General features: G+C 72.3%; 40 protein-coding genes and 1 pseudogene. 29 read left to right on the forward strand and 12 right to left on the reverse strand.

Features of this window, described 5'->3' with window-relative positions:
* Window positions 1-152: 152 nt before the first annotated feature.
* From nrtL to ACFYZY_RS03190, 23 genes are all read left to right on the forward strand, one after another.
* Window positions 153-1,205: an ArgS-related anticodon-binding protein NrtL gene (nrtL, locus tag ACFYZY_RS03080; protein WP_388688955.1), complete on the forward strand. Its 1,053-nt coding sequence runs from the start codon at window positions 153-155 to the stop codon at window positions 1,203-1,205.
* A gap of 16 nt (window positions 1,206-1,221) precedes the next feature.
* Window positions 1,222-2,613 carry a diaminopimelate decarboxylase gene (lysA, locus tag ACFYZY_RS03085; RefSeq protein ID WP_388688956.1) on the forward strand — a complete coding sequence of 464 codons (1,392 nt, stop codon included), beginning with the start codon at window positions 1,222-1,224 and terminating at the stop codon, window positions 2,611-2,613.
* Between the two features lie 154 nt (window positions 2,614-2,767).
* Window positions 2,768-4,069, forward strand: a complete 1,302-nt coding sequence (locus ACFYZY_RS03090) for a homoserine dehydrogenase (RefSeq protein ID WP_388688958.1) — start codon at window positions 2,768-2,770, stop codon at window positions 4,067-4,069.
* 6 nt (window positions 4,070-4,075) lie between these two features.
* On the forward strand, window positions 4,076-5,146 hold the full coding sequence (thrC, locus tag ACFYZY_RS03095; RefSeq protein WP_388688959.1) for a threonine synthase: 1,071 nt from the start codon (window positions 4,076-4,078) through the stop codon (window positions 5,144-5,146).
* Between the two features lie 329 nt (window positions 5,147-5,475).
* Complete coding sequence (thrB, locus tag ACFYZY_RS03100) at window positions 5,476-6,396, forward strand: homoserine kinase (RefSeq protein ID WP_388688961.1); 921 nt, start codon at window positions 5,476-5,478, stop codon at window positions 6,394-6,396.
* Window positions 6,397-6,866: 470 nt separating this feature from the next.
* Window positions 6,867-8,975: a transcription termination factor Rho gene (gene rho, locus ACFYZY_RS03105; RefSeq protein ID WP_388688963.1), complete on the forward strand. Its 2,109-nt coding sequence runs from the start codon at window positions 6,867-6,869 to the stop codon at window positions 8,973-8,975.
* Window positions 8,976-9,409: 434 nt separating this feature from the next.
* Window positions 9,410-9,634 (forward strand): 50S ribosomal protein L31, encoded by a 225-nt coding sequence (rpmE, locus tag ACFYZY_RS03110; protein ID WP_030218896.1) that lies wholly within the window; start codon window positions 9,410-9,412, stop codon window positions 9,632-9,634.
* A gap of 96 nt (window positions 9,635-9,730) precedes the next feature.
* Entirely contained in the window at window positions 9,731-10,807 is a 1,077-nt protein-coding gene (gene prfA, locus ACFYZY_RS03115; protein WP_388688965.1) for a peptide chain release factor 1, read from the forward strand.
* Between the two features lie 36 nt (window positions 10,808-10,843).
* Window positions 10,844-11,725 (forward strand): peptide chain release factor N(5)-glutamine methyltransferase, encoded by an 882-nt coding sequence (prmC, locus tag ACFYZY_RS03120; protein ID WP_388688967.1) that lies wholly within the window; start codon window positions 10,844-10,846, stop codon window positions 11,723-11,725.
* Between the two features lie 79 nt (window positions 11,726-11,804).
* Window positions 11,805-12,452 carry an L-threonylcarbamoyladenylate synthase gene (locus ACFYZY_RS03125; protein WP_388688968.1) on the forward strand — a complete coding sequence of 216 codons (648 nt, stop codon included), beginning with the start codon at window positions 11,805-11,807 and terminating at the stop codon, window positions 12,450-12,452.
* On the forward strand, window positions 12,449-13,096 hold the full coding sequence (locus ACFYZY_RS03130; protein WP_388688970.1) for a protein-tyrosine-phosphatase: 648 nt from the start codon (window positions 12,449-12,451) through the stop codon (window positions 13,094-13,096). The genes ACFYZY_RS03125 and ACFYZY_RS03130 overlap by 4 nt, the downstream gene beginning before the upstream one ends.
* Window positions 13,097-13,285: 189 nt before the next feature.
* Window positions 13,286-14,533: a serine hydroxymethyltransferase gene (gene glyA, locus ACFYZY_RS03135; RefSeq protein WP_388688972.1), complete on the forward strand. Its 1,248-nt coding sequence runs from the start codon at window positions 13,286-13,288 to the stop codon at window positions 14,531-14,533.
* Window positions 14,534-14,640: 107 nt separating this feature from the next.
* Window positions 14,641-15,960 (forward strand): MraY family glycosyltransferase, encoded by a 1,320-nt coding sequence (locus ACFYZY_RS03140; protein WP_388688974.1) that lies wholly within the window; start codon window positions 14,641-14,643, stop codon window positions 15,958-15,960.
* Window positions 15,961-16,222: 262 nt separating this feature from the next.
* Window positions 16,223-16,636, forward strand: coding sequence for a hypothetical protein (locus ACFYZY_RS03145; protein WP_388688976.1), 414 nt, complete (start codon window positions 16,223-16,225; stop codon window positions 16,634-16,636).
* A 222-nt stretch (window positions 16,637-16,858) separates the two neighbouring features.
* The gene (gene atpB, locus ACFYZY_RS03150; protein ID WP_388688977.1) at window positions 16,859-17,668 is read left to right on the forward strand and encodes a F0F1 ATP synthase subunit A; all 810 of its coding nucleotides are present in this window, start codon (window positions 16,859-16,861) and stop codon (window positions 17,666-17,668) included.
* A 91-nt stretch (window positions 17,669-17,759) separates the two neighbouring features.
* A complete protein-coding gene (atpE, locus tag ACFYZY_RS03155; protein WP_093874070.1) occupies window positions 17,760-18,017 on the forward strand; it encodes an ATP synthase F0 subunit C in 258 nt (85 codons plus the stop codon).
* A gap of 42 nt (window positions 18,018-18,059) precedes the next feature.
* Window positions 18,060-18,605, forward strand: coding sequence for a F0F1 ATP synthase subunit B (locus ACFYZY_RS03160; protein WP_388688979.1), 546 nt, complete (start codon window positions 18,060-18,062; stop codon window positions 18,603-18,605).
* Window positions 18,602-19,417, forward strand: a complete 816-nt coding sequence (locus ACFYZY_RS03165) for a F0F1 ATP synthase subunit delta (RefSeq protein ID WP_388688980.1) — start codon at window positions 18,602-18,604, stop codon at window positions 19,415-19,417. Before ACFYZY_RS03160 ends, ACFYZY_RS03165 begins: the two co-directional genes overlap by 4 nt.
* A gap of 138 nt (window positions 19,418-19,555) precedes the next feature.
* On the forward strand, window positions 19,556-21,154 hold the full coding sequence (atpA, locus tag ACFYZY_RS03170) for a F0F1 ATP synthase subunit alpha (protein ID WP_388688982.1): 1,599 nt from the start codon (window positions 19,556-19,558) through the stop codon (window positions 21,152-21,154).
* A gap of 20 nt (window positions 21,155-21,174) precedes the next feature.
* Window positions 21,175-22,092, forward strand: a complete 918-nt coding sequence (locus ACFYZY_RS03175; protein WP_388688984.1) for a F0F1 ATP synthase subunit gamma — start codon at window positions 21,175-21,177, stop codon at window positions 22,090-22,092.
* Complete coding sequence (atpD, locus tag ACFYZY_RS03180; RefSeq protein ID WP_388688986.1) at window positions 22,092-23,534, forward strand: F0F1 ATP synthase subunit beta; 1,443 nt, start codon at window positions 22,092-22,094, stop codon at window positions 23,532-23,534. Before ACFYZY_RS03175 ends, atpD begins: the two co-directional genes overlap by 1 nt.
* Window positions 23,535-23,646: 112 nt before the next feature.
* Entirely contained in the window at window positions 23,647-24,021 is a 375-nt protein-coding gene (locus ACFYZY_RS03185; RefSeq protein ID WP_388688987.1) for a F0F1 ATP synthase subunit epsilon, read from the forward strand.
* Between the two features lie 143 nt (window positions 24,022-24,164).
* Window positions 24,165-24,611, forward strand: a complete 447-nt coding sequence (locus ACFYZY_RS03190; protein WP_388688989.1) for a DUF2550 domain-containing protein — start codon at window positions 24,165-24,167, stop codon at window positions 24,609-24,611.
* A 72-nt stretch (window positions 24,612-24,683) separates the two neighbouring features.
* On the opposite strand, the gene ACFYZY_RS03195 is transcribed toward ACFYZY_RS03190, so the two are convergent.
* The 3 genes from ACFYZY_RS03195 to ACFYZY_RS03205 all read right to left on the reverse strand — a co-directional run bounded on the left by ACFYZY_RS03195 (window position 24,684) and on the right by ACFYZY_RS03205 (window position 28,545).
* Window positions 24,684-26,537 carry a glycosyl hydrolase family 18 protein gene (locus ACFYZY_RS03195; protein WP_388688990.1) on the reverse strand — a complete coding sequence of 618 codons (1,854 nt, stop codon included), beginning with the start codon at window positions 26,535-26,537 and terminating at the stop codon, window positions 24,684-24,686.
* Window positions 26,538-26,659: 122 nt separating this feature from the next.
* Entirely contained in the window at window positions 26,660-27,313 is a 654-nt protein-coding gene (locus tag ACFYZY_RS03200; RefSeq protein WP_388688992.1) for a response regulator, read from the reverse strand.
* Complete coding sequence (locus tag ACFYZY_RS03205) at window positions 27,310-28,545, reverse strand: sensor histidine kinase (protein WP_388688993.1); 1,236 nt, start codon at window positions 28,543-28,545, stop codon at window positions 27,310-27,312. The genes ACFYZY_RS03200 and ACFYZY_RS03205 overlap by 4 nt, the downstream gene beginning before the upstream one ends.
* A gap of 150 nt (window positions 28,546-28,695) precedes the next feature.
* Between ACFYZY_RS03205 and ACFYZY_RS03210 the strand changes: the two genes are divergently transcribed.
* Entirely contained in the window at window positions 28,696-29,316 is a 621-nt protein-coding gene (locus ACFYZY_RS03210; RefSeq protein ID WP_388688995.1) for a hypothetical protein, read from the forward strand.
* 26 nt (window positions 29,317-29,342) lie between these two features.
* Here ACFYZY_RS03210 and ACFYZY_RS03215 read toward each other — a convergent pair whose 3' ends face one another.
* Entirely contained in the window at window positions 29,343-29,915 is a 573-nt protein-coding gene (locus ACFYZY_RS03215; protein WP_388688996.1) for a cob(I)yrinic acid a,c-diamide adenosyltransferase, read from the reverse strand.
* A gap of 255 nt (window positions 29,916-30,170) precedes the next feature.
* Between ACFYZY_RS03215 and ACFYZY_RS03220 the strand changes: the two genes are divergently transcribed.
* The 3 genes from ACFYZY_RS03220 to ACFYZY_RS03230 all read left to right on the forward strand — a co-directional run bounded on the left by ACFYZY_RS03220 (window position 30,171) and on the right by ACFYZY_RS03230 (window position 34,501).
* Window positions 30,171-31,019, forward strand: a complete 849-nt coding sequence (locus ACFYZY_RS03220) for a 3-hydroxyacyl-CoA dehydrogenase family protein (RefSeq protein WP_388689361.1) — start codon at window positions 30,171-30,173, stop codon at window positions 31,017-31,019.
* Between the two features lie 127 nt (window positions 31,020-31,146).
* The gene (locus ACFYZY_RS03225) at window positions 31,147-31,470 is read left to right on the forward strand and encodes an STAS domain-containing protein (protein WP_030210572.1); all 324 of its coding nucleotides are present in this window, start codon (window positions 31,147-31,149) and stop codon (window positions 31,468-31,470) included.
* A gap of 397 nt (window positions 31,471-31,867) precedes the next feature.
* Window positions 31,868-34,501, forward strand: coding sequence for an ATP-binding protein (locus tag ACFYZY_RS03230; protein WP_388688998.1), 2,634 nt, complete (start codon window positions 31,868-31,870; stop codon window positions 34,499-34,501).
* Between the two features lie 118 nt (window positions 34,502-34,619).
* Here ACFYZY_RS03230 and nucS read toward each other — a convergent pair whose 3' ends face one another.
* Entirely contained in the window at window positions 34,620-35,291 is a 672-nt protein-coding gene (gene nucS / locus ACFYZY_RS03235; RefSeq protein ID WP_388688999.1) for an endonuclease NucS, read from the reverse strand.
* A gap of 281 nt (window positions 35,292-35,572) precedes the next feature.
* Here nucS and ACFYZY_RS03240 point away from each other — a divergent pair, with 281 nt between their 5' ends.
* Complete coding sequence (locus tag ACFYZY_RS03240) at window positions 35,573-35,965, forward strand: SCO5389 family protein (RefSeq protein WP_388689001.1); 393 nt, start codon at window positions 35,573-35,575, stop codon at window positions 35,963-35,965.
* A 165-nt stretch (window positions 35,966-36,130) separates the two neighbouring features.
* On the opposite strand, the gene ACFYZY_RS03245 is transcribed toward ACFYZY_RS03240, so the two are convergent.
* Entirely contained in the window at window positions 36,131-37,165 is a 1,035-nt protein-coding gene (locus ACFYZY_RS03245; protein WP_388689003.1) for an LLM class flavin-dependent oxidoreductase, read from the reverse strand.
* Window positions 37,166-37,364: 199 nt separating this feature from the next.
* Here ACFYZY_RS03245 and ACFYZY_RS03250 point away from each other — a divergent pair, with 199 nt between their 5' ends.
* A complete protein-coding gene (locus ACFYZY_RS03250; RefSeq protein ID WP_388689005.1) occupies window positions 37,365-37,691 on the forward strand; it encodes an ATP/GTP-binding protein in 327 nt (108 codons plus the stop codon).
* Between the two features lie 22 nt (window positions 37,692-37,713).
* On the opposite strand, the gene ACFYZY_RS03255 is transcribed toward ACFYZY_RS03250, so the two are convergent.
* From ACFYZY_RS03255 to ACFYZY_RS03280, 6 genes and pseudogenes are all read right to left on the reverse strand, one after another.
* On the reverse strand, window positions 37,714-38,547 hold the full coding sequence (locus tag ACFYZY_RS03255) for an ABC transporter permease subunit (RefSeq protein WP_388689007.1): 834 nt from the start codon (window positions 38,545-38,547) through the stop codon (window positions 37,714-37,716).
* Window positions 38,544-39,686 carry an ATP-binding cassette domain-containing protein gene (locus ACFYZY_RS03260; RefSeq protein ID WP_388689009.1) on the reverse strand — a complete coding sequence of 381 codons (1,143 nt, stop codon included), beginning with the start codon at window positions 39,684-39,686 and terminating at the stop codon, window positions 38,544-38,546. Before ACFYZY_RS03260 ends, ACFYZY_RS03255 begins: the two co-directional genes overlap by 4 nt.
* Window positions 39,687-39,912: 226 nt before the next feature.
* Window positions 39,913-40,692 carry an ABC transporter permease gene (locus tag ACFYZY_RS03265; RefSeq protein ID WP_388689011.1) on the reverse strand — a complete coding sequence of 260 codons (780 nt, stop codon included), beginning with the start codon at window positions 40,690-40,692 and terminating at the stop codon, window positions 39,913-39,915.
* A gap of 3 nt (window positions 40,693-40,695) precedes the next feature.
* Entirely contained in the window at window positions 40,696-41,664 is a 969-nt protein-coding gene (locus tag ACFYZY_RS03270) for an ABC transporter ATP-binding protein (RefSeq protein ID WP_388689013.1), read from the reverse strand.
* 88 nt (window positions 41,665-41,752) lie between these two features.
* The gene (locus ACFYZY_RS03275) at window positions 41,753-42,688 is read right to left on the reverse strand and encodes a cellulose-binding protein (protein ID WP_388689015.1); all 936 of its coding nucleotides are present in this window, start codon (window positions 42,686-42,688) and stop codon (window positions 41,753-41,755) included.
* 115 nt (window positions 42,689-42,803) lie between these two features.
* Window positions 42,804-43,848 (reverse strand): annotated as a pseudogene (locus ACFYZY_RS03280) (hypothetical protein); the annotation flags it as partial.

Consider the following 43,848-nt stretch of genomic DNA (forward strand, 5'->3'; position numbering starts at 1 on the left):
CCCTGCCGAACCGGGAACCTCCCCGGACCGAGGGCCTCCCCGACCGGGAACCTCCCGAACCGAAACCCCCAGGACCGGCAACCCCCGGCCCCCCTGCCCGCATGCCGAAACCGGTTCGCGTCGGTACCCCCCTCCTCCCCTAGGCTGGTCCCGTGACCCCCGCGGACCTCTCCCTCACCGTGCTGCGCGCCGTGCGCCGCGCGGTCGACGACGGTGCCCTGCGGGTCGACGTCCCTCCCCGGGTCAAGGTCGAGCGGGCCCGGCCCGGCGGCGCGGGGGAGTACGCCAGCAGCATCGCCCTCGCCCTCGCCCGGCCCGCCGGGCGCAGCGCCCTCGACGTCGCCGGGATCATCGAGGAACGGCTCCGGGACGTCCCGGGCCTCCGGCGCGTCGAGATCACCGGGCCCGGGTTCCTGAACTTCACCCTGCGGGGAGACGCCGACGCCGACCTCGTACGGGGGATCCGCGACGCCGGCCCCTCCTACGGGCACGGCGACGCCCTCGCCGGCACCACCGTCCGCCTCGCCCGCGCGACCGAGCCGCGCGCCGTGCTCGTGACCGGCGTCCTCGTCCGGCTGCTGCGCGCCCAGGGGGCCGACGCCGGGACCGGGGAGGGCGGCGAACGCGTCCACGTGCGCCCCGCCACCTCCCACGAAGACGCCGACGCCGACGCCCTCCGGTGGGCCTTCCTGCGCCCCGCCCCCCACGACCGGCCCCTCGACCCCGCCCCCCTCCTCGTCCAGCACGAGCGCAACCCCCTCTTCCGGGTGCGCTACGCGTACTCCCGGACCCGCAGGCTGCTCGTCAACGCACAGCAGCTCGGCTTCTCCCCCTCGTACGACGCACACGACGCACACGGCAAGCACGACGTGCACGGCACGTACGACGCACACGGCAAGCACGACGTGCACGACGTGCACGAGCCGTACGGGACCCCCGTCGGCGCGGCCGTACTCCTCGGCCTCCTCCGCGACCACCCCGCCGTCCTCCTCGCCGCCGCCCGCCACCGCGCCCCCGACCGGGTCGCCCGGCACCTGGAGGCCGTCGCCGACGCGCTGCTCGCGTTCCAGCACACCGTCCTGCCGCTCGGCGACGAGAAACCCTCGGCCGCCCATCGCTCCCGGCTCGCGCTCGCCGAAGCCGCCGGGACGGTGCTCGCCGGCGGCCTCTCCGTGCTCGGCATCAGCGCACCCGACCGGATCTGAGAGAGCAGACACAGACATGAGCCGTTCCGCCCACCCCGCAGGGCCCCGCCACGCCGACGTCCTTCCCGAGGGCCACTACTCCGCCCCGCCCGCCGACCTCAACGTCCTCGACCCGAAGGTGTGGTCCAGGACCGTCACGCGGGACGAGCGCGGGATCCTCACCGTCGGCGGGATCGGGGTCGACGCGCTCGCCGAGGAGTTCGGCACGCCCGCCTACTTCCTCGACGAGGCTGACTTCCGCGCCCGCTGCCGTGCCTGGGCCGATGCCTTCGGCCGGGACGCGGACGTGTTCTACGCCGGGAAGGCGTTCCTCTCCCGGGCCGTCGTGCGGTGGCTCGCGGAGGAGGGACTGAACCTCGACGTCTGCTCCGGCGGCGAACTCGCCACCGCGCTCTCGGCCGGCATGCCCGCCGAACGCATCGCCTTCCACGGCAACAACAAGAGCGAGCAGGAGATCGAGAAGGCGGTGAGCGCCGGCGTCGGGCGCATCGTCCTCGACTCCTTCCAGGAGATCGTCCGCGTCGCCCACGTCGCCCGGTCCCTCGGCAAGCGGCAGCGCGTGCAGATCCGGGTCACGGTCGGCGTGGAGGCCCACACGCACGAGTTCATCGCCACCGCCCACGAGGACCAGAAGTTCGGCATCGCGCTCGCCGGCGGGCAGGCCGCCGAGGCCGTGCGGCGGGCGCTGGAGCTCGACGCGCTCGAACTCGTCGGCATCCACTCGCACATCGGCTCCCAGATCTTCGACATGGCCGGTTTCGAGGTGTCCGCCCGCCGTGTCGTGGGGCTCCTCGCCGAGGTGCGCGACGAGCACGGCGTCGAACTGCCCGAGATCGACCTCGGCGGCGGCCTCGGCATCGCGTACACCTCCGAGGACGACCCGCGCGAGCCGCACGAGATCGCCAAGGCGCTGCACGAGATCGTGGGGCGGGAGTGCGAGGCCGCCGGGCTCCGCACGCCCCGGATCTCCGTCGAGCCCGGACGGGCCATCGTCGGCCCCACGGCCTTCACCCTCTACCGGGTCGGCACGATCAAGCCGCTCGAAGGGCTGCGGACGTACGTGAGCGTCGACGGCGGCATGTCGGACAACATCCGCACCGCCCTCTACGACGCCGAGTACAGCGCCAGCCTCGTCTCGCGGACCAGCGACGCCGAGCCGATGCTCTCCCGCGTCGTCGGCAAGCACTGCGAGAGCGGCGACATCGTCGTGCGGGACGCCTTCCTCCCCGCCGACCTGGCGCCCGGCGACCTCCTCGCCGTGCCGGCCACCGGCGCGTACTGCCGCTCCATGGCCAGCAACTACAACCACGCGCTCCGCCCGCCCGTCGTCGCCGTCCGCGACGGCGAGGCGCGCGTCATCGTCCGCCGCGAGACGGAGGAAGATCTCCTGCGCCTGGACGTCGGGTGATGAAATAGTCGGGTGATGGAATTCATGTCTCACGATCCGGACGAGGGGCGGAAACCCCCGTCCGGTGAGTGAGACTGGTCCTCGCCGCAGAGGCCGTAGAGACCGTAGAGATACGAACGCAGTAACTACGAAGCAGTACGAGAAACGAGGTCGGATGATGCGTACGCGTCCGCTGAAGGTGGCGCTGCTGGGCTGTGGAGTGGTCGGCTCAGAGGTGGCGCGCATCATGACGACGCACGCCGACGACCTCGCCGCGCGCATCGGCGCCCCGGTCGAGCTCGCCGGCGTGGCGGTCCGCCGTCCGGACAAGGTCCGCGAGGGCGTCGCCCCGGAGCTGGTCACCACCGACGCCACCGCCCTGGCCGCGCGCGAGGACATCGACGTCGTCGTGGAGGTCATCGGCGGGGTCGAACCGGCCCGCACCCTCATCACCACCGCCTTCGAGCACGGCGCCTCCGTCGTCTCCGCCAACAAGGCGCTGCTCGCCCAGGACGGCGCGACCCTCCACGCCACCGCCCAGAAGTACGGGCAGGACCTGTACTACGAGGCCGCCGTCGCCGGCGCCATCCCGCTGATCCGGCCGCTGCGCGAGTCCCTCGCCGGCGACAAGATCAACCGCGTGATGGGCATCGTCAACGGCACGACCAACTTCATCCTCGACAAGATGGACACCTCCGGCGCCGGCTACTCCGAGGCGCTGGACGAGGCCACCGCCCTCGGGTACGCCGAGGCCGATCCGACCGCCGACGTCGAGGGCTTCGACGCCGCCGCCAAGGCCGCCATCCTCGCCGGGATCGCCTTCCACACGCGCGTGCGCCTGGACGACGTCCACCGCGAGGGCATGACCGAGGTCACCGCCGCCGACTTCGCCTCCGCCAAACGGATGGGCTGCACCATCAAACTGCTCGCCATCTGCGAGCGGGCCGCCGACGGGGACTCCGTCACCGCGCGCGTGCACCCCGCGATGATCCCGCTCAGCCACCCGCTGGCCTCCGTCCGCGAGGCGTACAACGCCGTCTTCGTGGAGGCGGAGGCCGCCGGGCGGCTCATGTTCTACGGTCCCGGCGCCGGTGGCTCGCCCACCGCCTCGGCCGTGCTCGGCGACCTCGTCGCCGTGTGCCGCAACAAGCTCAACGGGGCCAACGGCCCCGGCGAGTCCGCGTACGCCCAGCTGCCCGTCAGCCCCATGGGCGAGGTCGTCACGCGGTACCACATCAGCCTCGACGTGGCCGACAAGCCGGGCGTCCTCGCCCAGGTCGCGACGGTCTTCGCCGAGCACGGCGTGTCCATCGACACGGTGCGCCAGCACGGCCGTCAGGACGGAGGCGGCGAGGCGTCCCTCGTCGTCGTCACCCACCGCGCGCCCGACGCCGCCCTCTCCGGGACCGTCGAGGCACTGCGCAAGCTCGACACCGTGCGCGGTGTCGCCAGCATCATGCGTGTTGAAGGGGAGTAAGGACCCATGACCAGCAAGGGCACCCACCAGTGGCGCGGCATCATCGAGGAGTACCGGGACCGCCTTCCGGTCACGGACACGACGCCGGTCGTCACGCTCCGTGAGGGCGGTACGCCGCTCGTTCCCGCTCAGGTCCTCTCCGAGCGCACGGGCTGCGAGGTGCACCTCAAGGTCGAGGGCGCCAACCCCACCGGCTCCTTCAAGGACCGGGGCATGACCATGGCCATCACGCGGGCCAAGGAGGAGGGCGCGCGGGCCGTCATCTGCGCCTCCACCGGCAACACCTCCGCCTCCGCCGCCGCCTACGCGGTGCGCGCCGGCATGGTCTGCGCCGTCCTCGTGCCCCAGGGCAAGATCGCGCTCGGCAAGATGGGCCAGGCCCTCGTGCACGGCGCGAAGATCCTCCAGGTCGACGGCAACTTCGACGACTGCCTCACCCTGGCCCGCTCCCTCTCCGACAACTACCCGGTGGCGCTGGTCAATTCGGTCAACCCGGTCCGCATCGAGGGCCAGAAGACCGCCGCGTTCGAGATCGTGGACATGCTGGGCGACGCCCCCGACATCCACGTCCTGCCGGTCGGCAACGCGGGCAACATCACCGCGTACTGGAAGGGGTACGGGGAGTACGCCGCCGACGGCGCGGCCTCCCGCCGACCGCGCATGTGGGGCTTCCAGGCATCGGGTTCCGCCCCGCTCGTGCGCGGCGAGGTCGTCAAGGACCCGTCGACGATCGCCACCGCGATCCGCATCGGCAACCCGGCCTCGTGGGAGTACGCGATCGCCGCGCGCGACGAGTCGGGCGGCTTCATCGACGAGGTGACGGATCGTGAGATCCTGCGCGCCTACCGCCTGTTGGCCGCTCAGGAGGGCGTCTTCGTCGAGCCCGCCTCGGCCGCCTCGGTCGCCGGTCTGCTGAAGGCCGCCGAGCAGGGCAAGGTCGACCCCGGCCAGCGGATCGTCTGCACCGTCACCGGCAACGGCCTCAAGGACCCCGACTGGGCCGTGGCCGGCGCGCCGCAGCCGGTCACCGTCCCGGTCGACGCCGCGGTCGCCGCCCAGCGCCTCGGCCTGGCCTGATCCCGCCCTTCGCGGGGCCCCCGCCCGGGCCCCGCGCGCGGAAGGTCCCCGCTCGCCGCGCGGGGGAGCGGCACCGCTCGAAACCCGATCAGGAACGTACATAGGCGCACAGGTTGGCGCGCGACACGCATCGTGCGCCTCCTGTGCGCCCTATGTCGCCGCGGAACCTTCCTTCGATAGGCTGTACCGACCCGCCCCGACGCATATGCGCGGTGTTGTTGCCGTTGTCGCCCCCGTGGCCGAAACGGCCCCCGGGTCCCGGTGTACTTCTCTCGAAATACCCGTTGTCCGACATACCCGTTGCCGCAATCAAGGAGAGTCAACGAGCGATGGCCGGTCCAGCGTTCCGCGCCGCCGCCGTACGGGTGCGCGTCCCCGCCACCAGTGCCAACCTCGGTCCGGGGTTCGACGCCTTCGGGCTGGCCCTCGGCCTCTACGACGACGTGGTCGTCCGGGTCGCCGACTCCGGGCTGCACGTGGACATCGCGGGCGAGGGCGCCGAGACGCTCCCGCGCGACGAGGGCCACCTGCTCGTACGCTCCCTGCGCACGGCCTTCGACCTGCTCGGCGGGCAGCCGCGCGGCCTGGAGGTCGTCTGTGCCAACCGCATTCCGCACGGCCGGGGACTCGGCTCCTCCTCCGCCGCCATCTGCGCCGGCATCGTCGCCGCCCGCGCCGTGACCATAGGCGGCGACGCCCGGCTCGACGAGGCCGCCCTCCTGGAGCTGGCCACCGAGATCGAGGGCCACCCCGACAACGTCGCGGCCTGCCTGCTGGGCGGTTTCACGCTCGCCTGGACCGAGTCCGGCGCCGCCCGCGCCATCAGGATGGACCCCTCGGACTCCATCGTTCCGGTGGTTTTCGTCCCCGGGAAGCCGGTCCTGACCGAGACCGCGCGCGGCCTCCTCCCGCGCACCGTCCCGCACGTGGACGCCGCCGCCAACGCCGGCCGCGCCGCCCTCCTCGTCGAGGCCCTGACCCGCCGTCCCGAACTCCTGCTCGCGGCCACCGAGGACCGGCTGCACCAGGAGTACCGGGCCCCCGCGATGCCCGAGAGCGTCGCCCTCGTCAACCGGCTGCGGGAGGACGGCGTTCCCGCCGTCATCTCCGGCGCGGGCCCCACGGTGATGGCCCTCGCCGAGCCCGGGACGGCCGACAAGGTCGCCCTGCTCGCGGGCGACGGCTGGGCCGCCAACCGGCTCGGCCTCGACGCGTCCGGAGCGAGCGTCCTGCCGCTGGCGTCCCCGTGAGGGGACCGGGACGCGGGGCGGCGCCCCGGACGAACGGGGGGACCGGGGCGTGGAACGGCACCCCGGCCGGGTGCGGAAAACCGCCGACGACAGGAGATTGCCGGTGAGGGAGAGGGGGAATGTTTGTTGGAGCCGGTAGTGTTAACCTCAAGTCTGCACCCGACCTCCTTGTGGAGCGGTGCGGAGTGTCCCCTCAGGGACCACCCTTTCTTCCGGGAGCCTCCCCAACTGCCTGAGCAGCCCGCCTGAGCAGTTTCGAGCACGCTCCGGAACCGGCACGACACCCCTCGCTCTTCCTCCGTGAGGGCCGAGCAGGGGGCCTCGGGCCGGACCCACAGCACGTTTCCTCTCTTCCGCCGCACCCGGCGGGACCACCGCCCCGGACTCGGTCCACACATCAGGACCCTGCCGGACAGCACAACCGGTCGCCGAGCCAGATGGCCGACGTCCGCTCCAGGGAAGGACCCTTCGTGAGCGACACCACCGATCTGATGGGCGTGACTGCCGACAGCAGTGTCGACAACGCCGCGCCCGCCGAAGGTGCTGCCACCGGCGGCACCGCACGGCGCCGCCGCTCCGGCACCGGCCTCGACGGCATGGTCCTGGCCGAGCTGCAGCAGGTCGCGTCCGGCCTCGGCATCAGGGGCACCGCGCGGATGCGCAAGAGCCAGCTGATCGAGGTCATCAAGGAGGCGCAGGCCGGAGGAGGCTCCGCCGCCCCCGCCAAGACCGCCGACGCCGCCGAGGCCAAGCCGAAGCGCCGCGCCACCTCCAAGGCCCGCACGGGCGAGACGGCCGCCGAGCCCGTCGCCGAGGCCCCCGCCGCTCCCCAGGCGGAGAAGGCCGAGAAGGCCGCCGGCCAGCAGCAGATCGAGATCCCGGGCCAGCCCTCCCCCAAGACTCCGTCGGAGCAGGGGAGCGCCGCCGACGAGCAGCCGGCCGGTGAGCGCCGCCGCCGTCGCGCCACCGCCCCCGCCGGTTCGCCGGAGGGCGGGACCGAGGCCGACCGGGCGGTCAGGACCGAGACCCGTACGGACACCCGCACCGAGCCCCGTGAGACCAGGGCCGACGCACAGACCGACACCAGGGCCGAGGCCGCCGTGGACGGCGCCGAGGGCCGTGGCCGCCGTGACCGCGGCGAGCGGGGCGACCGGGGGGAGCGCGGCGACCGCCGCGACCGCCGGGACCGCCAGCGCGACCGCAAGGGCGACGACCAGCAGCAGCAGGGCGGCGGTCAGCAGGGCGGCCAGCGCAAGGAGCGCCAGGGCCAGGGCCAGGGCGGCGGTCAGGGCCAGCAGGGCGGCCAGCAGAGCGGCCCGCAGGACGACTACGACGACGAGGCCGGCGGCCGCCGGGGCCGTCGCGGCCGCTACCGCGACCGCCGCGGGCGCCGTGGCCGCGACGACTTCCAGGCCGGCGAGCCGCAGGTCGCCGACGACGACGTCCTGATCCCCGTCGCGGGCATCCTCGACATCCTCGACAACTACGCGTTCATCCGGACCTCCGGCTACCTGCCCGGCCCGAACGACGTGTACGTCTCCCTCGCCCAGGTCCGCAAGAACGGCCTGCGCAAGGGTGACCACGTCACCGGTGCCGTGCGCCAGCCGAAGGAGGGCGAGCGCCGCGAGAAGTTCAACGCGCTGGTCCGCCTGGACTCCGCGAACGGCATGGCCGCCGACTCCGGCCGCGGCCGCCCGGAGTTCAACAAGCTGACCCCGCTCTACCCGCAGGACCGGCTCCGCCTGGAGACCGACCCGGGCGTGCTGACCACGCGGATCATCGACCTCGTGTCGCCGATCGGCAAGGGCCAGCGCGGTCTGATCGTGGCCCCGCCGAAGACCGGCAAGACCATGATCATGCAGGCGATCGCCAACGCGATCACCACCAACAACCCCGAGTGCCACCTGATGGTCGTCCTGGTCGACGAGCGTCCGGAAGAGGTCACCGACATGCAGCGGTCGGTCAAGGGCGAGGTCATCTCCTCGACCTTCGACCGCCCGGCCGAGGACCACACCACCGTCGCCGAGCTGGCCATCGAGCGCGCCAAGCGCCTCGTGGAGCTGGGTCACGACGTGGTCGTCCTGCTCGACTCGATCACCCGTCTGGGCCGCGCGTACAACCTCGCCGCCCCGGCCTCCGGCCGCATCCTGTCCGGTGGTGTCGACTCGACCGCGCTCTACCCGCCGAAGCGCTTCTTCGGTGCCGCGCGCAACATCGAGGACGGCGGCTCGCTGACCATCCTCGCCACCGCGCTCGTGGACACCGGTTCGCGCATGGACGAGGTGATCTTCGAGGAGTTCAAGGGCACCGGCAACATGGAGCTCAAGCTCGACCGGAAGCTCGCCGACAAGCGCATCTTCCCGGCCGTCGACGTCGACGCCTCGGGCACGCGCAAGGAGGAGATCCTGCTCGGCAGCGACGAGCTGGCCGTCACCTGGAAGCTGCGCCGCGTGCTGCACGCGCTCGACCAGCAGCAGGCGATCGAACTGCTCCTCGACAAGATGAAGCAGACGAAGTCGAACGGCGAGTTCCTCCTCCAGATCCAGAAGACCACCCCCGGAGCGAACAACAACGACTGACGCGGTCCACCGGACCCGCGTCGCACGGCGGAGGCCGGGCCCCGGCCCGTGACTCCGCCGTGGTCCGCGCCGCCCGCCGCGCCCACCGTGTCCGCACGGTGGGCGCGGCGTCGTCCCCGGCCGGTGCCGGGCCCGGCACGGTGTACGCCCCCGGCGGTCCCGTGGCGGACCCCGCACCCCGGACGGCCCCCGCTCGTTCCCGTACGGCCGCGGGCGCCGCTCCGGCGGGCCCGGACGGCACCGGGGGCCGGGTTCCCGCCGGGGGAGTCGTCGGGGCGGTCGCGGGAGCCGCGGGGGCGCCCGGGAATACCTCCGGACCGCCCCCGGTTTTGGGAGATGCGGCCGGTCCTGGCAGACTGGTACGTCGGCCCCGGTTCACGCATGCCGCAACCCGCGGTAGCGACCCGGTGCCCTCCCGGAACATAGGAGACACCTTGAAGCGCGAGATCCACCCCGAGTACGTCGAGACCCAGGTCAGCTGCACCTGTGGCGCGTCGTTCACCACCCGCAGCACCCTCACCGACGGCACCATCCGTGCCGAGGTCTGCTCCGAGTGCCACCCGTTCTACACGGGCAAGCAGAAGATCCTCGACACCGGCGGCCGCGTCGCCCGCTTCGAGGCCCGCTTCGGCAAGGCCGCCGGCTCCGCCAACAAGTAGCGAGCCCCTGCGCCGGTCCACGGTCGCCCCGCGCGGGTGGCCGGGACCGGCGCTTTGGCGTCCCCGTAGCAATCTGACGAAAACCAGGAGCCCCCGATGTTCGAGGCGGTCGAGGAACTGATCGGCGAGCACGCCGACCTCGAGACGAAGCTGGCGGACCCCTCGGTCCACGCGGACCAGGCGAACGCGCGCAAGCTCAACAAGCGCTACGCCGAGCTGACCCCGATCGTCGCCACCTACCGCTCCTGGAAGCAGACCGGTGACGACATCGAGACCGCCCGCGAGCTGGCGCACGACGACCCCGACTTCGCCGCCGAGGTCAAGCAGCTGGAGAAGGACCGGGAGGAGCTGACCGACAAGCTCCGCCTGCTCCTCGTCCCGCGCGACCCCAGCGACGACAAGGACGTCATCCTGGAGATCAAGGCCGGCGCCGGCGGCGACGAGTCCGCGCTCTTCGCCGGCGACCTGCTCCGCATGTACCTCCGGTACGCCGAGCGCGTCGGCTGGAAGACCGAGATCATCGACGCCACCGAGTCCGAGCTGGGCGGCTACAAGGACGTCCAGGTCGCCGTGAAGACCAAGGGCGGCAACGGTGCCACCGAGCCCGGCCAGGGCGTCTGGGCCCGGCTCAAGTACGAGGGCGGGGTGCACCGCGTCCAGCGCGTGCCCGCCACCGAGTCCCAGGGCCGCATCCACACCTCCGCCGCCGGCGTCCTCGTCACGCCCGAGGCCGAGGAGGTCGAGGTCGAGGTCCACGCCAACGACCTGCGCATCGACGTCTACCGCTCGTCCGGCCCCGGCGGCCAGTCGGTCAACACCACCGACTCCGCCGTCCGCATCACCCACCTGCCGACCGGCATCGTCGCCTCCTGCCAGAACGAGAAGAGCCAGCTCCAGAACAAGGAGCAGGCCATGCGCATCCTGCGCTCCCGGCTCCTCGCCGCCGCCCAGGAGAAGGCCGAGGCCGAGGCCGCCGACGCCCGTCGCAGCCAGGTCCGCACGGTCGACCGCTCCGAGAAGATCCGGACGTACAACTACCCGGAGAACCGCATCTCGGACCACCGCGTCGGTTTCAAGGCGTACAACCTGGACCAGGTGCTCGACGGCGAACTGGACGCGGTGATCCAGGCGTGCGTCGACGCCGACTCGGCGGCGAAGCTCGCCGCCGCGTAAGGACCCGAGCCCCACCCCGCACCACGGAGGACCAGCGTGCAGTCACTTCCTGAGGGGCGATCCCCAGGCCCCCGCAGCCTGCTGCTCGCCGAGGTGGCCCAGGCCACCCGGCGGCTGGCCGACGCCGGCGTCCCCTCCCCGCGCTTCGACGCGGAGGAACTCGCCGCGTTCGTGCACGGCGTCAAGCGGGGGGAGCTGCACCAGGTCAAGGACGCGGACTTCGACGCCCGCTACTGGGAGACGATCGCCCGCCGCGAGGCCCGCGAACCGCTCCAGCACATCACCGGACGGGCGTTCTTCCGCTACCTGGAGCTCCAGGTGGGGCCCGGCGTCTTCGTGCCGCGACCGGAGACCGAGTCGGTCGTCGGCTGGGCCATAGACGCCGTGCGCGCCATGGACGTCGTCGAGCCGCTCATCGTCGACCTGTGCACCGGCTCCGGGGCCATCGCCCTCGCCATGGCGCAGGAGGTGCCGCGCTCCCGCGTGCACGCCGTCGAGCTGTCCGAGGACGCCCTCGTCTGGACCCGGAAGAACGCCGAGGGCTCCCGCGTCACCGTCCACCGGGGCGACGCCCTGACCGCCCTGCCGGAGCTGGACGGCCAGGTCGACCTGGTCATCTCCAACCCGCCGTACATCCCGCTCACCGAGTGGGAGTACGTGGCGCCCGAGGCCCGCGACCACGACCCGGACATGGCGCTCTTCTCCGGCGAGGACGGCCTCGACACCATCCGGGGCATCGAACGCACCGCCCACCGCCTGCTCCGCCCCGGCGGCCTCGTCGTCATCGAGCACGCGGACACCCAGGGCGGCCAGGTGCCCTGGATCTTCAACGAGGAGGCCGGCTGGACCGACGCCGCCGACCACCCCGACCTGAACAACCGGCCGCGCTTCGCGACCGCCCGCAAGGCGACGCCGTGACGGCCACGACTGCCCCGACCGCGGCGTCCGCGACCGCGACGACCGCGACGAACCACGCGTACGAGGAGGCCGGGAACTGATGGCACGGCGATACGACTGCAACGAGGCGACCGACCGCGTGACCGGCCTGCGCGAGGCCGCGTCCGCCGTCCGCCGGGGCGAACTGGTCGTGCTGCCCACCGACACCGTGTACGGGATCGGGGCGGACGCCTTCAGCAGCGAGGCCGTGGCGGACCTGCTGGCGGCCAAGGGACGCGGCCGCAACATGCCCACGCCCGTGCTCATCGGCTCCCCGAACACCCTCCACGGCCTCGTCACCGACTTCTCCGAGCAGGCGTGGGAGCTGGTCGACGCCTTCTGGCCCGGCGCGCTCACCCTGGTCGCCCGGCACCAGCCGTCCCTCCAGTGGGACCTCGGCGACACCCGGGGCACCGTCGCCGTCCGGATGCCGCTGCACCCGGTCGCGATCGAGCTGCTCACCGAGGTCGGCCCGATGGCCGTCTCCTCGGCGAACCTCACCGGCCACCCCTCGCCGGAGGACTGCGACGCGGCGCAGAACATGCTCGGGGACTCCGTCTCCGTCTACCTCGACGGCGGCCCCACGCCCGGCATCGTCCCCTCGTCCATCGTCGACGTGACCGGCCCGGTGCCGGTGCTGCTGCGCCGGGGCGCGCTCTCCGCGGAGGAGCTGCGGAAGGTCGTACCCGACCTCGAGGTGGCCAGTTGACGGCCCCTGAGGGGCGTGGCATAGCGGGGTACGACGACAGCGACACCTTCCGCATCCTCCACGTCAGCACCGGCAACGTCTGCCGCTCGCCGATCACCGAGCGGCTGACCCGCCACGCCCTGAGCGACCGCCTCGGCGATCCCCTCGGCGGCGGCCTGATCGTGGAGAGCGCGGGCACCTGGGGGCACGAGGGCGCCCCGATGGAGGCCAACGCGGAGCTGGTCCTCGCCGACTTCGGCGCGGACCACAGCGGGTTCGTGGGCCGCGAGCTGCTCGACGAGCACGTCATCCGCGCGGACCTCGTCCTGACCGCGACCCGCGACCACCGGGCGCAGGTCATCTCCATGGGCCACTCGGCGGGCCTGCGCACCTTCACCCTGAAGGAGTTCACCCGCCTGGTCCGCGCCATCGACCCGGCCACGCTCCCGGACCCGCGTGGCGAGGGAATGGTCGAACGCGCCCGTGCCCTGGTCCGCGCCGCCGCCGCCCTGCGCGGGTGGCTCCTGGCCCCGTCCCCGGACGCGGACGAGGTCAACGACCCGTACGGCGCCCCGATCACGTTCTTCCGCTCGATCGGGGACGAGATCAACCAGGCGCTCGACCCGGTGGTGACGGCGCTGACGGGGGTCACGGCGCGGCGCTGAGCCGGTCGGGCCGGTCCCGGCCCCGTGTGCGGCGGGCGGAGCCCGGCGCCGGCGGGGAGGCACGGCACGGCGTCGGCGGGAGCCCGGCGCGGGGCCCCGGGAGCCCGGAGCGGGCGCCGTTCCCGGCGCGCGCGTCCGGCGGGAGGTGCCTACATTGGTGCTGACATCCCTCCACGTCCGGAGCCAGCCATGCCGGTCACCGCGCCCCCCGACGAGGCACTCGACGTCCTGCGCCGACAGGACCCGGAGGTCGCCGACGTCCTCCTCGGCGAGGAGCGCCGGCAGGCCGAGGACCTCCAGCTGACCGCGGCCGAGAACTTCGCCTCGCCCGCCGTCCTCGCCGCCCTCGGCTCGTCCCTCGCGAACAAGTACGCCGAGGGCTACCCCGGCGCCCGGTACCACGGCGGCTGCGCGTACGCCGACGCCGTCGAGCGGATCGCCGTGCGGCGGGCCACCGCGCTCTTCGGAGCCGACCACGCGAACGTCCAGGCCCACTCCGGTTCCTCGGCCGTCCTGGCGGCGTACGCGGCCCTCCTCAGGCCCGGGGACACGGTCCTGGCCATGGGCCTCGAACACGGCGGGCACCTCACCCACGGCTCGCCCGCCAACTTCTCCGGCCGCTGGTTCGACTTCGTCCCGTACGGCGTCGACGCCGAGACCGGTCTCGTCGACTACGAGCAGGTCGCCGCCCTCGCGCGCCACCACCGCCCCAAGGCGATCGTCTGCGGCTCGATCTCCTACCCCCGCCACCTCGACCACGCGATCTTCCGCGAGATCGCCGACGAGACCGGCGCCTATCTCGTCGCCGACGCCGCCCACACCATCGGCCTGGTCGCCGGGGGAGCGGCGCCCAGCCCCGTCCCGTACGCCGACGTCGTCTGCGCCACCACCCACAAGGTGCTGCGCGGTCCGCGCGGCGGGATGATCCTGTGCGGGGAGGAGCTGGCGGGCCGGATCGACCGCGCCGTGTTCCCGTTCTCGCAGGGCGGCGCCCAGATGCACACGATCGCGGCCAAGGCCGTGGCCCTGGGCGAGGCCGCCGCCCCCGCGTTCACCGCGTACGCCCACCGGGTCACGGAGAACGCCCGCGTCCTCGCCGCCGCGCTCGCCGCCGAGGGCTTCGTGATCACCACCGGCGGCACCGACACCCACCTCGTCACCGCCGACCCCGCCCCCCTCGGCGTCGACGGCCGCACCGCCCGCGCCCGGCTCGCCGCCGCCGGCGTCGTGCTCGACACCTGCGCCCTGCCCCACGGGGCGGGACGGGGCGTCCGGCTCGGCACCGCCGCCGTCACCACCCAGGGGATGGGCGCCCCCGAGATGGCGAGGATCGCGGGACTGTTCCCCGCGGCGCTCCGGGACGACCCGGCCGAAACGGCCCGGGTGCGGGCCGAGGTACGTGCGCTGACCGGCCGGTTTCCCCCGTACGGCCCTTGACCGGAGGCCGGGCGCAACCGTTCGGGCGACCCGGGTGTCTCCCAGCACATGGACGGCACGGCTAGGGTGTGGGGCTGAGATGGCCAGCGATTCCTGTGGGGCAGCCCGTGCGTGATTACCTGCTGACGCTCTGTGTCACGGCGGCGGTGACCTACCTGCTCACCGGCCCGGTGCGGAAGTTCGCCATCGCGACCGGGGCGATGCCGGAGATCCGCGCCCGCGACGTGCACCGAGAACCGACTCCGCGGCTCGGTGGCATCGCCATGTTCTTCGGGCTGTGCGCCGGACTGCTCGTCGCCGCCCACCTGCAGAACCTGAGCAGCGTCTTCGACCTGTCGAACGAGCCCCGCGCCCTGCTCTCCGGCGCCGCCCTGATCTGGCTGATCGGCGTCCTGGACGACAAGTTCGAGCTGGACGCGCTCATCAAGCTGGGCGCGCAGATGATCTCGGCCGGCGTGATGGTCGCGCAGGGCCTGACGATCCTGTGGCTGCCGATCCCCGGCGTCGGAGTCGTCTCCCTGACGCCCTGGCAGGGCACGCTCCTCACGGTCGCCCTCGTGGTCCTCACCATCAACGCCGTGAACTTCGTCGACGGCCTCGACGGCCTCGCCGCCGGCATGGTCTGCATCGCCGCCACGGCCTTCTTCCTGTACGCCTACCGCCTCTGGTACGGCTACACGATCGAGGCGGCCGCCCCCGCGACCCTCTTCACCGCCATCCTCATGGGCATGTGCCTGGGCTTCCTGCCGCACAACATGCACCCGGCGCGGATCTTCATGGGCGACTCGGGCTCGATGCTGATCGGCCTGATCCTGGCGGCCTCCGCCATCTCGATCACCGGCCAGGTCGACCCCGACGTGCTGAAGATCTTCGAGGGCTCGACCCGCGAGGCCACGCACGCCGCCCTGCCCGTCTTCATCCCGCTCCTGCTGCCGCTGACGATCATCGCGATCCCGATGGCCGACCTGTTCCTGGCGATCGTGCGCCGCACGTGGAAGGGCCAGTCGCCGTTCGCGGCCGACCGGGGGCACCTGCACCACCGGCTCCTGGAGATCGGGCACTCGCACAGCCGTGCGGTGCTGATCATGTACTTCTGGTCGGCGCTGATCGCCTTCGGGACGCTGGCGTACTCGGTCCACTCGACCTCGATGTGGATCGTCCTCGGCGTGGTCGCGCTCAGCGCGATCGGCCTGGTGCTGCTCCTGATGCCGCGGTTCACGCCGCGCGCGCCCCGCTGGGCGCAGTCCGTGGTGCCGCCCCGCTACCGGCGCCGCACGCCGGCCCCCGTCGCCGCGGAGGAGGCCGGGCCGGAGCCGGACGCGGTCGGGGAGGAGCGGGTTCCGGTGCCCGCCGGCCTCCACGGCTCCACGGCCATCGGCAACCGCGCGCGCTTCACCGACCGGCGGAAGGCCGGAACGCCGAGTTGACGAAAGCCGCGACGGCGGTCAATACCAGACAAGCCGCCGTCGTGTCGCGCACACACGCGCGGTGTAACTCTCATGTGTGACTGTTGGCACACCGTATGGGTAAAGACCTATTCAAATAGTTTGTGATACGGTTCACGAGACCCGGCGACAGTGCCGAAAGACCGTAGTGCGACGGTCCGTTGGCCCCGAGACCCACCTCGGACCGGGATTACGCTCGTCCACGACGACACCACCGCCCCCTCCAGCAAGCGGAGACACCGCCATGCCGTCCAACGACGCACGCATCCTCCTGCACACCGTTGTCCCCACCGCAGCCGTCGGCGTCGTCGCCACGGTCGTCAGCGGGGTGGTCGCCGGTGGCAAGGGCGCGCTCGGCGGAGTCGTCGGCACCCTGGTGGTCCTGCTGTTCATGGGGATCGGGCAGGTGGTCCTCCAGCGGACGGCGAAGTCGCTGCCGCACCTCTTCCAGGCCATGGGGCTGCTGCTCTACACGGCCCAGCTGCTGGTGCTCTTCGTCTTCCTCGCCCTGCTCAAGAACACGACGCTGTTCCACTTCAAGGCCTTCGCCTTCACGCTCCTCGCGACGACCGTCGTGTGGGTCGCCGCACAGGCCCGCGCCTACATGAAGGCCAAGATCGCGTACATCGACCCCGGAAACAAGGGGTCCTCGTCGTGAAGGGTAGGGCCGGGATAAAGCCGTGCCCGGCTTCCTGCTATCGTCCGGTGCCAACTGCGGCACTGCGGACGCGGGCAACCGAAACGCCTGTCCCAGCGCGAGGCTCGACGCCGAACCGCCGCCCCCTTATCCGTAAGACCAGTCCAGTGCCGACCCGCGGCTGCGTGCCGCGCCGACACAACGAGGTTGCCGTACCTATGCGCCACGCTGAAGGAGCCCGCGGTGAGTGCTGACCAAACGCTTGCCTTCGACCCGGATTGTCACATCTTCAGTGGATGTGGCTTCCCGGCGCCGGGCCTGCACACGTTCATGTACGAGCCCATCGCCACGGTGGCCGGCATCGAGATCACCAAGCCGATGCTGCTCGCCGTCCTCGGCTCCATCGTGGTCGTCGGGTTCTTCTGGGCCGCCTTCGCCAAGCCCAAGCTGATCCCCGGCAAGATGCAGATGGTCGGCGAGGCCGGTTACGACTTCGTGCGCCGCGGCATCGTCTACGAGATCATCGGCAAGAAGGACGGCGAGAAGTACGTCCCCTTCATGGTGTCGCTGTTCTTCTTCGTCTGGATCATGAACCTCTGGTCGATCATTCCGCTCGCCCAGTTCCCGGTCACCTCGCTGATCGCCTTCCCGGCCGGTCTCGCGCTGATCGTGTACTTCATGTGGATCTCGCTCACCTTCAAGAAGCACGGCTTCGTGGGCGGCTGGAAGAACATCGTCGGCTACGACAAGTCCCTCGGCGCGATCCTCCCGATGGTCGTCGTCCTCGAGTTCTTCTCGAACCTCATCATCCGGCCCTTCACGCACGCGGTCCGACTGTTCGCGAACATGTTCGCCGGTCACCTGCTCATCGTGATGTTCTCGCTGGCCACCTGGTACCTCATGAACGGCCTGGGCTTCGTCTACGCCGGCGCCTCGTTCGTGATGGTCCTCGTGATGACCGCGTTCGAGCTCTTCATCCAGGCCGTCCAGGCGTACGTCTTCGTCCTCCTGGCCTGCAGCTACGTCCAGGGCGCGCTCTCCGAGCACCACTGAGTCCGGCCCGTACCGGCTGCTCCCCACCCAAGCCAACAGTCGTCCGGTGGCCAACCCCCACCGGGTCATTGAAAGAGAAGGAAGTAACGGCATGTCCGCTGCTCTCGACATGGTCAACCTCGCCGCCGGCGCCAAGGAGAACGTCGTCGGCAACGTCGCCTCGATCGGTTACGGCCTCGCCGCGATCGGCCCCGGCGTCGGCGTCGGCATCATCTTCGGCAACGGCACGCAGGCCCTCGCCCGCCAGCCCGAGGCCGCCGGTCTGATCCGCACCAACCAGATCATGGGCTTCGCCTTCTGTGAGGCGCTCGCCCTCATCGGCATCGTCATGGGCTTCGTCTACCAGTAAGCCCGGACCGACAGCCCGATTCTTTTTACGGAAGGCACTGATGTGAACGCTCTGCTTCTTGCGGCGGCGGAGGAGCCCCAGCCTCCTCTGATCCCGCATCTTGACGAGCTCGTCATCGGCCTGATCGCCTTCGTCATCGTCTTCGGCTTCCTCGCCAAGAAGCTCATCCCGAACATCAACAAGGTTCTGGAAGAGCGCCGCGAGGCCATCGAGGGTGGCATCGAGAAGGCCGAGTCGGCCCAGATCGAGGCTCAGAGTGTGCTGGAGCAGTACAAGGCCCAGCTCGCCGAGGCCCGCCACGAGGCCGCGCGTCTTCGCCAGGAGGCGACGGAGCAGGGCGCCGCGATCATCCAGGAGATGAAGGCGGAAGGCCAGCGCCAGCGCGAGGAGATCATCGCGGCCGGCCACACGCAGATCGAGGCCGACCGCAAGGCCGCGGCCGCCTCGCTGCGTCAGGACGTGGGCAAGCTCGCCACGGACCTGGCCGGCAAGCTGGTCGGCGAGTCCCTCCGGGACAGCGCTCGCCAGAGCCGCACGATCGACCGCTTCCTCGACCAGCTCGAGGAGAAGGCCGAGGCCGTCCGATGAACGGAGCGAGCCGTGAAGCACTGGCAGCCGCCCGCGAGTCCCTCGACGCGCTGACCGACAACACGTCGGCCGACGCGACGAAGCTCGCGGACGAGCTCGCCTCCGTCACCGCGCTGTTCGACCGTGAGGTGTCGCTGCGCCGGGTCCTGACCGACCCCGCCCAGCCGGGTGAGGCCAAGGCCGAACTCGCGCAGCGACTCCTGCGCGGTCAGGTGGGCGGCGAGGCCGTCGACCTGGTTTCGGGCATGGTCCGTTCCCGCTGGTCCGGTTCGCGCGACCTGGTCGACGCGACCGAGGAGCTGGCGAACACCGCCGACCTCACCGCGGCGCAGAAGGCGGGCACGCTGGACGACGTCGAGGACGAGCTGTTCCGCTTCGGCCGGATCGTGTCCTCCAGCACCGAGCTGCGCTCGGCGCTGACGGACAAGGCCGCCACGGCCTCCGCCAAGGGCGCGCTGCTCCGCAGCCTGCTCGGCGGCAAGGCCCACGCGACCACCGAGCGCCTGGTCGTCCGTCTGGTGACCCAGCCCCGGGGACGTAGCCTGGAAGCGGGACTCGAGTCCCTGTCCAAGCTCGCCGCGGCGCGCCGGGACCGGATGGTCGCCGTCGTCACCTCGGCGGTGCCGCTGTCGGACGGGCAGAAGCAGCGTCTGGGAGCCGTACTGGCCAAGCTGTACGGCCGCGCGATGCACCTGAACCTGGACGTGGACCCCGCGGTCCTCGGCGGGATCACGGTGCGGGTCGGCGACGAGGTCATCAACGGCACCATCGCGGAGCGCCTCGACGAGGCGACCCGTCGGCTGGCCGGCTGACGGCCACCACAGCAGAAAAGCATCACAGCATCACCAGCGGCCCGGTTGGGCCGTGCAGAGATTGCAGAAGATTCCTGGGGGTCGGCCCCCAGACCCCTTAAGAAACTTCGGGCCCAACAAGGAGAGCAGGGAACCCAGATGGCGGAGCTCACGATCCGGCCGGAGGAGATCCGGGACGCACTGGAGAACTTCGTCCAGTCGTACCAGCCGGACGCGGCCTCGCGCGAGGAGGTCGGCACGGTCAGCCTGGCCGGCGACGGCATCGCGAAGGTCGAGGGTCTTCCCTCGGCCATGGCGAACGAGCTGCTGAAGTTCGAGGACGGCACCCTCGGTCTCGCGCTGAACCTCGAAGAGCGCGAGATCGGTGCGATCGTCCTCGGCGAGTTCAACGGCATCGAGGAGGGACAGTCGGTGCAGCGCACCGGCGAGGTCCTCTCGGTCGGTGTCGGTGAGGGTTACCTGGGTCGCGTCGTCGACCCGCTCGGCAACCCGATCGACGGTCTCGGCGAGATCGCGACCGAGGGCCGCCGCGCCCTCGAGCTGCAGGCCCCGGGCGTCATGGCCCGTAAGTCCGTGCACGAGCCGATGGAGACGGGCTACAAGGCCGTCGACGCCATGACGCCGGTCGGCCGTGGTCAGCGCCAGCTGATCATCGGTGACCGCCAGACCGGCAAGACCGCGCTGTGCATCGACACGATCATCAACCAGCGCGACAACTGGCGCTCGGGCGACGTGAACAAGCAGGTCCGCTGCATCTACGTCGCCGTCGGCCAGAAGGGCTCGACCATCGCGTCCGTCCGCGGCGCCCTGGAAGAGGCCGGCGCGCTCGAGTACACGACGATCGTCGCCGCCCCGGCGTCCGACCCGGCCGGCTTCAAGTACCTGGCGCCGTACACCGGCTCCGCCATCGGTCAGCACTGGATGTACCAGGGCAAGCACGTCCTGATCGTCTTCGACGACCTGTCGAAGCAGGCCGACGCCTACCGCGCCGTGTCGCTGCTGCTGCGCCGTCCGCCGGGCCGTGAGGCCTACCCGGGCGACGTCTTCTACCTGCACTCGCGTCTCCTGGAGCGCTGCGCGAAGCTCTCGGACGAGCTGGGTGCCGGTTCGATGACCGGTCTGCCGATCGTCGAGACCAAGGCGAACGACGTGTCGGCGTTCATCCCGACCAACGTCATCTCCATCACCGACGGCCAGTGCTTCCTGGAGTCCGACCTGTTCAACGCCGGCCAGCGCCCGGCCCTGAACGTCGGCATCTCGGTCTCCCGCGTCGGTGGCTCCGCCCAGCACAAGGCGATGAAGCAGATCTCCGGCCGCCTCCGCGTGGACCTCGCCCAGTTCCGTGAGCTGGAGGCGTTCGCCGCCTTCGGTTCGGACCTGGACGCGGCCTCCAAGGCGCAGCTGGAGCGTGGACAGCGGATGGTCGAGCTGCTCAAGCAGCCCCAGTACCAGCCGATGCCCACCGAGAACCAGGTCGTCTCCGTCTGGGCCGGCACCACCGGCAAGATGGACGACGTCCCGGTCGTGGACATCCGCCGCTTCGAGGCCGAGCTCCTGGCGTACCTGCGCCAGAACCACTCGGGCCTCATGACCTCCATCCGTGAGGGCGGCAAGATGTCGGACGACACCCTGCAGGCCGTGGGCGACGCCATCGCGGAGTTCAAGAAGCAGTTCGAGACCTCTGACGGCAAGCTGCTGGGCGAGGACGCTCCTGCCGCCGTCAACGTCTCGAAGTGACGACGGAAGGGACCTGACTCATGGGAGCGCAGCTCCGGGTCTACAAGCGTCGCATCAAATCCGTCACCGCGACGAAGAAGATCACCAAGGCGATGGAGATGATCGCCGCCTCGCGTGTCGTCAAGGCGCAGCGCAAGGTGCAGGCGTCGACTCCGTACGCGACCGAGCTGACGCGCGCGGTCACCGCGGTGGCCACGGGTGCCAATGACAAGCACCCGCTGACCACCGAGGCGGAGAACCCGGTCCGTGCCGCGGTCCTGCTCCTGTCGAGCGACCGCGGTCTGGCCGGTGCCTTCAACTCCAACGCCATCAAGGCGGCGGAGAAGCTGACGGCGAAGCTGGAGGGCGAGGGCCGCGAGGTCGTCGTCTACGTCGTCGGCCGTCGCGGCATCGCGCACTACAACTTCCGTGAGCGGAAGCTGGCCGGCACGTGGACCGGGTTCACGGACCAGCCGACGTACGGCGATGCCAAGACGGTCGCGGCTCCGCTGATCGAGGCGATCGAGAAGGACACGGCGGAGGGCGGCGTGGACGAACTCCACATCGTCTACACCGAGTTCGTCTCGATGATGACGCAGACGGCGGTCGAGGCCCGGCTGCTGCCCCTCAGCCTCGACGAGGTGGCGAAGGAGGCGGGCGAGCCGGACACGCTCCGCCCGCTGTACGACTTCGAGCCGTCGGCGGAGGACGTCCTCGACGCCCTGCTGCCCCGGTACGTCGAGAGCCGGATCTACAACGCGCTGCTCCAGTCGGCCGCCTCCAAGCACGCCGCCACGCGCCGCGCGATGAAGTCGGCGACCGACAACGCGGGAGACTTGATCAACAACCTCTCCCGACTTGCCAACGCGGCCCGCCAGGCCGAAATCACCCAGGAAATCAGCGAGATCGTCGGCGGCTCGGCAGCCCTGGCCGACGCGACCGCGGGGAGTGACAAGTAATGACGACCACTGTTGAGACGGCCGCCGCCACGGGCCGCGTCGCCCGGGTCATCGGCCCGGTCGTCGACGTGGAGTTCCCCGTCGACGCGATGCCGGAGATCTACAACGCGCTGCACGTCCAGGTTCCGGACCCGGCCGAGGCGGGCGCGACCAAGACGCTGACCCTCGAGGTCGCCCAGCACCTCGGCGACGGCGTCGTCCGCACCATCTCCATGCAGCCCACCGACGGCCTGGTCCGCCAGGCCCCGGTGACCGACACGGGCACGGGCATCACCGTCCCGGTCGGCGACGCCACCAAGGGCCGCGTGTTCAACACGCTCGGCCAGGTGCTGAACGCCGACGAGTCCACCGTGGCCGACGCGCCGCGCTGGACGATCCACCGCAAGGCCCCGGCCTTCGACCAGCTCGAGTCCAAGACCGAGATGTTCGAGACCGGCCTGAAGGTCGTCGACCTCCTCACCCCGTACGTCAAGGGTGGAAAGATCGGTCTGTTCGGTGGTGCCGGTGTCGGCAAGACCGTTCTGATCCAGGAGATGATCGTCCGTGTGGCCAAGCTGCACGACGGCGTGTCGGTCTTCGCGGGCGTCGGCGAGCGCACCCGTGAGGGCAACGACCTCATGGTGGAGATGGAGGAGGCCGGCGTTCTCGACAAGACCGCGCTGGTCTTCGGCCAGATGGACGAGCCCCCGGGCACCCGTCTGCGCGTGGCCCTCGCCGGTCTGACCATGGCGGAGTACTTCCGCGATGTGCAGAAGCAGGACGTGCTGTTCTTCATCGACAACATCTTCCGCTTCACCCAGGCCGGTTCCGAGGTGTCGACCCTGCTCGGCCGCATGCCCTCCGCGGTGGGCTACCAGCCGAACCTGGCCGACGAGATGGGTCTCCTCCAGGAGCGCATCACCTCGACCCGCGGTCACTCGATCACCTCGATGCAGGCGATCTACGTCCCCGCCGACGACCTCACCGACCCGGCGCCGGCGACCACCTTCGCCCACCTCGACGCGACGACGGTTCTCTCCCGTCCGATCTCCGAGAAGGGCATCTACCCGGCCGTGGACCCGCTGGACTCCACGTCCCGGATCCTGGACCCGCGCTACATCGCGCAGGACCACTACGACGCCGCCACGCGCGTCAAGGGAATCCTGCAGAAGTACAAGGACCTCCAGGACATCATCGCGATCCTCGGCATCGACGAGCTGAGCGAGGAGGACAAGCTCGTCGTCCACCGTGCCCGGCGTGTCGAGCGCTTCCTGTCCCAGAACACCCACGCGGCGAAGCAGTTCACCGGTGTGGACGGTTCGGACGTTCCGCTCGACGAGTCGATCGCCGCGTTCAACGCGATCTGCGACGGTGAGTACGACCACTTCCCGGAGCAGGCCTTCTTCATGTGTGGTGGTCTCGAGGACCTCAAGAAGAACGCCAAGGAGCTCGGCGTCTCCTGAGCCCCGTGCTCGCCTCGGAGGGGGCGGGACCCGTCCCGCCCCCTCTCCACGCCCCCTAGAATTGATCCCAACACCCGGCACGACCGCCGGGTGCTGACCCGAGGAGCCACCCTTGGCCGCTGAGCTGCACGTCGAGCTGGTCGCCGCGGACCGGAGTGTCTGGTCCGGCGAGGCCACCCTGGTCATCGCGCGTACCACCTCCGGCGACATCGGCGTCATGCCCGGCCACCAGCCGCTGCTCGGTGTGCTGGAGTCGGGCCCGGTGACCATCCGTACGAGCGAGGGCGAGACCGTCGTCGCCGCCGTCCACGGCGGATTCATCTCCTTCGCCGACGACAAGCTGTCCCTGCTCGCGGAGGTCTGCGAGCTGGCGGACGAGATCGACGCCCAGCGCGCCGAGCGCGCCCTCGAGCGTGCCAAGACGGACTCCGACGCCGCCGCCGAGCGGCGCGCCGAGGTCCGGCTGCGCGCGGTAGCGGTCCGCTGACGGTCCGCGCGGAAGTAGTGCCCTCAGCCGCGGCACGGCTGGAATTCTCCAGACCGTGCCGCGGCTGAGGCGATGCAGATGCAGGTGGTATTCGGTTCTGCCGGCCGGTCCGGCTACGGGACGCAGCGAGGAGGTCGGTGAAGATGTTCCTCGCTCTGCTCGTGTGCGGCCTGGTCGTCGCACTGGTGGTGATCGGGCTCTTCGTCTTCGGGTTGCGCCGGAGACTGATCCAGCGGGCCGGGGGCACCTTCGACTGCTCCCTGCGCTGGAACGTCCCCGACGAACCGGACCCGGCCGGCAAGGGCTGGGTGTACGGCGTCGCCCGCTACAGCGGCGACGAGATCGCCTGGTTCCGCGTCTTCTCGTACGCGCCCCGGCCGCGCCGGGTCCTGGAGCGCTCCTCCATCGTGGCCCTGGAGCGCCGGACGCCGGAGGGCGAGGAGGAGCTGGCGCTGCTCTCGGACGCGGTGATCCAGCCCTGCATGTACGAGGGCGTCCGCCTGGAGCTCGCGATGAGCGAGGACGCCCGGACGGGCTTCATGGCCTGGCTGGAGGCGGCGCCTCCCGGGCAGAGGGTCAACGTCGCGTAGGACGGTCTCCGCGCACGACGGGAGCGGGGGACGGCGTGCTGCGCCGTCCCCCGCTCCTTCGTGCCGTACGGGCTAGCTCAGGCCGCTGTTGATCGCGCCGACCAGCTCGCCGTTGGTGGTGTCACCGCTGAACTCCCAGAAGAACGCGCCGCCCAGGCCCTGGTTCTTCGCCCAGCCCATCTTGGACGTGACCGTGGCCGGGGTGTCGTAGCTCCACCAGTTGGTGCCGCAGTGGGCGTACGCCGTGCCGGCGATCGTGCCGGTGGACGGGCAGGTGTTCTTGAGGACCTTGTAGTCCTCGATGCCCGCCTCGTACGTGCCGGGCGCGGCGCCCGTCGCCGTGCCGCCGGGGGCGGCCTGGGTGACGCCGGTCCAGCCGCGTCCGTAGAAGCCGATGCCGACGAGCAGCTTGTTGGCCGGGACGCCCTTCGCCTTGAACTTGGCGATCGCGTCGGCGGTGTTGAAGCCCGCCTGCGGGATGCCGGAGTACGAGGTCAGCGGGGAGTGCGGGGCCGTCGGACCCTTCGCGTCCCAGGCGCCGAAGAAGTCGTACGTCATGACGTTGAGCCAGTCGTAGTACGGCGCGGCGCCGCCGTAGTCGGCGGCGTCGATCTTGCCGCCGCTGGAGCCGTCGGCCGTGACGGCCGCGGTGACCAGGTTGTTCGGGCCGAACTTGGCGCGCATGGCCTGCATCATGTTCTTGAAGGCGGCCGGGCCGCTGGTGTCACAGGTCAGACCGCAGGCGTTGGGGTACTCCCAGTCCAGGTCGATGCCGTCGAAGACGTCGGCCCAGCGCGGGTCCTCGACCAGGTCGTAGCAGGACTGGGCGAACGCGGCCGGGTTCTGCACGGCCTGGCCGAAGCCGCCGGACCAGGTCCAGCCGCCGAAGGACCACAGGACCTTGATGTTCGGGTACGCCTTCTTCAGCTTGCGGAGCTGGTTGAAGTTGCCGCGCAGCGGCTGGTCCCAGGTGTCGGCGACGCCGTCGACGGACTGGTCGGCGGTGTACGCCTTGTCGTAGTCGGCGTAGGCGTCGCCGATGGTGCACTTGCCGCCCTGGACGTTGCCGAAGGCGTAGTTGATGTGGGTGATCTTGGACGCGGAGCCCGAGGTCACGATGTTCTTCACGTGGTAGTTGCGCCCGTAGACGCCCCAGTTGGTGAAGTAGCCCATCTTCACGGCCTTCGCGGGCGGGTTGGGCCCGCCGCCGCCGGTGGTGCGGACGGCGACCGGGCCGGCGGCGGGGCCGGTCTGGTCGATGGTGTCGCGGGCGACGACCGTGTAGCTGTAGTCGGTGCCGGCGGTGAGGCCGGTGTCCGTGTAGGTCAGGCCCGTGGTGGTGGTGACCTTCGCGCCGTCGCGCAGCACGTCGTAGTTCTTGACGCCCTTGTCGTCGGTGGCCGCGGTCCAGGTGAGCTTCACCGAGGTGTCGGTGACGTTCGAGGCGACCGGGGTGCCGGGGGCGGAGGGCGCCTTGTCACCGGGCTCCGGCTGGGTGGAGCCGTCGCAGGCGGCCCCGTTGATCTTGCAGCCGGCGGGAGCGCCGGAGCCGGCGCCGTTGTAGCCGAAGGAGAGGGAGGCGCCGGGGGCGAGGGTGCCGTTCCAGCCGACGTTCTTGGCGGTCCAGTGGTTCCCGGAGCTGGTCACCGTGGCGTCCCACGCGGAGGTGACGGAGGTGCCGGCGGGGTAGTCCCACTCGACGGTCCAGGAGTTGATGGTGGTGGTGCCGGTGTTCTTGATGGTCCAGCTGGCTCCGAAGCCGGAGCCCCAGTCCTGGGTCTTGGTGTAGGTGGCGGTCACCGAGGTGGCCGCTTCGGCGGGGGAGGCGAGACCGACCATGGCGGCCAGCGGCAGGATCAGGGCGGTCAGGCCGGCGGCGGTCCGGTGCCTGAATCCTGATCTGCGCGACGGTGCTTGAGTGCTCAACGGTGCTCCTCAAGGTGCGGACGGGGGGGTGGGGGTGGTCCGTGGAGATGCGCGCGCCCCGCGAGCGTAGGAAGGTCTGGACCAATCGTCAAGAGGTCTGGACCAACGTCGGGGCGCTCCCGTCACACGCCCAACTCCCGCGCGAGCACCGCCGCCTGGGCCCGGCTCCGCACCCCCAGCTTTCCCAGCACCTTGCTGACGTGCGTCTTCACCGTCGCCTCCGCCATGCCGAGCCGCACCGCGACCTCCGCGTTCGACAGCCCCCGGCCGAGCGCCGAGAGCACCTCCCGCTCCCGGGGCGTCAGCGCGTCCAGGACGGCGGGGTCCGTTCCCCGCTCCGACGGGGAGGGCCGGCCGGACGCGGCGAACTCCGCGATGAGCCGCCGGGTCACCGCCGGGGCGATCAGCCCCTCGCCGCGCGCCACCGTCCGTACCGCCCCGATCAGCTCCCGGGCGTCCGCGTCCTTCAGGAGGAAACCCGCCGCGCCCGCCCGCAGCGCCCCGAAGACATGGGCGTCGAGGTCGAAGGTGGTCAGGACGAGCACGTCCGCCAGCCCCTCCGCCACCACTATCCCGGTCGCCGTCACCCCGTCCATCCGGGGCATCTGCACGTCCATCAGGACCAGGTCCGGACGCAGCTCGCGCGCCAGCTCCACCGCCCGCTCCCCGTCGGCCGCCTCCCCGACCACCTCGATGTCCGGCGCGCTGCCGAGGATCAGCACCAGACCCGCCCGCACCGCGCTCTGGTCCTCGGCGACCACCACCCGCACCGTCACGTCCGCTCCTCGTCGCTCGCGCCCACGGGCAGCTCCGCCCGCACCCGCCACAGTCTCCGTCCTCCGCCGTCCGTCACCGCGCCCGCCTCGAAGACCCCGCCGAGCAGCGCCGCCCGCTCCCGCATCCCCACCAGACCGGCGCCCGAGCCGGGCGCGGTCGGGCCGGGACGCTCCCCGTAGGGACTGGTGACGGAGACGGAGAGTACGCCCGCCGGGCTCCCGAGGACGACCCTCACCTCGCCCGGGGCGGCGTGCTTCACCGCGTTCGTCAGGGATTCCTGCACGATCCGGTACGCGGCCAGCTCCACCGGCGCCGGCAGCCCGTCCGCCGTCTCCCGGGCGTCGTCCAGGACGAAGACGAGCCCGCCCGGACCGCCGTTCGCCCGCGCCTGGGCGATCAGCGCGTCGAGCCCGGCGAGGCGGGGCACGGCGACCGGTCCCGCGTCCGCCCCGCTGTCCCGCAGGATGCCGATCAGCCGCCGCATCTCCGCCAGGCCCGCCACGCCGTTCTCCCGGATGACCGCGAGCGACCGCCGGGTCGTCCCCGGATCGTCCAGCGAGAGCGCGGCCGTCGCGTGGATCGCGATCGCCGACAGGTGGTTCGCGACCACGTCGTGCAGCTCCCGCGCCATCCGGGCCCGCTCGGCCACCACCGCCTGCGTCCGGTCCATCTCGGCGAGGAGCGCCGTCTGTTCCGCGCGCAGCCGGGCCGCCTCCGCCGCGTCCCGGTGGTTGCGCACGATCGCGCCCGTCACGGCGGGCAGGAAGGAGACCATGCCGGTGAGCACGCCCACGAGCAGCGCGACGGCGTTCTGCCACCGGACGAGGAACACCACCGTGACCGCGACGGTGAGGAGGCCGGTGGCGTACGGGACGCGCCGGGCCAGGGCGGGCGTGCCGTACACCACCGAGGCGTAGACGACGTCCGTGAACATCAGCACCGTGGCGAGGTTGCCGTTGGTGAGCTGGTCCCCGGCGATCGCCAGGGCGCCGACGAGCAGGGCGGTCGGCGGGGCGGCACGGCGCAGCGCCTCCGTCGCGGCCATCACGGTCAGCGGGATCAGCGTCGCCCAGCGCTGCCCGATGACGTGGTCCTCCGTCACGAACAGCCCGAACGACCACAGGACCAGGCCGCCGGCCAGGCCGGCGGCGGCGATCAGCAGGTCGACGCGGTGCGGGCGGGGGAGGCGGAACACCGGGCGGGAAGGCCTCACCGGGCGGGGGAGCGTCACGCGTTCATCCAACACGCCCCCGCGCTCGCCGGCCTCCTCGTCCCGGCCGATCCGTCCTCCGCCGAACGATGTAGGCGCGGTTCCTCACCGGCGACGACGTGCCGCACCGGGCCCCACGGGAGGCTGGAGGGAACGGAAAGGGGAACCCCCGTGATCGTCACGCTGGTCGTCGTCTGCGAGGTCGGCTTCTGGATCCTGCTGGCCGCCGGCCTCGCCGCCCGCTATCCGCTGAAGATGCCCAGGACGGGCTTGGCGCTGCTGCTGTGCGAACCGCTCCTGGAGGTCCTGCTCCTCGTCGTCACCGCGATCGACCTCAGGAACGGCGCCGTCCCCGACTGGACCCACGGCCTCGCCGCCCTCTACATCGGCTACACCGTCGGCCACGGCCACCGCACCGTGAAGTGGCTCGACGGCCACGCCGCCCACCGCCTCGGCGGCGCCCCGCCGCCGGTGGGGCCGCCGGGGTACGGCATGGCGCGCGCCCGCCACGAGGGGGCGGTCTGGCTCGGTTCGGTGATCGCCGCCGCCGTCGCCTCGGGCCTGCTGCTCCTGGCGGCCCTGTACGTCGGCGACCAGGGGAACACCGACAGCCTGCGCGACTGGATGTCCTTCGCCTGGCGGGCGGCCGGCGTCCACGGCCTGATCGCGCTCAGCTACGCGATCTGGCCGAAGAAGGCGCCGCCGGAGAAGACGCCGGAGGGGGGTCGCGAGGAGAGGCCGGAGGGGAGCCGGGAGGAGAGGCCCGAGAACCCCCTGCGGAAGACCCCGTAGGGCGCCCGGAGCCCCTCAGGGCGCGCTCAGCGCTCCCCTCCCGGCACCCAGAGCACGTCCCCGACCGCCTTGTTCGCGGTCCGGGCGAGGATGAAGAGCAGGTCCGACAGGCGGTTCAGGTACGTGGCGGTCAGGGCGTTCATCGTCTCGCCGTGCACCTCCAGGGCCGCCCACGTCGAACGCTCCGCCCGCCGGACCACCGTGCACGCCTGGTGCAGCAGCGCCGCCCCGGGCGTGCCGCCCGGCAGGATGAAGGAGCGCAGCTTCTCCAGCTCCTCCAGGAAGCGGTCGCAGTCCGCCTCCAGCCGGTCGACGTACGCCTGCTCCACCCGCAGCGGCGGGTACTCCGGGTCCTCCACGACCGGGGTGGAGAGGTCCGCGCCCACGTCGAAGAGGTCGTTCTGGACGCGGACGAGGACCTTCACGACCTCCTCGTCCAGCTGCCCCAGGGCGATCGCCGTGCCGATGACGGCGTTGGCCTCGTTGGCGTCGGCGTAGGCCGAGATCCGCAGATCCGTCTTGGCGGTCCGGCTCATGTCGCCCAGGGCGGTGGTGCCCTTGTCGCCGGTACGGGTGTAGATGCGCGTCAGATTGACCATGGCGCCAGCGTAGGGCCTGTCCGGCCCTCCTCCGCCGGGCGCGCCACCGCCGCCGTCCCGCGCGGGCCCCGCCCCGGGCGGGAGGACCCCGGCACGCCCCGTACGGACCCGAACGGACGCACCCGCCGCCCGTCGTGGGTGTGACGTCCGTCAAAGAGGGCGTGACGCGCGTTACTTAGCGGTCACATGGCGCTCCCCGACCGCTAATCTCCGCCGGAGAGCCAGAAGTGAACAGGCGTGGAGGGGTGGAACATCGTGGGCAGGAAGCTCGCCGTCATCGGGGCCGGACTCATGGGGTCCGGCATCGCACAGGTTTCGGCACAGGCGGGCTGGGACGTCGTCCTGCGCGACGTCACCGACGCCGCCCTGACCCGCGGCACCGACGGCATCAAGGCGTCGTACGACCGCTTCGTCGCCAAGGGCAAGCTGGACGCGGCCGACGCCGGGGCCGCGCTCGGGCGGATCACCGCCACCACCGAGCTCGACGCCGTCGCGGACGCCGACGTGATCGTGGAGGCCGTCTTCGAGAACCTCGACGTCAAGCACGAGATCTTCCGCTCGCTCGACAAGGTCGCCAAGGACGGCGCCGTCCTCGCCTCCAACACCTCCGCGATCCCGATCACCAAGATCGCCGCGGTGACGGAGCGCCCCGAGGCCGTCGTCGGCACCCACTTCTTCTCCCCGGTCCCGATGATGCAGCTCTGCGAGCTGGTGCGCGGCTACAAGACCAGCGACGCCACCCTCGCCGCCGCCCGCGCGTTCGCCGAGTCCGTCGGCAAGACCTGCATCGTCGTCAACCGCGACGTGGCCGGCTTCGTCACCACCCGGCTCATCGCCGCCCTCGTCGTCGAGGCCGCCAAGCTCCAGGAGTCGGGAGTCGCCACCGCCGAGGACATCGACATCGCCTGCAAGCTCGGCTTCGGCCACGCCATGGGCCCGCTCGCCACCGCCGACCTCACCGGCATCGACATCCTGGTGAACGCCGCCCAGAACATCTACACCGAGTCCCAGGACGAGAAGTTCGCCCCGCCGGAGCTGATGCGCCGGATGGTGGACGCGGGTGACATCGGCCGCAAGAGCGGGCAGGGCTTCTACACGTACTGAGCCCGGCCGCCCACCCCGCCCTCACTCCACGGGGTGAATTTCGACGGCTGTTCGCTGACAAGGCGCAACGCTTCTGCCGGTGCGGCAGTCAGTTGTTGCGAAGACGGAGCACTCTCGGGGAGCGCATATGCACATCAGGGGCGATCATGTCGAGCTGGTCGTCGGGGGCCGCCTCGACGTCCGCAGCGCGGCGGACGCCCGTACGGTCCTGCACTCGGCCGTCGACGACGGAGTCGGCGACCTGGTGCTCGATCTGACCGGCCTGGACTCCTGGGACGCCACCGGACTCGGCGTGATCATGGGAGCCCACCGGAGGGCCGGCCGCTGCGGCCGGCGCCTGGTCCTGCGCGGGGTGCCGCCCCAGATGCAGCGCCTCCTCGTCGCCACCAGGCTGCACCGCATCCTCGCCATCGAGGGCGGCCTCGCCCTGGAGTCCCTGCCCCGGGTCTGAGGCCCGCCCGCTCCCGGGTCCGACACCCGCCTCCGGGTCCGGCATCCGTCCCCGGGGCCGACATCCGCCCTCGGTTCCGGCACCCGCCCCCGGGACCGGCATCCGCCCCGGGTCCGAGGCCCGTCCGCCCGCGGCCCGGTCGCACCGGACGGCGGCCCGGATCCCCGCCGGGACCCGTCCCGCTCCCCGGCCCCGGGACCCGTCCCGCTCCCCGGCCCCGGGAGCGACCGCGCGTACCGGGCGTCACGCGCAATCCTCACAAGACCATGACGTCTTGGTCTCGGGAGGACCCCGCCTGTTCCCGGCCGTCCTGCCACGGTCTAGGGTTCGGTCGGCCCGCCCATCGACGGAAACCCACCCGGCGGGCCCCGCACACCGCTTCTTGGGGGCTAGGACCATGGACCCGATCAATCGTGGGTCGGAGGAGTACGGTCACGACACCGAGGGCGAGGAAGCCCGCCAGGGCCGTGGCACACCCGCTCCCGCGCCCGCGCCCGCGCGTGCCCGTGTCGTCCGGCTCGTCACCGGCGGCCTCCTCCTCACCGTCAACCCCGTCGACGGCAGCGAGATCGAAGCCTGCCCGCCCGGCCGGGAACCCGAGGCCCCCCGCCCCCGCACCCCCGAGGAGCGCGCCGAGGCCGCCCGCGCCGCCGCCCCGCCCGTCCCGCCCGGACCGGTGGCCCCCACCCTGCCGCTCCTCGAACGCGAGGAGGAGCGCGAACGGCTCGCCGCGATCCTCGGACGCGGCCGCTCCGCCCGGCTCCTCGGCGTCCCCGGGTCCGGCCGCACCACGCTCCTCGACGCGGTCGCCGCCGACTGCGCGGACCTCGCCCCCGACGGCGTCGTCCGCCTCTCCGGCCGTCACCGCGCCCCCGCCGACCTCCTCCACGAACTCTTCGCCGCCGTACGGCACGCTCCGGGCCGGCGGCCCGACCGCGCCGAACTCCTCGACGGGCTCCGCGACGTCGGCGCCGTGGTCGTCGTGGACGACCTGGAGTTCGGCGGTGCCGCCCTGGACGAGTTCCTCGCCGCCGCCCCCGAGTGCGCCTTCCTCCTCGCCGCGGAACCCGGGACGCCCACCCCCTCGCCCGGCACCCTCCTCGAAGAGGTCCTGCTCGCCGGCCTCGGCCGCGCCGCCGCCCTGAAGCTCCTGGAGAGCGCCGTCGGCCGCACCCTCACCGACGAGGAGGCCAACTGGGCCGGCGACCTCTGGTTCGAGTCCGAGGGCCTGCCGCTCCGCTTCGTCCAGGCCGGGGCCCTGCTCCGCCAGCGCGACCGGCTGCGCGTCACCCCCGCCGAGTTCGACGCCTTCGGCGCCCTGGAGGAGGCGTTCGGGCCCACCGACCCCGACGCGGCGGCGGCCGCCGCGGCCGCCGCCTTCGACGGCACCGCCGACCCCGACGTCGAACTGCGCGAGATACCCCTGCCCAGCCTCGGCGAGGGCGCCGCCCCCGCCGCCCTCCTCGCCTCCCGGCTCAGCCGCTCCGCCCAGACCGCCCTGCGCTTCGCCGTCGCCCTCGGCGGCGAGATCCCGCACCAGGCCCACCTGCCCGCCCTGACCGGCGACACCCACGCCGACACGGCCCTCGGCGAACTCCTGGCCTGCGGACTGCTCTCCCCGGCCGGCCCCCGCCACCGGCTCGCCGCCGGGGTCCTCACCCAGCTCCTCGCCCACGGGTACGCGGAGGGGGCCGCCGACCGCGCCCACACCGTCGCCCGGCACTACGCCTGGTGGACCGCCCACCCCTCCGTCACCCCCGAGCGGGCCGCCGCCGAGTCCGACGCCGTCATCGCCGCCCTGACCGCCCTCGTCTCCGGCAACGGGGACGGGGACGAGTCCGGCGCCGAGCACCGGACCACCGCCGTCCTCCTCGCCCGCGCCGCCGCCCCCGCCTTCGCCGCCGGACGCCACTGGGGCGCCTGGGAGCGGACCCTGCGCGCCGGGCAGCAGGCCGCCCGGCTCACCGGGGACGTCGCCGAGGAGGCGTACTTCCACCACGAACTCGGCGTCCTCGCGATCTGCGCGGGCCACCTGGAACGGGCCCGTGCCGAACTGGAAGCCTCCATCGGCATGCGCGGGGCGCTCGCCGACAAGCGCGGCACCGTCGCGGGCCGCCGGGCCCTCGCCCTCGTCGCCGACCTCTCCGGCGACCATCCCGCCCCGGCCGCCCTCCGCCCCGAGGAGTTCGTCTCCCCGCCGCGCGGCACCCCGGCCGCCCGCCCGGTGCCCGAGCCGGTCACGGCCCCGCTGCCCGGCGGGCCCGTACGGACGCCGGACCGACCCGTGCCCCCCGTGTTCCCCGGCTTCGCCGACACGGCTCCGGCACCCGTCAAGCCCACCGGTCCCACCGGTCCCACCGGGAGCCCCCGGCGCCCCGGTCTCGCCGCCGGCCTCCTCGACGGCGCCCGCCGCAACCTCGCGGCCGTCGGCGCGGGCGCGCTCCTCCTCGTCGTCCTCGGCACCGTCGTGACCCTCGGCGCCGCCTCCGGCGACGGCGAGAACCCGGCCCCCCAGCGCGTCACCTCCGACAGCACGGCGCCCGAGGACGGCAACGGCGACGACGGCACGGACGCCGGGGAGACGCCCGCGGACGACGGCACCGGGGAATCCGGAAGGACGAACGGTCCCACCGGCACCGGCTCCCCGGACCCCTCCGGTTCCGGGGGCCCTTCGCCGTCCTCCTCCACGAGCCCCGGCGCCACCACCGGCACGCCCTCGCCCTCGGACTCCTCGGGCGGCCCGTCACCGACCGGTTCCCCGACCGGGACGGCGCGGCCGACGACGTCCTCGTCGCCCTCCGCCACGACGGGCGGACCGAGCCGGCCGACGAGGACGCCCTCGCAGCCGTCCTCCTCGACGTCGTCGCAGCCCCCGGCGAGCCCGTCCACGACCCCGGCGACCTCCACCCCGACGACACCTCCGGAGTCGCCCGCCCCGTCCGGCACCGAAGAGGGCAGCCCCAGCAACTCCGCCTCCGCCCCCCTCGGCGACCGCCCCGGCGCCACCACCGCCCCGCAGCCGCCCGTCTGACGCCCGCCCGGCACACGGGCGAAGGGGGCGGCCCCGGACGCGTTCACCGCGTCCGGGGCCGCCCCCTTCCTCCGTACCGTGCCCGGAACGTGCCGGAGGGGCCCGTCCGGGACGCGCCTCAGAACAGGCGCAGCTTGTCGTCCTCGATGCCGCGCAGCGCGTCGTAGTCGAGGACCACGCAGCCGATGCCCCGGTCCGTCGCGAGGACCCGCGCCTGCGGCTTGATCTCCTGCGCCGCGAAGACGCCCCGCACCGGCGCCAGGTGCGGGTCGCGGTTGAGCAGTTCCAGGTAGCGGGTCAGCTGCTCGACGCCGTCGATCTCGCCCCGCCGCTTGATCTCCACCGCGACCGTCGCGCCGTCCGAGTCCCGGCACAGGATGTCCACGGGACCGATCGCGGTCGGGTACTCGCGGCGGATCAGGGTGTAACCGGGGCCCAGGGTCTCGATGCGGTCGGCGAGCAGTTCCTGGAGGTGGGCCTCCACGCCGTCCTTGATGAGCCCCGGGTCCACGCCCAGCTCGTGCGAGGAGTCGTGGAGGATCTCCTCCATCGTGATGATCAGTTTCTCGCCCGCTTTGTTGATCACGGTCCAGACGCCCGCGTCGTCGCCGGTGCCCTCCTTCAGGACGCACGGCGGGGACATCCAGTTGAGCGGTTTGTACGCCCGGTCGTCCGCGTGGATGGAGACGCTGCCGTCTGCCTTGACCAGGATCAGACGGGGTGCGGAGGGCAGGTGGGCCGTGAGCCGGCCCGCGTAGTCCACGGAGCAACGGGCGATGACGAGACGCATGGTCGGCAACGCTACAAGACGGGCGCTCCTCCGCGCGATCCGGGCACGGTACGGGCGCCGCCCGGGCACTGGCCGGGGACGCCGCGGGCACCGGGAAGCGATCTTGATGAGCCGAACACCCGTCGGTTATCAGCCGGTTGTGCCCTCCCTCTTCTGGTGCCGCCCGCACTGCGCGCTTACGGTGGAAGCTGGAGGTCGTCGTCCGTGCACCCTGCGTGGCGTGGTCCGGCCTTCGCCCCTGCCCGCAAGACCCCGTCCGCGGGGTCGCGAGAGGAGAACCCATGTCGCTCGACGTCTCACCGGCCCTGTTGGAACAGGCCGAGCGAGGCGAGGTCGACGAAGCCGACTTCGTCGACTGCGTCCGGACCTCCCTGCCCTACGCGTGGGAGATGATCAGTTCTCTGGTGGCCCAGCTGGAGGTCGACGGCGGAGAGTTCGCCGACAACCAGACGCCGCCGCCGAACGAACAGGCACGTGGTCAGCTGCTGCGAGCCCTCGCGAGCGATGCCATTCGTGGCGCCCTGCAGCGGCACTTCGGGGTGCGTCTCGCCTTCCAGAACTGCCACCGGGTGGCGGTCTTCCCGCTGGACCCGGCGGTGGACGACCGGCTCGCCCGTTTCACCTCCGTACGGGGGCAGCTCCTGAACCAGTCGCCGGAACTGCGCGACTGCTGAGACACGGTGCTGCCGCTCCCCGTCGTGGGAGAACGTGGCCGGTGCGCGTCGGCGCGCACCGGTACGGAGGAACGCCGGAGCGGCAGCACGGTCCCGGGGGAAGCAGCGGACCCCGCAGCCGCCCGACCGGGGACCTCCTCGCCGGGAGCCCCGGGCCGTGCGCCCTCAGACCAGGAGCGGCAGGACCTCCGCGCCGAGGCGCCGGACGTTCTCCTCGGTGGCCGCGAGATCGCCCGAGCCCTCCGCGAGCAGGGCGAAGCGCGTGATGCCCGTACGTTCCGCCGTCGCCGCGAGCCGGTCCGCCGCGAGCCGGGGGGTGCCCACCGGATGCAGACCGCACAGCAGCTCCGTGTACGCCACGGGGTCCCGCATGGTCCGGTGCCGGCCGTCCACCGTCACGTGCGCGTCGAGCCCCTGCCTCAGCCAGCCGGGCATCGCCTTCACCAGCGCCTCGGCCGCGTCCTCGCCCCGGTCCGCGAGCTGGGCCACCCCCGCCGACACGTGCCGGGAGCCGGTCCGCGCGATCTCGTCCGGGTCCCGCCCGGCCTCCCGGGCCCAGCGCGTCCAGGCCCCGACCGCCTCGGCCTTCTCCTCGTCGCCGCAGTGCATCCCCAGGAGCATCGGCAGCCCGCGCTCCGCCGCCAGCCGCACGCTCTTCGGCGAGGTGCACGCCACCACCACCTCCGGGCCCGCCTCCCCGCCGATCAGCTCGCCGGGCCGGGGCACCACCGGCACCTCGCGGAAGGCGAACCTCTCGCCCCCGGCGCCCACGCGCGGCTCGGTGAGCCAGCGCAGCAGCAGGTCGAGCGATTCGGGAAAGCCCTTCTCGTACGCCTCCAGGCCGGACCCGAACACCTCCAGGTCCACCCACGGGCCGCCCCGGCCCACCCCGAGGGTGAACCTGCCGCCCGAGGTGAGGTGCAGCAGCGCCGCCTGCTCGCCCAGCGCGACCGGGTGGACGGTCGGCAGCACGCTCACCGCGGTGCCCACCCGCAGCCGCCGGGTGCGGCCCAGGAGCAGGGCGGCCAGCGTCACGGCCGAGGGACAGACCCCGTACGGTACGAAGTGGTGCTCGGCCAGCCAGACCGAGTCGAGCCCCGCCTCCTCGGCGACCTCGGCGGTCCGCACCGCCCGGTGCAGCGCCTCTCCCTGCCCCTGGCCCGGGAACTGTGCGGCCAGAACGAACGTACCCACGCGCATCGCCTTCTGCCTCCTCGCGGCCGACGCGTATCTCCCCCCGCACCGGCAACAACGCCTGACACGTGCCGGAGGCAACGGCCGTTCATGAAGTTCTTGCGATTTTCGGCCGGGCTCCCGCCCACCGGGCCCGGGGCACCCCGCCGCGGCCCGTAGGCTGATGAGAGCCGTACGCGCCCCCCTAGCCCCGTGAGGTGTGCCCGTGTCCCCGCGCCACAACCGCTCCCGCGGCCGCGAGAAGTCCGCGTCCCAGGACGACCCCGGCGGCCGGTACGGCGGAGTGCAGCGCACCGAGACCTGGCAGGACGAGGAGTGGTACGTCCGGCTCGTCGCCGGTGCCGCCGCGCCCGGCAAGCGCTACCGCTGCCCCGGCTGCGACCAGGAGATCCCGTCCGGCGCCCCGCACGTGGTCGCCTGGCCGGAGTACGGGGGAGTGGACGACCGGCGCCACTGGCACAAGGCGTGCTGGAACGCGAAGGACCGCCGCACCAGCCGGGTGCAGCGGTCCCGCAACGCGCCGAGGTACTGAGGCCGGGATCGTCCGGACCGGGTCACACGTCCCGGCTGTTCAGCAGGGCGTAGGCACCGCCCAGGGCGGCGGCGGCACAGCCGGCCATGATCAGCAGCGGCTCCCAGCCCGCCGGACCGCTCGTGTCGAACGGCGGGTCCGTGCTGTACAGCGCGATCATCTGCGAGGGGATGGCGTACGTGAGCAGCCACTCCTGCGTCGACTTCAGCGTCTCGGAGAACATGAACATGGCGGCCACCAGCGGGAGGAGCAGCACCCCGATCATCACGGTGATCGCGCCCGCCGAGTGCCGGACGATCGTGCCGACCGCCAGCGACACCAGGCCGAGCAGGGCCAGGTAGGCGCTCGCCCCGACCGTCGCGCGCAGCCAGTCCCCGGCCGACGGCACCGCCGCGTCCACGATCGTGACCTGCGCCAGCGAGACCAGCGACGCGACCACCGCGGTGACCGTGAAGACCAGCAGGAAGAAGACGACCGCCTTCGCCGTCAGCACCCGCGCCCGGCTCGGACAGGCCGTCAGGGTCGTGCGGATCATGCCCGTGCCGTACTCGGAGGCGACCGTGAGCACGCCGAGCGTGATCACGCAGATCGAGGCGGGCAGCATGCCGAAGAAGCCGAAGGCGAGCGCCGTCTCCTCGCCCATCGACGCCTCGGCGGTCGAGGCGAGGGCCGCCACCCCCAGGCCGATGGCCACCATCAGCAGGATCATGACGCCGAGCGTCCACACCGTCGAACGCACCGAGCGGATCTTCGTCCACTCGGAGGCCAGGGCGTCCCCGAGGTGCGCCCGGCGGACCGGGATGGGGGAGACGTAGGAGTGCGGTGCCGGGGCGTGGTGGTGCGCGGGGGCGGTCATCGGGCGTCCTCGGTGGTGTCGCTCGGCTGGGAGGTCGGCGGGGGACCCGGCAGGGGAGGGGTGCCCGGCGCGGGGACCCCCGGCGCCGTGGCGTACGGGTTCTGCCCGGGCGGCGGCGGAGCGTACCAGCCCTGCTGCGGCACGTCCGGGACCACCGGCGGCGGCGTCCCGTACCCCGGCCGTCCGGGCTGGAGCGGCGGCTGGAGGTGGGCGAGCCGGTCGTCGGTGGAGCGGTAGTCCACGGCGCCCTGCGTCATCCGCATGTACGCCTCCTCCAGGGACGCCTGGTGCGGGGACAGCTCCCAGAGCCGTACGTCCGCGTCGTGCGCCAGGTCGCTGATCCTGGACAGGGGCAGGCCCGTGACCCGCAGCGCCCCGTCCGGCTCGGAGAGCACCTGCCCGCCGGCCTCCGTCAGGACCGCCGTCAGCTTGTCCCGGTGGGCCGGTTCGGCCGCCGGGGTCCGCACCCGGGCGAAGTCGGCGGAGTTCGCCGAGATGAAGTCCTTGACGCTCATGTCCGAGAGCAGCTGCCCCCGGCCGATCACGATCAGGTGGTCGGCCGTCAGAGCCATCTCGCTCATGAGGTGGCTGGAGACGAAGACCGTCCGGCCCTCCGAGGCCAGCTTCTTCATCAGGTTCCGCACCCAGAGGATGCCCTCGGGGTCCAGGCCGTTGACGGGCTCGTCGAAGAGCAGCACCTGCGGGTCGCCCAGGAGCGCCGCCGCGATGCCGAGCCGCTGCCCCATGCCGAGGGAGAAGCCGCTGGACCGCCGCCTGGCCACGTCCTGGAGGCCGACCACGCCGAGGACCTCGTCCACCCGCCGCGCCGGGATGCCGGCGAGCTGGGCGAGCGACAGGAGGTGGTTGCGGGCGCTCCGGCCGCCGTGCACGGCCTTGGCGTCGAGGAGCGCGCCCACCTGGCGGGGCGCGTTCGGCAACTGCCGGAAGGGGTGCCCGCCGATCGTCACGTGGCCCGCGGAGGGCCGGTCGAGCCCGAGGATCATGCGCATCGTCGTCGACTTCCCGGAGCCGTTGGGCCCCAGGAAGCCGGTGACGACGCCGGGCCTCACCCGGAAGGAAAGGTCGTACACGGCCGTTTTGGCGCCGTAGCGCTTGGTCAGGCCGACTGCCTCGATCATTCTGCAGCCCCATCGACAGGTCGGTCGCGTCCTCTTCGGGGCGTGGCGGCCGTCGGCCGGAGCCCCCCGTATGAGCTAGGAGCTTATCGAGCCGTTGACGGTTCCGGCCAAACGCGGAGGACCGGGGGCGCCTCCTCCCCGGGGGCTCGGGCGCCCCGCCTCCTTCCCGGAGGTCCGGGCGTCCCGCCTGCCTCCCGGGATCAGGCGTCCCGCCTCCCTCCCGGGATCAGGCGTCCCGCCTCCGCAGCACCAGGTAGCCGCCGGCGAGCGCCGCCACCACCCAGAGCACCATGATCCCGAGCCCGCCCCACGGGCCGTACGGAGCCTCGTCCGAGGCCATGGCGCCCGGCACGACCTGCATGATCTTCGACCCCGCCTGGTCCGGGAAGTACCGCGCCACCTCCTTGGCCTTCGGCACCTGCGCCAGGATCTGCGAGACGAGGAAGAAGAAGGGCATCAGGATGCCGAGCGAGAGCATCGAGGAGCGCAGCATCGCCGTCACCCCCATCGAGAAGACCGCGATCAGCCCCATGTAGAGCCCGCCGCCGACCACCGCCCGCAGGACGTTGTCCGCGCCGATCGTGGTCCCGTGCTCCCCGAGCAGGGCCTGTCCCAGGAAGAAGGAGAGGAAGCTCGTCGCCAGGCCCACGGCGAACGCCGGCACCGCCGCCACCGCGATCTTCGAGAAGAGGAAGACCGACCGCCGCGGCACGGCCGCCAGCGAGGTGCGGATCATGCCGGAGGAGTACTCGGTCCCCACCACCAGGACGCCGAAGACCACCATCGCCAGCTGGCCCAGGGCCGTCCCCGAGAAGCTGATCAGGGTCGGGTCGAAGGTGAGCCGCTCGGCCTCGCTCATGTCGTCGAAGGTGTGCGCCACGAGCGCGCACAGGGCCGCGCTCATCGCCACCGTGACGATCAGGGCGCTCGCCAGCGTCCAGACGGTCGACGCCACCGTCCGGATCTTGGTCCACTCGGAGCGGAGGACCGCGGATGCCGCTGTCATCGTTCAGACTCCCTCGGAGGTCGTGCCCCACCGGGGGCCGGGCGCCGCGGCGCCGCCGTGTACGTCGGTTCCGTGCGCGTGGTACTCCACCGCGCCCGCCGTCATCCGCATGAAGGCGTCCTCGAGCGAGGCGCGCTGGGAGCTCAGCTCGTGCAGCACGATCCCGTTCTCCGCCGCCAGCTCGCCCAGCCGCTCGGTCGTCGCCCCGTCCACCTCCAGGGCGCCGTCGCCGGCCTCGGCCGCGGTGAGGCCGTTCGCGTGCAGCACGTCCCGCAGCCGTTCCCGCTGCGGCGAGCGCAGCCGCGCATAACTCCGGGAATTCTGCTGGATGAAATCCGCCATCGACGTGTCGGCCAGCAGTTTTCCCTGCCCGATCACGATCAGATGATCGGCCGTCAGCGCCATTTCGCTCATCAGATGACTGGAAACGAAGATCGTCCGCCCCTCGGCGGCCAGCGCCTTCATCAGATGGCGAATCCAGTGAATTCCCTCGGGGTCCAGACCATTGACGGGTTCGTCGAACATCAGGATCTCGGGATCGCCCAGGAGCGCCGAGGCGATGCCGAGCCGCTGCCCCATGCCGAGGGAGAAACCCTTCGACTTCTTCTTCGCGACCGGGGTCAGCCCCACCAGCCCGAGCACCTCGTCCACCCGGCTCCGGGGGATGCGGTTCGACTGCGCCAGGCACAGCAGGTTGTTGTACGCCGAACGGCCGCCGTGCATCGCCTTGGCGTCGAGCAGCGCCCCGATGTGCTTCAGCGGCTCGTCCAGCTCCCGGTAGTGCCTGCCGTCGATCCGGACCGTCCCGCTCGTCGGGTTGTCCAGGTCCAGCATCATCCGCATCGTCGTCGACTTGCCCGCCCCGTTCGGTCCGAGGAAGCCGGTCACCACACCGGGCCGCACCCGGAAGGACAGATGGTCGACCGCGGTCTTCGCCCCGTAACGCTTGGTCAGGCCCTCAAGCTCGATCATGCGTCCAACCTACGGGCGCGCAAAACCCTCCGCCACCGGAATGACGGAGGGTTTCGACGGACTTCGCACCCCTGTTACCGGCGTGCGGTCACCGGGTCTGCTGGGCCGGGACGCCGCTCTGGCGCTCGTCGTCGACGGGGGAGCCGGCCGCCGCCACGGCGGCGCCGGTCAGCGTGGCCAGCATCTCGCGGACGTTGGTCAGCTGCGCGTTGATCGAGTCCCGGCGGTTCGTCAGGGCCGCCAGCTCGCGCTCCGATTCGCTGCGGATGCGGTCGGCCTTGGCGTTCGCGTCGGCCACGATGTCCTCGGCCTGGCGCTGCGCCGTCTCCACCGTCTGGCGGGCGCGGCGCTCCGCGTCGGTCCGCAGCTTCTCCGCCTCCAGGCGGAGCTGCTCGGCCCGGTGCTCGATCTCCGCCAGGCGCTTCTCGGCCTTCGCCTGACGCGAGGCCAGGTCCCGCTCCGACTGCTCGCGGCGCTTCGCCAGGTTGGTCTCGAAGTCCGCGGCGGCCTGGGCCGCCTTGGCGCGGGTCTCCTCGAAGAGGGCCTCCGCCTCCTCGCGCTTCGACTGCGCGTCCTTCTGCGCCTCGGCACGCAGCGAGTTGGCCTCCCCCTGGGCCTTCTCGACGATCCGGACACCCTCGTCCTCGGCCTTCGCCTTGCGGTCGACGGCGAACGACTCCGCGTCGTTGCGCACCTGCTGGGCGGCCGACTCGGCCAGCTCGCGGTGCTGCTCGGCGGCGCGACGGGCCTCCTCACGCAGGTCCTTGGCCTCCTCCTCGGCGAGCCGGAGGATCTTCTCGACCCGGGCGCCCAGACCCGCGTACGACGGCTCGGCGTCGGTGACCTGCGCCTGGGCGTTCTGCGTCTCGAGGTGCAGCTCCTCGATGCGCTTCTCCAGAGAGGTGATGCGGGAAAGGGCACTGTCGCGGTCGGCCACGAGCTTGGTAATGCGGTCGTCCACCTGACCGCGGTCGTAACCGCGCCGCACGAGCTCGAAGCCGAAGGGGGAGGAAGTGTCGCTCATGGGGTTCCTGTCGAATGAGACCGGTGAGGTGTTAGAGGGAATCCTAGGGGCCGAAGCGGCGTGTCATCGAGCGTATGCCGGTTTGGCCCGGAGAATGTCCAGTCTTTTGAGTGGCTTAGCCGTCCTGGGACTTGCCCCCCGTACGGGTGGAACCCGCCGGGGCCCCCGCCCTGGCGCCCGGCGCCCCCGACGGCTTCGCGCCGCCCGGGGCCTCGAAGGACTCCAGCGCCTCCAGCACGTCCTGGACGCGGGAGATCTCGGCGTTGATGTCCTTGCGCCGGCGCACCAGGACCTCCAGTTCGCGCTTGCCCTCCGCGATCGTCTCCGCCGCCTCGGCCTCCGCCTCGGCCCGCGTCCGCTCGGCCTCCGCCTTGATGCCCTCGGCCTCCGCGACGAGCGACGCCTTCTTCTGCTCGGCCTCCTTGAGGAGCGCCTCCGCCTTCCGCACGGCGGCGATCCGGACCTTGCTCGCCTCCGAACTCGCCTCGGAGAGCAGCTCCTTCGCCTTCTCCTCGGCCTCGGCGCGCTGCTCCGTCGCCGCCTTCACCAGCTTGTCGACCCGCTCGCCGGCCGTCTTCATCTGCTCGGCCGTCTCGCGCCGCGCCCGGTCGTGCAGCTCCTCGATCTCGCTCTCGATCCGGCCCCGCAGCTCCTCGGCCCGCTCCCTTATGGCGGTCGCGTCGCTGCGCGCCCCGACCAGCAGCTCGTCCGCGTCCGTACGCGCCTTCTCCACCAGCGAGTTGCCCTCGACGGTCGCCTCGGCGACGATCCGCTCGGCCTCCTTGCGGGCCGCGCCGACCATCAGGTCCGCCTGCGCCTCGGCCTCCGTGGTGGCGCGCAGCGCCTCCTCCTGGGCCTTGGCGACGAGCTGGTCCGCCTGCTCGGCCGCGTCCGAACGCTTCTTGGCCCCGGCCTCCCGCGCCTCGTCCAGGACCCGGTCGGCCTCCTCGCGGGCCTCCGCGCGCATCCGCTCGGCCGCCGCCTCGGCGTCCGCCCGCACCCGCTCCGACCCGGCGCGGATCTCCTCGGCGTCCCGCCGCGCGGACCCCACGGTCCCCTCCGCCTCGGCGCGCGCCTCCGCCACGACCGACTCGGCCAGTTCGGCCGCCTCGCGGGTGAGCCGTTCGGCCTCGTTCGTGGCCTCGGCGAGGAGGGCGTCG

This window comes from Streptomyces sp. NPDC001744 (genome assembly GCF_042892575.1).
Taxonomy (GTDB): Bacteria; Actinomycetota; Actinomycetes; order Streptomycetales; family Streptomycetaceae; genus Streptomyces.

Coding starts and splice junctions, on each gene's coding strand:
- lysA (WP_388688956.1), top strand. CDS start 1,222: ATGAGCCGTTCCGCCCACCCCGCAGGGCCCCGCCACGCCGACGTCCTT.
- ACFYZY_RS03090 (WP_388688958.1), top strand. CDS start 2,768: ATGATGCGTACGCGTCCGCTGAAGGTGGCGCTGCTGGGCTGTGGAGTG.
- thrC (WP_388688959.1), top strand. CDS start 4,076: ATGACCAGCAAGGGCACCCACCAGTGGCGCGGCATCATCGAGGAGTAC.
- thrB (WP_388688961.1), top strand. CDS start 5,476: ATGGCCGGTCCAGCGTTCCGCGCCGCCGCCGTACGGGTGCGCGTCCCC.
- prfA (WP_388688965.1), top strand. CDS start 9,731: ATGTTCGAGGCGGTCGAGGAACTGATCGGCGAGCACGCCGACCTCGAG.
- ACFYZY_RS03125 (WP_388688968.1), top strand. CDS start 11,805: ATGGCACGGCGATACGACTGCAACGAGGCGACCGACCGCGTGACCGGC.
- glyA (WP_388688972.1), top strand. CDS start 13,286: ATGCCGGTCACCGCGCCCCCCGACGAGGCACTCGACGTCCTGCGCCGA.
- ACFYZY_RS03145 (WP_388688976.1), top strand. CDS start 16,223: ATGCCGTCCAACGACGCACGCATCCTCCTGCACACCGTTGTCCCCACC.
- atpE (WP_093874070.1), top strand. CDS start 17,760: ATGTCCGCTGCTCTCGACATGGTCAACCTCGCCGCCGGCGCCAAGGAG.
- ACFYZY_RS03165 (WP_388688980.1), top strand. CDS start 18,602: ATGAACGGAGCGAGCCGTGAAGCACTGGCAGCCGCCCGCGAGTCCCTC.
- atpA (WP_388688982.1), top strand. CDS start 19,556: ATGGCGGAGCTCACGATCCGGCCGGAGGAGATCCGGGACGCACTGGAG.
- ACFYZY_RS03175 (WP_388688984.1), top strand. CDS start 21,175: ATGGGAGCGCAGCTCCGGGTCTACAAGCGTCGCATCAAATCCGTCACC.
- atpD (WP_388688986.1), top strand. CDS start 22,092: ATGACGACCACTGTTGAGACGGCCGCCGCCACGGGCCGCGTCGCCCGG.
- ACFYZY_RS03190 (WP_388688989.1), top strand. CDS start 24,165: ATGTTCCTCGCTCTGCTCGTGTGCGGCCTGGTCGTCGCACTGGTGGTG.
- ACFYZY_RS03215 (WP_388688996.1), bottom strand. CDS start 29,915: ATGGTCAATCTGACGCGCATCTACACCCGTACCGGCGACAAGGGCACC.
- ACFYZY_RS03225 (WP_030210572.1), top strand. CDS start 31,147: ATGCACATCAGGGGCGATCATGTCGAGCTGGTCGTCGGGGGCCGCCTC.
- ACFYZY_RS03230 (WP_388688998.1), top strand. CDS start 31,868: ATGGACCCGATCAATCGTGGGTCGGAGGAGTACGGTCACGACACCGAG.
- nucS (WP_388688999.1), bottom strand. CDS start 35,291: ATGCGTCTCGTCATCGCCCGTTGCTCCGTGGACTACGCGGGCCGGCTC.
- ACFYZY_RS03240 (WP_388689001.1), top strand. CDS start 35,573: ATGTCGCTCGACGTCTCACCGGCCCTGTTGGAACAGGCCGAGCGAGGC.
- ACFYZY_RS03245 (WP_388689003.1), bottom strand. CDS start 37,165: ATGCGCGTGGGTACGTTCGTTCTGGCCGCACAGTTCCCGGGCCAGGGG.
- ACFYZY_RS03255 (WP_388689007.1), bottom strand. CDS start 38,547: ATGACCGCCCCCGCGCACCACCACGCCCCGGCACCGCACTCCTACGTC.
- ACFYZY_RS03260 (WP_388689009.1), bottom strand. CDS start 39,686: ATGATCGAGGCAGTCGGCCTGACCAAGCGCTACGGCGCCAAAACGGCC.
- ACFYZY_RS03265 (WP_388689011.1), bottom strand. CDS start 40,692: ATGACAGCGGCATCCGCGGTCCTCCGCTCCGAGTGGACCAAGATCCGG.
- ACFYZY_RS03270 (WP_388689013.1), bottom strand. CDS start 41,664: ATGATCGAGCTTGAGGGCCTGACCAAGCGTTACGGGGCGAAGACCGCG.
- ACFYZY_RS03275 (WP_388689015.1), bottom strand. CDS start 42,688: ATGAGCGACACTTCCTCCCCCTTCGGCTTCGAGCTCGTGCGGCGCGGT.